Raw genomic sequence first — 51,447 nt, forward strand, 5'->3', positions numbered from 1 at the left:
AGCTGCCGGCTCCGCTGCCCGTCCGTGCGGAAGCCGAGGACGCAATCCCACTGCGCCCGCGTCGGTGAGGGCGGCGTGCAGCCGAGGCCAAGGCCCTGCAGCCGCTGGATCGCCGGCGTGACCGGGGAGCCGAGCGGGAAGTCGCGCAGGAGCTCCGCCTTCAGCTCCGCCGCGGCGCCGGCCGGGCCGAGCCGCTGGAAGCGCTCGAGCGGTGAGGATGCCTCTCGCGCGGAGCCGAACCACGCCACCACCCCGACCGCGGCGAGGATCGCCCCGCCCAGCAGCGCGGCGCGGCGCAGCGTGCCTGCCTGCAGAGGCAGGCCTCCGGCGCCGGCCTCCCCCTCAATCATGCGCGATGGCGACGGATCAGCCGGCCCGGCGTCTCGCCGGTGAGGCCCTGGCCGGCGCGGAAGGTCGGGACGCCGTTGGTCCAGACCTCCTCGATCCCCTCCGATTCCTGCTTCGGGTTCTCGAAGGTGGCGCGGTCGATGACCTTGTGCGGGTCGAACAGCACGAGGTCCGCATAGGCCCCCGGCTTCAGCACGCCGCGGTCCACCATGCCGAAGAGGGACGCGGTGCGGCCCGTCATCTTGTGGATCGCCGTCTCCATGTCGAGCAGGCCGAGCTGGCGCGAGTAGAAGCCGAGCACGCGCGGGAAGGTGCCCCAGAGGCGGGGATGCGGATGCTCGTCATGCGGGATGCCGTCCGAGCCGATGACGGACATCGGGTGCGCCATGATCCGGCGGACATCCTCCTCGTCCATTTGGAAGGTGATGGCGCCGGCCGGGCTCAGCTTCTCCGCCGCGGCGCGCTGGTCCATGTTCCAGTTGCGCGCCACCTCGGCGAGGTCCTTGCCGGCGAATTCCGGATGCGGCACCGACCAGGTGATGATCACCCGCACGTCCTCGCGCAGCCGGTCCGGCATCAGTACGGTGGAGCCGGCCGGATAGGGGTACATGTCGTAGGCGACTTCCTGCAACGAGGCGCTGGCCTCGAGCAGCGCCAGCGTCTGCACGCTGCGGCCGTAATTCTCCGGCATCGAGCATTTGTGGTGGCTGATCCAGACCGGCACGCCGACCTTCTTGCCGATCTTCAGCGTCTCCTCGATCGAGGCGCAGACCCGGTCCGCCTCGTCGCGCATATGGGTGAAGTACATGCCCCCCGCGGCACGCAGTGGCTCGGCGACGGCGATGACTTCCTCCGTCGTCGCATGCATGTTCGGCTTGTACCAGAGGCCAGTAGAGAAGCCGGAGGCGCCCTCGGCCAGCGCCTCGGCGACCATCTGCCGCATCTTCGCTATCTCGGCATCCCGCGCCGGACGGTAGAGATCCTCGCCCATCACGCGGTAGCGCAGCGTCTGGTGCCCGACGAGCGCATAGGTGTTGACCGCAGCCGGCGTCTTCTTCAGCGCCTGCGCATACTCGCCGAAGCTGTCGAAGGCGAGGCCGCTCTCGCCGACCAGGTCGAGCGGCGGCGGCGGCCGGTCGCCGGTGATGCGCAGCGGCGCTAGCGAGACGCCGCAGTTGCCGACGACCACAGTGGTGACGCCCTGGCTTGACTTGCAGTGCAGGCAGGCCGGGCCGCAGAGCACGGCGCGGTCGTCATGCGTATGCGCGTCGATGAAGCCCGGCGCGACGGCCCGTCCGTTGGCGATCACCTCCCGGTCGGCGCTGGCGCCGCCGAGGTCGCCGACCGCCACGATCCGCTCCCCGGTGACGCCGACATCGCCCACCCGGCGCGGCCCGCCGGTGCCGTCGAAGAGGGTGGCGTCGCGGATGATGAGGTCGCAGCGCAGGGCCATCGGAGCGTCTCTCCCGGGTCGGGTTCGGTCCCCCAGGGTTACCCCTCCGCCGGGCCGGGGGGAAGGCGTGCCGGGCGTGAATTGCCAGGACCGGCCCCGCACGGCAGTCTCCCGCCCAAGCACAAGGGGGACGGACCATGATCGAACTCGACCGCCGGCGGCTGCTGGCCGGCCTTGGCGCCACGCTGGCCACGACGGGCGGGGCACGGGCCCAGGGCGCCGCCCAGCCCATCCGCATCGGCGTCCTGGCCGATTTCTCCGGCTCCTACCGCGACACCTCCGGCCCCACCTCCGTCGCCTGCACCCAGCAGGCGGTCGAGGATTCCGGCCTCGCCGCCCGCGGCATCCAGGTCGAGGTGCTGCAGGGCGACCACCAGAACAAGCCGGATGTCGCTATGGCCATCGCCCGGCAATGGATCGACCAGCGCGGCGTGGACATGATCTGCGAGGTCAACCACTCCGCCATCGCGCTCGCCCTGGCCGGGCTGGTGCAGGAGAAGAACAAGGTCCAGATGAACAGCGGCGCACTGAGCGCCGTCATCACCGGCGAGCGCTGCTCCGCCAACACCGTCCACTGGACGGCCGATACCTGGATGCTGGCGAATTCCGTCGGCCAGGCGACGGTGAAGAGCGGCGGCGACAGCTGGTACTTCGTCACCGCCGACTACGCCTTCGGCCACCAGATGGAGCGGGACCTGACGCGCTTCATCGGCGCCGCCGGTGGCAAGGTGATGGGCGCCGCGCGCTTCCCCTTCCCGGGCACCTCGGATTTCTCCTCCTTCCTGGTGCAGGCGCAGGCGAGCCGCGCCAAGGTCGTGGGGCTGCTGATGGCGGGCGCCGACATGATCAACTGCATCAAGCAGGCGCGGGAGTTCGGCGTCACGCGCCGCGCCCGGCTGGTCGGGACGCCGATGTTCATCACCGACATCCATGCGATGGGCCTGGAGACGGCGCAGGGGCTGACGGTCTGCGAGACCTACTACTGGGATCTGAACGACCGCACCCGCGCCTTCCTCGAGCGGGTGAAGCCGAAGACGCCCAACAACTACCCGAACCAGGAGCATGCCGGCACCTATTCCGGCGTGCTGCACTACCTGAAGGCGGTGGGCGACCTGGGCGTCGAGCGGGCGAAGGCGAGCGGCCTCGAGGTGGTGCAGCGCATGAAGGCGATGCCGACCGACGACGACTGCTTCGGCCCCGGCAAGCTGCGCGAGGACGGGCGGAAGATCCACCCGGCCCATCTCTTCGAGGTCAAGGCGCCCGGCGAGAGCAAGGGCGCCTGGGACTACTACCGCCTCATCGGCAGCGTCGGCGCCGAGGAGGCCTTCCGCCCCCTCAGCGAAGGCGGCTGCCCCCTCGTCCGGACCTGAAGCCGGGCTACGGCTCAGACCTCGACGCCGTAGATCTCCCGCGCCGCCTGGCGGGTGATGAGCCCATCCGCCACGTCGCGCTTCACGAGCTCCGGGTCGCGCGCCTTCGGGTCGCCCATGCCGCCGCCGCCCGGCAGCTTCAGCAGCAGCCGACGGCCCTTGGGGATCACCTGGAACCCCTTGGTGCGCAGCGGCGTACCGTTGGCATCGTTCAGCCCGACCCAGCCGCCCGCGCCCTCGCCGCCACCCTCGCGCCCCTTCGGCGGATTGGCGACGCGGTCGAAGATGGCGTTCACCGCGAATTCCGCATCGCCCTTGGCGCCGATCTCCATCACTTGGCCGAAGCCGCCGCGCGTCCGCCCGGCGCCGGCGGAATCGGGCCGGAGCTCCTTCCGCCAGAAGATCACCGGCGCGACATTCTCCGTCGCCTCCACCGGCATGGTGCGGACGCCGGAGGGGAAGGCGATGCCGTCCAGCCCGTCCTTTGTCGGCCGTGCCCCAGTGCCGCCGGAGTTGAAGGTGATGATCTCGAAATCCTCGGTCTCGGCGTTCTGGCCGGAAACCTGGCTGCCGCCCCGCAGCGGCGGGTTCCACAGCGCCGAGGAGCCCTCGGCATTCACCCGGTCCGGCACCGCCTGGTGGAGGCAGCCCATCATCAGGTCCGGCAGCAACTGCCCGACGACATGCCGGACGGAGACCGGATAGGGCCGCGGCGCATTGAGGATGCAGCCCTCCGGGATCACCATGTGGAAGGGGCTGAGCGAGGCCCAGTTGTTCGGGATCTCGGGCGCGACCACGCATTTGATCCCGAAGCAGGAATAGGCTCGGCAATAGGCCGGCGGCACGTTGATGCCGCGCGTCGAGAGGCCGGAGGTGCCGGCGTAATCGACGGTGATGCGGTCCTCCCCGATCGTCATCGCCGCCTGGAGCGTGACCTCGAACTCATAGCCATCCGACTTGATCTGCCCGCCATAGGTGCCGCGTGGGAGCTTCCTGATCTCCTCCAGCGTCGCATGCAGCGAGCTCTCGAAGATGTATTCGGCGAGCGGGTCGATGCTCTCCATGCCGAACTCGTCCATCATCTCGACGAGCCGCTTGGCGCCGGCATCGTTGCAGGCGCAGAGGGAGTAGACATCGCCTTCCAGCTCCACCGGCGTGCGGCTGCCGGCGCGGAGGAAGTCGAAGAAGGTCTCGTTCGGCCGGTTGCGGTCGAAGCACTTCACGATCGGGATGTAGAGCCCTTCCTCGAAGACGCTCCGCCCTTCCGGCCCCATGCCGAGCCCGCCGATATCGATGATATGCGCGGTGTTGGCGAAGAGCCCGACGATCCTGCCATTGCGGAAGGCCGGCGTGACCACGGTGAGGTCATGCAGGTGCCCGGTGCCGAGCCAGGGGTCGTTGGTGATGTAGTGGTCGCCCGGCTGCATGGTCCCGGCCGGGAATTTCGCCAGGAAATGCCCGACCGACTCCATCATGGAGTTCACATGTCCCGGCGTCCCCGTCACCGCCTGGGCCAGCATGCGGCCCTGCAGGTCGAAGATGCCAGCCGAGAGGTCGCCCGCCTCGCGCACCGTGGTGCTGAAGGCGGTGCGGATCATGGTCTGCGCCTGTTCCTCGACCACCGCGATGAGGCGGTTCCACTGGATCTGGCGCTGGATCGTCGCAAGTGCCCCGGTCTCTTTCATGGTCACGCCTCCTGCACCAGGTCGAGATAGCCGAGCCCATCCATCCGGCATGTCCAGCCGGGGCCGACCAGCGTGCTCGTCTCCGCCTCCGCCACGATGCAGGGCCCGCGCAGCGTGGCGCCCGGCGCCATGGCCTCGCGGTCATAGACCGCCCAGTCCTCCACCTCGCCCGTCGCCGTGTCCCGCACCGCCTGGTGGCGGATGGGGGAGGGGGCGGGCGCGTCCTCGACTTCGGCGGCTGGTGCCACCTCATCCACCAGCGTCGCCACGGTCACGGCGAAGCTCATAATCTCGACATCGCTGCCGGGCACCGGGCGGTCGTAGAAGCGGGAATACTCCTCATCGTAGAGCGCCCGGATCGCCTGCACATCGTCCGCGGTCAGGTCGCGCGCCGGCAGCGTGACGGCAATCTCGTGCCCCTGGCCGACATAGCGCATATAGGCGATGCGTCCCTCGGTGGTCGGCGCGCCGAAGCTGCCTTCCGCCACCACCCGCGCCGCCTCGGCCGACATGCCGGCGAGCAGCGCGTTCACCGCCGCCACGTCGAATGTGGCGAAGCGCTGGTAGAGGCTCTTCACCACCTCATAGGCAACCGGCGCGCGGAGGAAGCCGATGGCGCTGCCGACGCCGGCGCCGCTTGGCACCAGCAGCCGCTTCACCCCGATCTTCTCGGCGACGCGGTAGCCATGGACGGGCCCCCCGCCGCCGAAGGCGATGATGGTCCGCCCGCCGAAGCCCTTTCCGCTCTCGATCGCATGGACGCGGGCGGCGTTCGACATGTTCTCGTCGACCATCTCGATCACGCCGAGCGCCGCCATCTCGGCCGCCAGCCCAAGCCGCCCGCCGACCGCCGCCGCCAGCGCATCCCGCGCCGGCTCCGGGTGCAGGCGGAGATTGCCGCCGGCGAAGAGCAGCGGGTCGTAGCGGCCGAGGGTGAGGTTGGCATCCGTCACCGCCGGCTTCGTCCCGCCGCGGCCATAGCAGGCCGGGCCCGGATCGGCGCCCGCGCTCTCCGGCCCGACGGTGATCCGCCCCATGCTGTCGACGGCCGCGATCGAGCCGCCGCCCGCGCCGATCTCCACCATCTCGATCACCGGGATGCGCAGCGGCAGGCCGGAGCCCTTCTTGAACCGCCCGACGCGCGCCACCTCGAAGGTGCGGCTGGCCTGAGGCTGGTAGGCATCGATCAGGCAGACCTTGGCCGTGGTGCCGCCCATGTCGAAGGAGAGCACCTCGGTCAGCCCGCGCTGCCGCGCCACATGGGCGGAGAAGATGGCGCCGCCCGCCGGGCCGCTCTCGACCAGGCGGATCGGGAAGCGCGCTGCCGTCTCGAGCGAGGTCAGCCCGCCGCCCGAGAGCATCATGAAGAGCGGACAGGCGAGCCCCGCCTCGCGCAGCCCGACCTCCAGCCGCTTCAGGTAGCTCGCCATCAACGGCTGCACATAGGCATTGGCGACGGTGGTGGAGAAACGCTCCCACTCCCGCATCTCAGGCGAGACCTCGGAGGAAAGGGAGATCCGCAGCTCCGGCCAGAGCCGGTGGACGATCTCCGCCGCCTGCTGCTCATGCGCCGGATTGACGAAGGCATGGAGGAAGCCGATGGCCAGCGCCTCGATCCCCTCCTCCCGCATGAAGGCGACATGACGCTCGACCGTCGCGGTATCGAGCGGGAGCAGGACCTTGCCGGTATTGTCCAGCCGCTCCGTGACGGGCAGGCGCCAGCGGCGCGGCACCAGCGGCTGCGGCAGCTCGATGTTCAGGTCGTACTGATCGTAGCGGCTCTCGTTGCCGAGCGCGAGGACGTCGCGGAACCCCTCCGTCGTCAGCAGCGCGGTCTTCGCGCCCTTGCGCTCGATGACGGCATTGGTGGCGAGCGTCGTGCCATGGATGACGAGGGCGATGTCGGCCGGCCGCAGCGCCGCCTTCTCGAGGACGACCCGCACGCCCTCCAGCACGCCGCGCTCCGGCGCCGACGGGGTGGTCAGCACCTTGGCGGTCCAGCGGCCATCCTCGGTCTCGACGGCGAGGTCGGTGAAGGTGCCGCCGATATCGACGGCCAGCTTTGCACTCAAGCTCCATACTCCGCTGCAAAGCGCTGCGTCACCGCACACGCCTTCTCGAAATCCTCCATCCGCATGGCCTCATGCGGATTGTGGCTGCCATTCTGGTTGCGGACGAAGAGCATCCCCGACGGGATGCCGGCGTTGGCGAAGGCGCCTGCGTCATGCCCGCCGCCCGAGGCTATTACCTTGGCCGGGATGCCGAGGGCGCCTGCCGCGCGCCGCAGCCCCTCTTGCACGCCGGCGTCCATCAGCGCCGGCCGGCTGCCGCCCTCAGCGCCGAGCTCGAAGCGCACGCCGCGTCGCGCCTCGATCTCCGTCACCTTGTCGTAGAGCACCTCGAAGAGCCGGTCGCAGTTGCGCAGGTCGACGCTGCGCACGTCGAGCATGAAGCGCGCCTCCCCGGCGATCTTGGTGAAGCCCGCCTCGGCCGTGGTCGCCAGGGTGCAGAAGGTGCAGACCATGGCGCGCCCCTCCGCATCCAGCCGGCACCAGGCCTCGTCGAGGGAGACCGCCAGCTCGGCGAGCGCGATGGCGGCATCCCGCCGGTACTTCCGCGGCGTGCCGCCCGAATGGTTGTACTCGCCGAGCACCCGCGCTGCCCGCAGCCGCCGGCTGCCGGGGATGCCGGTAACGATGCCGACCGGAATCTCCTCGGCGTCCAGCACCGGCCCCTGCTCGATATGCACCTCGAGATAGGCGGCGACGTTGTCCGGCCCCAGCACCCGCCCGCCACGCTCGACGAAGCCGGGGTCGAAGCCCTCCTCCCGCATGTGGTCGGCGAGCGCCCGGCCGTTATCCATCCGCTTCACCGCCAGTTCGTCCGGTGCCAGCATCCCGAGCGCGCCGCGGCTGCCGGGATAGCTGGTCGGGAACCAGGCGCCCGCCTCCTCCGCCCGGGTCACCATGACGGTGATGTCGCGCGCCGGGGTGAAGCCCGCCCGCTTCATTCCCGCGACGGCGGCCAGCCCCGCCAGCACCCCCGCCGCGCCGTCGAAATTGCCGCCTTGCGGCACGCTGTCCAGATGGCTGCCGAGGATGACTTGCTTCGCCCCCCGGTCCGCGCCCGGCAGGGTCATGTAGAGGTTGCCGACCGGGTCGGCCTTGCTCTCCAGCCCGATCGCCTCTGCTGCTTCCTTGACCAGCGCATGCGCCATCCGCTCGCCCGGCCCATAGGCGTCGCGGGTGACGCCGACCCCGTCGAAGCTCCGCGTCCGCAATTCGGCGAAGAGCCTGTCGGCAAGGTCCACATCCGGGGTCAGGTTCGGCAGCATCCGATCACTCCTTGCCGTGGCGCGGAGTGCAAGTCCCGCGCCACTTCGTTTGAACTCAGACCATGCCCCGCACACGGCCGCCGTCCACTCGGATCATGCTGCCGGTGATGTAGGCACCGCGCTCGCTGGCGAGGAAGGCACCCATCGGCCCGTAATCGGCCGGCGTGCCGAGCCGCCCGGCCGGGATCTCGGTGGCGGCCTCGGCCAGCGCCTCCTCCAGGCTGATATTCTTCTGCCGCGCCCGCGCCGTGCTGGTCTGCGTCACCCGGTCAGTCTGGATGGTGCCCGGGGCGAGCACGTTCATCGTCACCCCATCCGGCGCCACCTCGCCCGAGAGCGTCTTCAGCCAGCCCCAGATCGAGGCGCGCAGCGTGTTGGACAGCGCCAGCGTCGGGATCGGATGCTGCATCCCCGTGCTGCCGACCACGATGACGCGGCCCCAGCCGCGCTCCCGCATCGCCGGGATCAGCCGGTTGGCGATGCGGATCGGCGAGACGACGATGTGCTGGAACCACTCGAACAGCGCCTCCTCGGTGATCTGCGAGGCGGTGCAGGGCGGCGGGCCGCCATGGTTCAGCACCAGGATATCGACGCCCCCCATGGCGGCGATCGCGCCATCCGCCAGCCGGTCCATATCGGCCGAAGTGGCGACATCGGCGACGATGCCGGTGGCCGATGGCGCTCCGGCGGCCTTCAGCGCCGCCGCCGCCTCGTCCAGTCGCCCCTGGTCGCGGCCGCTGATGACCAGCGCCGTGCCCTCGGCCGCCAGCGCATCGGCGATCGACCGGCCAAGCCCCTTGGTGCCGCCCATGACCAGGGCGCGACGGCCCTTCAATCCGAGATCCATCCGTCCCGCTCCCTTATCCGAATGGCGCGACCCTGCCTTTGGCCGCCCCGGCTGGCAAGACGCCGTCCGGGTGGTAAGACAGGCCCAACCGAGGAGACCTCCCCCATGCCGAAGCCCGTCCTGCTGGTGACCCGCAAGCTGCCCGAGGCGATCGAGGCCCGCGCCTCCCGCGACTACGACGCCCGGCTCAACCCGCAGGACGAGATGTGGGCGACCGACGGCGCCGAGATCGCCCGCCGGGCGCGGGAGGTCGGCGCCGCCGGCATCCTCGGCGCCGCCGGCGACGCGCTGGGCGCCGCCTGCATCGAGGCACTGCCCGAGAGCGTGAAGGTCATCGCCACTTTCTCTGTCGGCTTCGACCATATCGACATCGCCGCCGCCAAGGCGCGCGGTATCGTGGTGGTGAACACTCCCGAGGTGCTTTCCTTCGCCACAGCCGAGACCGCCTTCACCCTGATGCTGATGGCAGCCCGCCGCGCCGGCGAGGGCGAGCGCATGGTCCGCGCCGGTCGGTGGAAAGGCTGGGCCCCGACCCAGCTCCTCGGCGTGACGCTGGAGGGCAAGAAGCTCGGCATCCTCGGCTTCGGCCGGATCGGGCGGGAACTCGCGGCGATGGCGCGCGGCTTCCGCATGGAGATCCACTACCGCGACATCCAGAAGCTGCCGCCCGAGGTGGAGCAGGGCGCCATCTACCACGACAACGAGGACAGCTTCCTCGGCGCCATCGACATCATCTCGATGCATGTCCCGGGCGGCGATGCCAACCGCCATTGGCTGAACGCCGAGCGCATCGCCAAGATGAAGAAGGGCAGCCTCGTCGTGAACAGCGGCCGCGGCGTCTCCGTCCATGACGAGTCGCTGATCGCCGCGCTGAAGTCAGGCCATATCCGCGCCGCCGGCCTCGACGTCTATGACGGCGAACCGAAGGTGAACCCCGGCTACCTGACGCTCGAGAATGTCGCCCTGCTGCCGCATCTCGGCAGCGCCACCATCGAGGTGCGCGACGCCATGGGCAACCGCGCGCTGGAGAACCTCGACGCCGTGCTGCTCAAGGGCACTGCGCCGCCGCACCGCGTCGCCTGAGCCGGGGTCACCGCCCCGGCAGCGGCCCGGGCCGGCCGAAATGCCAGCCCTGGCCGTACTCCACGCCGAGCGTCCGCATCAGCCCGGCCTCCTCCTCCGTCTCGATATGCTCGGCGACCACCTTCGCGTCGAGCCCATGCGCCAGGTCGACCATCGAGGCGATGATGGCGCGGTCCTTCTCGCTGCGCTTCGCGTGCTGGACATAGATGCCGTCGATCTTCACGTAGTCGACCCGTAGCAGCCGCAGATAGCGGAAGCTCGCCGAGCCCGCGCCGAAATCGTCGATGCAGAGCGGCAGGCCGCGCGCGCGCAGCGCGGCGACGCTGCGCGCTGCCTCCGCCTCGTTCTCGATCTCCGCGGTTTCGGTGATCTCCAGCATCAGCCGCTCGACCAGCAGCGGCTCGGTATCCAGCATGGCCAGCAGGGCGCCGCGGAAGCTCGCGCTCTCAAGGGACTGGCCAGAGATATTGGCCGCGATCCTGGTGTTGCGGACCCGGCGGGCAGCGGCACAGACGCTCCGCAGCACCGCCCAGTCGAGGTCCGCCGAAAGCCCGAGCGCCTCCGCCAGCAGCACGAATTGCTGCGGGTCCTGCGGTGCTTCCCCGCCCGGCTCCGGGCGGATCAACGCCTCACAGTGGTGCGTTTCTCCCGTGGAGAGGACAACGATGGGCTGGAAGGCGAGGCGGAAGCGGCTCTCGGCGATCGCCTTGCGCAGCCCGGCGGCGCGGGCATAGGCATGGGCGACGAAGCCGTTCAGCCCCTTGTCGAATCCTGCCTCCACCACCGCCGCGACGCCACCGCGGTTGAAGGCGGACAGGGCGTAGCGCAGTGCCCGCGTCGCCTGCATCGGCGTGAGGCCGGGTGCTTCCAGCGGCAGGCTGGTTACATTGACCGAGGCGGCATGCCCGGCCTCCTGCAACAGGTCCTCCAGCCGCCGCCCGACCGCGCCGGCGTCTACCCCCTGGCCGAACACGCCGTAGCGGCCGGGGCTCAGCGTACCGACGCGGCTGCTGGGCGCCAGGACCTCCGTCAGATGCCCGTCGATCACGGCCGCGGCCTCGGGCCTTGCCGCCGTGACCTCGATCAGCCCCAACTGGCCGGCTTTCCCGTCCGTCTCCAGGCTGTGGCGGAATTCCTCCGCATCAGCAAGGGCCGGCGGCGCTGCCCATTGCGGCGTGGCGGCAATGCTGAGGCAGATATCGTGGCGCTCATGCTGCGGCCGGCGCAGCCCGCCGATCGAGACCGGGGTGCTTGCGGCATCGTTCAGCCGGAAGCCGGTCGGCGCCATCCGGTCGCGGGCGATCAGCAGGTTGAAACTGGCATCGAAGGCGGCTCGGTCGGCCAGTGCCACCAGCTCGCGCACCGGCCGGCCGATCCAGGCTTCGGGCGCCTGGCCGAGGCGGCTCTGGAAGGCCCCGGCGGCAAAGCAGATTCGCCCTTCCGATGTCGCTTCCACCAGTAATTCGGCCGCGGCCAGGGCGAAGGTCAGGAAGCGTTCCCGATCCATCGCCTGTCGAGCGGCGGCAGGTGCGATGGCCTCGGCGCCGTCAGGACTCAACTCAGGGCGCTCCCCATCCTCGGTTCATGCCCGAGGATGGATGAGCCGGGTTAAATCCCGGTGAATCAGGCCGCCAGCGCGGCCTCGCCGTCGAGGGTCGCGGCCGTCGCATGCACCACCGCGGCGATGCGGACGGCGGCCTGGATGGCCTCCTTCGAGACGCCATGCGTCAGCAGCGTCTTCTCATGCGCTTCCATGCACATGCCGCAGCCGTTGATCGCGGAGACGGCGAGCGACCACAGCTCGAAATCCACCTTCTCCACGCCTGGCTTCGCCATGACGTTCATCCGCAGCTTGGCCGGCATGGTGTTGTAGTCGCCGACGACCAGGTGGGTGAAGCGGTAGTAGATGTTGTTCATCCCCATGATCGAGGCCGCGGCCTTGGCGGCGGTCAGCGCCTCCGGGCTCAGCTTCGGGCCGAATTCGGCGAGGATGTCGCGGATCACTTCCGGGTTGCGGGAGGCGAGGGCAGAGACGACGAAGGTGCCGGCGCGCTGCTGCTCGGTCAGCACCGGCTCGTTCGAGAGGCTGCCGAGATTCAGCTTCTGGTCCTTGGCGTATTCGGGCAGGCGGTTGCGCAGGGCTTCCAGCGACATGGCTTGGCTCCTTCCGGGTTGCTTCTTAAGGGTGGGCGGAGCGGATCGCGCAGGGTCCGTTCGGCGCACCCTCTCCTATGGGGAGGGGGGGAGGGGGGGCACAGGGCGCCCCCCTCGGTCAGATCAGGCGGCCTTCTCGAACAGCTTCTGGGCGTCGAGGGCTTCCTGGCCCTTGTTCCAGTTGCAGGGGCAGAGCTCGTCGGTCTGCAGCGCGTCGAGCACGCGGAGCACTTCCTGCGGGTTGCGGCCGACATTGAGGCCGTTCACCGAGGCCCACTGGATGGTGCCGTCCGGGTCGACGATGAAGGTCGCGCGGAGCGCCACGCCCTCGTCCTTGTGGAGGATGCCCAGCGCCTCGGAGAGCTCGCGCTTGACGTCCGCCAGCATCGGGATCTCGAGGTTCTTGATATCCTCGTTGTAGACGCGCCAGTTCAGGTGGACGAACTCGCTGTCGGTCGAGACGCCATAGACCACGGTGTCACGGTCGGCGAACTCGCCGGCCAGCTTGCCGAAGGCCGCGATCTCGGTCGGGCAGATGAAGGTGAAGTCCTTCGGCCAGAAGAAGACGACCTTCCACTTGCCGGCATCGGACTGCGAGGTGATCTCGGTGAAGGACTTGCCGGGGCCACCGAGGCCCTCGGGGCCGGCCTTCACGGCGGTCAGGGCGAAAGACGGGAACTTGTCGCCGACGGTCAGCATGCGGGATATCCCCTCAGGTTATGGGCAGGGTCATAAATGGAGCGAACAGGGATGGCCCCGTTGGGCTCGCTGCCGCTTATGACGCAATGCAGCAAATCGGTCCAATGAATAGTTTTCGCTGATTCGATTGACCGAATCGATCAAACAGGTCATCTCTCCGCCATGCTCACCCTCCCCAGCCCGCAGCAGCTCCGCTACCTGCTGGCACTCGCCGATCATGGCCATTTCGGTCGCGCGGCCACCGCCTGCGCGGTGACGCAATCGACCCTCTCGGCCGGCATCATCGCCCTCGAACGGCAGTTGGACGCCCATCTGCTGGAGCGCGGCTCGGCCAAGCGCCCGGTCTTCACCCCGCTCGGGCTGGAGGTGGTGGGCCGTGCCCGTACCGCCCTCTCCGCGCTGGAGGCGGTGGCGGAGACGGCGGCGGCGGCGCGCGACCCGCTCTCCGGTCCGCTGCGCTTCGGCGTCATCCCGACCATCGGCCCCTTCCTGCTGCCGCGGCTGATGCCGGCGCTGCGAGAGGCCTTCCCCCGGCTTCGCCTCTGGCTGCGCGAGGACCAGACGGAGCGGCTGGTCGCCCAACTTGAATCGGGGCGGCTCGACCTGCTGCTGCTGGCGCTCCCCTGCGCCTGCGGCGAGGCGGAGACGCTGCCGATCGCCGACGACCCCTTCCTCGCCGCGGTTCCCGCCGGCCACCGGCTGGCGGCGAAGGAGCGGGTGCCGGTCGCCGCGCTCGGCGCCGAGCGGTTGCTGCTGCTGGAGGACGGGCATTGCCTGCGCGACCATGCGCTTGATGCCTGCGGCCTGCCGCGCGGCGCCATGCCGGCCGAGGACGGCATCGCCGCCACCTCGCTCCATACATTGGTGCAGATGGTCGCCGGCGGCCTCGGCGTGACGCTGCTGCCGCAGATCGCGGTCGAGGGCGGGGTGCTGGCCGGCGCCGCGGTCGACATCCGCCCGCTGGAGCAGGAGGGCGGCACCCCGCCGAGCCGCAGCCTCGCCCTGGCCTGGCGCCCGACCAGCCCGCGCGCGGCGGAGTTCCGCGGCCTCGCGCCTGCCATTGCGGCGGCGCTGCAGCCGGCCTAACCCTGTCGGCAAGCACCGGGGAGCAAACGACATGGACGGGTTGACCGCGGACCAGGCACGCCTCCGCGACCGGGCGCGGGAGGTGGCGCAGAAGGCCGCCGCCCAGGCCGCCACCACCGACCGCACCGAGCAGTATCCCTGGCCCATGGTCCGCCGCATGCGCGAGGCCGGGCTGATGGGCCTGACCATCCCGCGCGAATGGGGTGGGCCGGGCCTCTCCTATTTCGATGCCGTGCTGGTGATTGAGGAGCTGTCAGCCGCCTGCGCCGTCTGCGGCCGCATCGCGGTCGAGAGCAATATGGGCGCGCTCGGCGCCGTCATGGCCTATGGCAGCCCGGAGCAGCGGCGCCTCGCCGCCGGGCTGGTGCTGGCGGGCGACAAGCCGGCCATCTGCATCACCGAGCCCGAGGCCGGCTCCGCCGCGACCGAGATGACGACGCGGGCCGTCCGCCGCGGCGATGCCTGGGTGATCGACGGGGTGAAGCATTGGATCACCGGCGGCGGCGTCTCCCGCCTGCACCTGATCTTCGCCCGCGCCTTCGAGGAGGGGCGGGATCTCGGTATCGGCGGCTTCCTCGTGGTGCGGGAGGCGGAGCGGGATCCGCCCGGCCTCGTCATCCACCGCCGTATCCCCTCCATGGGGCTGAAGGGCATGCCGGAGGCGGAGATCCGCTTCGAGGGGCTGGTGGTGCCGGATGCGATGGTGCTGCACCCGCCGGGCGGCTTCGCCCGGGGCTTCGGCCGGCTGATGGATGCCTATAACGGCCAGCGCGTCGGCGCGGCGACGGTCGCCCTCGGCATCGCCGCCGGGGCCTATCGGCAGGCGCTCGACTATGCCGGGCGGCGGCACCAGTTCGGCCGGCCGATTGCCGAATTCCAGGGCGTCGGCTGGATGCTGGCCGATATGTCGATCAGGCTGGAGGCGGCGCGGGCCCTGGTCTGGCGGGCCGCCCGCAGCGCCGGGCCCAATGGCTTCCCCGACCGGCTGGCGGCCGCCCAGGCCAAGGTGCTGGCGGCCGATACCGCGATCGAGGTTACCAACAATGCCCTCCAGCTCTGGGGCGCGGCCGGATACAGCCGGGAGAACCCGCTGGAGCGGATGGTGCGCGACGCGCGGATGTTCGCCATCGCCGGCGGCACCGCCCAGGTGCTGCGGACCCAGGTGGCGGAGCAGATTCTCGGCCGCAAGCTGCCGCAGACGCGGGACGGGTTCCTCCGCCAAGCGGGCGGTCGCGATTGACTCGTGCGGGGGCTTCGCTTATCCCGCGCCCTCCCCGGCGGTGGCGCGAGCCCCTGCCGCAACCCCTTCGCCTTGCCAGTGAGTCCGCGTCATGAAGATCCGCAACAGCCTCAAGACCGCCAAGACGCGCGACAAGAACTGCGTGGTGGTGCGCCGCCGCGGCCGCCTCTACGTGCTGAACAAGAAGAACCCGCGCCTGAAGGCCCGCCAGGGCTAAGCAGCGGCCCCAGGCCGTCCAACAGGGGTTCGGGCCCGCCGCCGGCATCGCCGCGGCGGGTTTTTCTGCGTCATTGCGGCTTGAAGGTTTCCGTCCCCAGCCCGCCGCCGGTGGTCCAGGTGCCGCGCAGGCTGCCATCCGGCTCCACGCCGTAGATCGCAACACCCGGCCGGTTGTCCACGACGAAGGAGATGGCCAGCATCCCGCTCTGGATCAGGCCGAGGCCGATGATCTGGGCATTGCCCACCAGCCAGCGGGCCAGCCAGGCGCCGTTCGGCCCCTCGCGCAACTCGAACTCACCTTCATAGGGCGTGCCGTCGGGGTTCTGCCCTTCTACCGCGTAGCGGCCTTCGCGGAGCTGGGCGAAGGCGGCAGGGGCGATGGCGAGCAGGCCGAGGGCCAGCAGGAGGACGCGGCGCAGGGACAAGGGAGGCTCCGGGAGGAAAAGGCGGCGGAGAGTGACGCTGCGACCCCGCCGGAGCAAGCCCGGCGCTTGCCCGACGCAGCCCATCTGCCCATTTTCAACGGAACGGAGGATTGCGCGCCATGATCGACCTGCCCGCCCCGAAGCCCGATGTCATGGCCCGCCGCGAGGAGCTGCTGGCCGGCCTCCGCGCCCTGCTGCCCGGCGACGGCGTCATCACCGAGCCGGCCCGCGTGAAGCCCTATGAGACGGACGGGCTCTCGGCCTATCGCCAGCCGCCGCTGGCCGTCGCCCTGCCGCGGACGACGGAGGAGGTGGCCGCCATCCTCCGCTTCTGCCACCGCAACGGCGTCCGCGTCGTGCCGCGCGGGGCGGGGACGAGCCTCTCGGGCGGGGCGCTGCCGCTGGCCGATTCCGTCGTGCTCGGGCTGATGCGGATGAACCGGATCCTTGAGGTCGATTACGCCAACCGCCTCGCCGTGGTCGAGGCGGGCGTCACCAATCTCGGCATCACCAACCACATCGCGGCCGATGGCTTCTTCTACGCGCCCGACCCGTCCTCGCAGCTCGCCTGCATGATCGGCGGCAATGTGGGGATGAACTCGGGCGGGGCGCATTGCCTCAAATACGGCGTCACCGCCAACAACCTGCTCGGCCTCAAGGCCGTCACCATCGAGGGCGAGATCGTCGAGCTAGGCGGGCGGCATCTCGATGCGGCAGGCTATGACTGGCTCGGGCTGATGACCGGCTCCGAGGGGCAGCTCGCGGTGGTGACGGAGGTGACGGTGCGCATCCTCCACGCACCCGAGGGGCAGCGGGCGATGCTCGCCGCCTTCAAGGGCACGGAGATCGCGGGCGCGGCGGTCGATGCGATCATCGGCAGCGGCATCATCCCTGTGGCGCTGGAGTTCATGGACCGGCCCTGCATCCATGCCTGCGAGGCCTTCGCCCATGCCGGCTATCCGCTGGATGCGGAGGCGATGCTCATCATCGAGGTCGAGGGCAGCGTCGAGGAGCAGGACATGCTGCTCGGCAAGTTGAAGGAGATCTGCTCCCGCTTCGACCCGATCAGCCTCAAGGTCGCGCAGACGGTGGAGGAGAGCCTGGCGATCTGGAAGGGGCGGAAGGGCGCCTTCGGCGCGGTCGGCCGCATCTCGCCCGACTATCTCTGCATGGACGGCACCATCCCGACCGGCGAACTGCCGCATGTGCTGCGCCGGATCGGCGAGATGAGCGCTGATTACGGGTTGCAGGTCGCCAATGTCTTCCATGCCGGCGACGGCAACCTGCATCCGCTCATCATGTTCGACGCCAATGATGCCGAGAGCTTCCGCAAGGCGGAGGCCTTTGGCGCCGACATCCTCAAGCTCTGCGTCGAGGTCGGCGGCTGCCTGACCGGCGAGCATGGCGTCGGCGTCGAGAAGCGGGACCTGATGCCGGTGCAGTTCAGCCCCTTCGAGCTGGACCAGATGCGGGCGCTGAAGTCGGCCTTCGACCCGCAATGGCTGCTCAATCCGGCCAAGGTCTTTCCGCTCGAGGGCAATCCGGTGCTGCGGCAGGCGGCATGACCTCGCTCATCGCACCGGGCGACGAGGCGGGGGTTGCGGCGGCGGTTGCCGAGGCGGCGGCGGCGGGCGAGCCGCTCGCCATCGAGGGGCGCGGCACCAAGCGGGCGATGCTGCGGCCGGTGCAGGCGGCGCGCACGCTCTCGCTGCGCAACCTCAGCGGCATCACCCTCTACCGGCCGCAGGAGCTGATCCTCTCCGCACGCGCAGGCACGCCGCTGGCGGAGATCGAGGCGGCGCTGGCCGAGCGCGGGCAGCAGGTGGTGGCCGAGCCGCCGGTGCTCGCCGCGATCTTCGGTGCCGGGGAGGGGCCGACGATCGGCGGGCTCGTTGCCACCAACCTCTCCGGGCCGCGGCGCATCACCGCGGGGGCCATGCGCGACCATGTCATGGGCATCCGCGCCGTGAATGGGCTGGGCGAGGCCTTCCACAATGGCGGGCGGGTGCTGAAGAACGTCACCGGCCTCGATCTCTGCAAGCTGCTCACCGGGGCGCATGGCACGCTCGGCGTCATCACCGAGGTGACGCTGAAGGTGCTGCCGGCGGCCGAGCGGAGCGGGACGCTCGCCATCGCCGTGCCCGATCTGGAGACGGGGGTGCGGGCGCTCTCGGCCGGGCTCGGCAGCCCTTATGGGGTAAGCGGGGCGGCGCTGCTGGCGGGCGAGGTGCCGCGCGCGCTGCTGCGGATCGAGGAATTTTCCGAGTCCGTTGCCTATCGCCTCGGGCGGCTGCGCGAGGCGCTGGGACGGTTCGGCGATGCCACGGTGATCGAGGATGACGAGAGCCGCGCGCTATGGCGCGGCATCGGGGAGGCGGAGCCGCTCGATGCCCGGCCCGAGGATGCGGTGTGGCGCGTCTCGGTGCAGCCGACGGCGGGTCCGGGCGTCGTCGCGGCGGCGGGGCTGCCGCGGGCGCTGCTCGACTGGGGCGGCGGACTCGTCTGGCTGGCGGGGCCGGCGACGGCGGAGGCGCATGGCCGGGTGATGGAGGCGGCCCGCGCGGTGGGCGGCAGCTTCACTCTGTTCCGCGCGCCGGAGCCGATGCGCGCCGCCCTGCCGGTGCTTCCGGAGGAGGGCAAGGTGCTGGCCGCGATCCGTGGGCGCATCCGGGCAGTGATGGACCCGAAGGGCATCCTCAACCCGGGGAAGATGTATACCGCGTAGAGGGCGGGTTCTTCGAGGTATCGGGCGTCGCGCGCATTCCTCGCCGCTGGGCCTCAAACCCTTCAAACGGTTGAAGCCCGGCGGGGCCAGGGCATTGATTCGCCTCGGTTATCAGGCGGAATTTGAGGATTTTATGGTTTGAAGGCCCAGCCGCCCCTGATTTCGGGGCCGGGATGCAACTGGGGATTTGACGATATTCCTATATCTCCGCCGAGCCGCCGGGGCAAGGAAAACCCGGGTCAGCGTCCGGCGATGCGGTGGGGGCCGGCGGCATCGACCATGGCATGGGTGAGGGCCTGGGCGAGGCAGGCATAGCCGTGGTCGTTGTGGTGCAGGCCATCGGGGCCGATCACATCGGTCGCAGGCGTGCCGGCGGCGGCCCAGGCCTCCATCAGCGCGGCGCGGGAGAAGAGGGGGATATGCAGGCGCGCGGCGGTGTCGCGGATCGCCCGGTCGAAGGCCGCGAAATTCGGCGCGGCGAGAATCCTCGGGGCGCGCTGGCTGTCCATCAGCACCACATCGACGCCGCGGGCGCGCAGGCGCTCGATGCCGTCCTCGAGCAGGGCGGAGAAGGCCTCGGGTGCCATGCCGCGCAGCGCCGCATTGGCGCCGGCCTGCCAGATGACGAGGGTGGGGCGGGCGACGATCACGTCCGCCTCCAGCCGGGCCATCATCTCGGTCACGTCCTCGCCGCCGCGGCCGCGGTTCAGCACGGTGAGCCGGGCCTCGGGGAGGGCGGCGTGGAGCCCGGCCTCGAGCTGGGCGGGGTAGGTGCGGTCCTGGCCGGTGGCGCCGGAACCCTCGGTGGAGGAGGAGCCGAAGGCGACCACCGTCACCGGCTGGCCCTGGCTGAGCGCGGCGCGGGTGGCGGGGAGGGCGAGGCGCTGGGTGGGGGCGGTGGGGCAGGGCTCCTCCGCACGGAGCGGGGCGGCGGAGAGCAGCAGGGCCAGGCCCAGCAGCAAGGCGAGGAGGGGGGCACGCATGCCTCTACGCTGCCGCAAGCGCGGGCGGCGCGCCAGTGCAGAAAGGTCGCGGCTTGCGCCGTGGCCGCGGGGCAGCCATGTGTGCGCCCGGAGGTGGCGATGCGGGGGCTGATCCGTGGCATGGAGACGGTGCCGGGGAAGCCGGGCCGCGACCTCCGGGCCGATGTCTTCCGGGGCATCGCCCTCTGGTTCATCCTGATCGACCATATTCCGGGCAATTGGCTGGGCAAGCTGACCCTTCGCAACGTCGCGCTCTGCGATGCGACGGAGGCCTTCGTGCTGCTGGCCGGCTATGCCGCGGGGCTGGCCTACGGGGCGGCGCTCGATCGGCGGGGCTGGACCTTTTCGGCCGCGGCGCTGCTCAGGCGCCTCGGCACGCTCTACGTGGCGCATGTCTTCCTCTTCGTCGTCTTCACCGCCCAGGTCGGCTACTCCGCCGCTGCGCTGGAAAGCCCGGCCTACCTGGACGAGATGCATCTCGATGTGTTTGGGGAACAACCCTATCTCGCATTGCTTCAGGCATTGTTACTTCGCTTCCAGCCGGCCTTCCTCGACATCCTGCCGCTCTACATCGTTCTGCTGCTGATGCTGGTGCCGGCGCTGCCGCTGCTGCGGCGGCCCTGGCTGCTGATGGGGCTCTCGGGCGCGGGCTATGTCGTGGTGCGGCTGCTGGACCTCAACCTGCCGAACTGGACGGGGGGCGGCTGGTTCTTCAACCCGCTGGCCTGGCAGGTCCTGTTCTTCACGGGGGCGCTGCTCGGCTATGCGCCGCGCCGGCGGGGGCCGGCGCCGGCGGTGCCCTTCCGTCCGTTGCTGATCGGGGCGGCGGTGGTGGCGCTGGTCCTTGGGCTCGGCGTGGTGCTGGTGGGCGATTATGGCGAGCAGTGGCTGGCGGCGCTGCCGCAGCCGGTGGCGGAGCTGCTGGCGACGATCGACAAGACGGGGCTGCATCCGTTCCGGCTGATCTCGATCCTGGCGCTCGCCTATCTGGTCGGGCATGCGGTGCCGCGGGGGGCGCAGTGGCTGCGCAGCCGGGCGGCGGCGCCCTTCGTGCTGATGGGACAGCACGGGCTGCCGGTGTTCTGCGCCGGCATCTTCCTCGCCTTCCTCGGCCGGCTGGCGCTGGAGATGGATGACCGCTGGCCGATGCAGCTGGCGGTCAACCTGGCGGGGCTGGCGGCGCTGGTCTCGATCGGGGTGGTCGGCGCCTGGTACCGGATGCGGGAGCGGGGCGAGGCCCCACATAATGCAACGAATCCGGCGCCTGTCGGCTTGCGGGCGCCGGTTGGCTCTACTACGACAGTGACATGACCCTCGGCGCCGGCCGCGTCCTGCTGCTGCTTGGCTTGCTTCTGGCCTCTCCCGCGACGAGGGCCGGCGGCATGGCCTGCGACTCGCCGCCGGAGTTGCTGGCCTCCCATGCCGCGCTGCCGGCGACGGCCAGGGCGGCGAGCGCGGGGAGCCTGCGCATCCTCGTGGTCGGCAGTGCCTCGGTGCTCGGGCCGGGGACGAGCGGGCCGGGCGCGGCCTGGCCGGCGCGGCTGGAGGCGCTGATCCGGGCACGGGTGCCGCATCTCGCCCTCGAGGTGGTGACGCGGGGCGCGCGAGGGCTGACCACCGCCGAGACGGGGGCGATCATCGCCGCCGAGTTGGCGCGGGCGCCCTTCAACCTGGTGCTCTGGCAGGTGGGGACGGCGGAGGCGGTGCGCGGCCTCGACCTCGACGAGATGGTGGAGCAGGTGAATGAGGGCCTCGCCCGCATCGTCGCGGCGGGGGCGGATACGGTGCTGATGGACCAGCAATTCTCCCGCTTCATGCGGGCCAATGCCAATGTCGATGCCTACCGGGATGCGCTGCGGCTGACGGCGGCGGCGCATGGCGTGCCGGTGCTGCGGCGCTGGGACCTGATGCAGGCCTGGGCGGAGGCGGATACCGTCGATATCGAGCGGGCCGGGCGGCAGGAGAAGGTGGCGGCGACGGACAAGCTCAACGACTGCCTGGCGCAGGCGATGCAGGCGCTGATCCGCGACGGGGTGGCGGAGGCGCGGGGGCGGCCGGGGCAGAGGTAGCGGACAAAGGTAGAGATCGTTCGGCCTGTTCGGCGGGGCGTGGGGCGGCCTATATCTGGGTGATGCAAACCCATTTCTCGCCGGAGCAGTTGCGGGACCCCGACACGCGGGAAAGCAACCAGATCCTCCGCACCTGCGTCCATTGCGGCTTCTGCACCGCCACATGCCCGACCTTCCTGCTGCTGGGCGACGAGCTCGACAGCCCAAGGGGGCGCATCTACCTCATCAAGGACATGCTGGAGGGGGGGAAGCCCGCGACCGAGGAGGTGGTGCGGCATGTCGACCGCTGCCTCTCCTGCCTGTCCTGCATGACGACCTGCCCGTCGGGCGTGAACTACATGCATCTGGTCGATCATGCGCGGCGGTATATCGAGGAGACCTATGACCGGCCCTGGCACGAGCGGGCGCTGCGGCGGGTGCTCAGCGGGGTGCTGCCCTATCCGAAGAGGTTCCGGGCGGCGCTGACGGGCGCGCGGCTGGGGCGGAGCTTCGCCGGTCTGATCCCGGGGCGGCATGTGCTGGCGCAGCGGCTGCGGGCGATGCTGCGGCTGGCGCCGGGGGCGTTGCCGGCGCCGAGCCCGATGCAGGCGCCGCAGGTGCATCGCGCGGAGGGCGAGCGGCGGGGCAGGGTGGCGCTGCTGACGGGGTGCGCGCAGCAGGTGCTGGCGCCCTCCATCAATGAGGCGACGATCCGGCTGCTGACGCGGATGGGGATCGAGGTGGTCATCACCCGGGAGCAGGGGTGCTGCGGGGCGCTCGACCATCACATGGGCCAGCACGACCCGGCGATGCGGCTGGCGCGGGCCAATATCGCGGCCTGGAGCCGGGAGATCGCGGGCGAGGGGCTGGACGGCATCGTCATCAACACCTCGGGCTGCGGGACGACGGTGAAGGACTACGGCTTCATGTTCCGCGAGGAAAAGGAGGCCGAGGCGGCGGCGCGGGTGGCCGGGCTGGCGATGGATGTCTCCGAGGCGCTGGTGAAGTTCGGCTACGCGCCGAGCCGGGAGGCGCCGGGGCTGACGGTGGCCTATCACGCGGCCTGCTCCCTGCAGCATGGGCAGCGGGTGACGGCGGCGCCGAAGCAGCTGCTGGCGAAGGCGGGGTTCACCGTGCGGGAGCCGGCGGAGCCGCATATCTGCTGCGGCAGCGCAGGGACCTACAACCTGCTGCAGCCGGAGATCGCGGCGCAGCTCCGCGACCGGAAGCTCGGCAATATCGAGCGGACGGGGGCCGATCTGATCGCGGCGGGGAATATCGGCTGCCTGACGCAGCTCGGCGGCGACCGGATGCCGGTGGTGCATACGGTCGAGCTGCTGGACTGGATGGCGGGCGGGCCGGCGCCGCCGGCGGTGGCCGCGGTCCAGCGGGCGGCGTGATCCCGGCGCGCTACGGGGCGCTGCTCTTCCCGCTGGTCATGACCTTCTTCATGGCCGGGGTGGTCTCGGCGCTGCTGACCCTCGTCAACCTCGGCCTGCGGTCGGACTTCCTGCTGCTGTGGCTGGCGAACTGGGCGTTGGCCTGGAGCTTCGCCTACCCCGCCGCGCTGCTGGCCATCCCGGCGGCGCGGCGGATCGTCGGCTGGCTGACGGCCGGCTGAGGCTCAGGCGACGGTGTCGGCCATCTTCGCGCCGCGGGCGCCCATCGGGCGCTCGGGGCCGCTGGTGGTGTCGCGGGCGGTCTGGTGCTCCATCTCGGCGTCCAGCTCGGCGCCGGCGAGGACGACGGTGGAGGAGAGCCAGACCCAGGTCATGAAGCCGATCACCGCGCCGAGCGAGCCATAGGTCTCGTTGTAGCTGCCGAAATTCGAGACGTAGTAGGAGAAGCCGACCGAGAAGGCGACGAAGCCGATGGCGGCGACGGCGCTGCCCCAGCTCACCCAGCGCCATTGCGCGCGGTCGCGGCTCGGCCCGTAGCGGTAGAGGAAGGCGAGGAAGAGGCCGATGGCTCCCAGCAGCACCGGCCAGCGGGCGAGGCCGAGCAGCGTGCCGATGGTCCCGCCGATGCCGAGGAAGTTCAGCGCCACGGGCAGCACGACGACGGCGGCCATCGCCAGCAGGATGAAGAGGATGCCGCAGAGGGTGAAGGCGAGCGTCACCGCCGTGCGCATGAGGAAGCCGCGGCGCTCCTTCTCGGAATAGACGATGTTCAGCGCGTCGACGATCGCCTTCATCGCTTGGTTCGAGGACCAGAGCGAGGTGGCGAGGCCGATCACCGCGCCGATGCCGAGGCTGGTGCCGCCCTTGGAGACGATGCGCTTCACCTGCTCGTCGATGATCTGCATGCCGCCTTCGGGGACGATGACGGCGACGGCGCGGAGGTGCTCGCCGATGGTCGCCGGGTCGGCGAAGAGGCCGTAGATGGAGATCAGCGCGCCGATCGCCGGGAAGAGGGCGAGCAGGGTGTAGAAGGTGACGCCGGCGGCCTCGGTCAGCAGCCGGTCCTCGGAGATCTGCGAGGCGGTGCGCTTGAGGATGTCCCACCAGCCGCGGGCGGGGATCTGGCCGGGATGGGCGGCGAGGCGGCCGCGGTCATCGGCTGGGGTGGCGGGGGCGGAGGCGCCAGGGGAGGTGCCGGGGCGGCGGGCGCGCTGGGGCTGGCCCTGCTGGCGGCCGGTGCCGAAGAGCAAGGTGGCGCCGGCGGCGAGCGCAACAGCGGTGGCGAGAAAGGCGTTGGGTTGGGAGTCGGACCGCATGTTCGGCTCTCCGAGGATCAGGATTCGATTCAGGCAACGCACCGATGGCGCTTGGGTGCCCGGTCGATCGCGAATTGCGTCACGTGCGGTTCCGGGGCCTGCTGCGGGGAAAGGGGCGGGAGGGATTCGGGTGATGCATCTGCGACGCCGAGGGCTGCTGGCCGTGCCCTTCCTTGCTTCGCTGCCGGCGGCGGCGCAGGGCGGCTATCCCGAGCGGCCGGTGAGCCTGGTCGTGCCCTTCCTCGCCGGGGGTTCCACCGATATCGCGGCGCGGATCATGGCGGAGCGGATGGCGCCGCAGCTTGGGCCCTCGGCGCGGATCGTGGTCGAGAACCGGGCGGGGGCGGGGGGCTCGGTCGGGACGGAATGGGTGCGGCACCGGCCGGCGGATGGTTATACGCTGCTGCTGGCCAGCGCTTCGGCGCTCGGGACCAATCCGGCGGCGCTGCCGGAGCAGACGCCCTATGATCCGGTCGAGGATTTCACCGCCATCGCCCTCGTCGGCGGCGGGCCGATGGTGCTGGTGGTGCCGGCCGCCTCGCCCTTCCGCGACGTGCGGGCGCTGCTGGAGGCGGTGCGCGCCAAGCCGGGACAGATGACCTGGGCGACCTCCGGGGCGGGAGGGATCGGGCATCTGACCGGCGAGTATCTGAAGCTCCGGGCCGGCGGGCTCCGGGCGGAGCATGTGCCCTATCGGGGCGGCTCGGCGGTGATGGAGGCGTTGGCGAAGGGGGAGGTCGATTACTCGCTGGAGGTGCTGGCCTCGGTGGCGCCGCATCTGCGCGACGGGCTGTCGCGGGGGCTGGCGGTGAGCGCGCTGCGGCGGCATCCGCTCTTCCCCGATATCCCGACGCTCGACGAGAGCGGGTTGCCGGGCTTCGAGGTGACGACCTGGAATGTGCTGGTCGGGCCGCGCGGGCTGCCGGAGCCGGTGGTGGCGCGGCTGGCGGCGGCGGCGGGGGCGGTGCTGGCGGACCCGGCGGCGGCGAAGCGGCTGGCGGCGGCGGGCGTCGATCCGGCCGGGCCGGGGACACCGGCGGCGACGCGGGCCTTCCTGGTGGCGGAGCGGGAGAAATTCGCCGGCATCGTGGAGAAGGCCGGGCTGCGCCTCGGGCGGTGACAGTCGGGCCGGGCCCGGCCATGACGGGGAAGCCTGCCGCGGCCTGGCCGCGGCAGGCGGTGCGAGGCCCCCGCGAAGCTGCGAGCGGCTTCGCGGGGAATTCTCAGGCCGCGCGGCGGGCCATCATGCGGGAGGTGGCGACCGGGTTCAGCCGGTAGCCGCCGCTCTCGGTGACGAGGAGGCGGTTGTCGGAGGGATCGGTCTCGATCTTCTGCCGCAGGCGGTAGATGTGGGTCTCCAGCGTGTGCGTGGTGACGGCGGCGTTGTAGCCCCAGACCTCGCTCAGCAGGATCTGCCGCGGCACCGGGCGGCCGCCGGCGCGGTAGAGGAATTTCAGGATCGCCGTCTCCTTGTCGGTGAGGCGGACCTTACGCTGGCGCTTCGGCTCCAGCAGGAGGCGCGCGCTCGGGCGGAAGATGTAGGCGCCGATCGGGAAGACCGCGTCCTCGCTGTTGTCGAAGACGCGGAGCTGCGCGCGCATGCGGGCCATCAGCTCGGAGATGCGGAAGGGCTTGGCGATGTAGTCGTTGGCGCCGGAATCGAGGCCGCGGATGACATCGGATTCCGCATCGGCGCCGGTCAGCATCATGATCGGCATGCGGCGGCCCTCGCGGCGGAGCGCGGCGCAGAAGTCGCGGCCGTCGCCGTCGGGCAGGCCGACATCGAGCAGGATGAGGTCGTAATGCGCGTCCGTGGCGAGGCGGCATTCGGCCTCGGCGAGGCATTCCGCCTGGTCGGCGACGAATTCGCAGCCATAGCCCAGCTGCTCCGCCAGGGTGGCGCGCAGCATGGCGTCGTCCTCGACGATCAGCACCCGGCGAAAGGCGGACATGGGACTTCTCCGTCATTGATGCGACGGGCTTTGTCGCCTGCCGCTTGTTCCGATGGCGGGGAGGTTAGTCCCGGGTCATCGCGGGCCTATGTGCTCCGCGTCACAAAAACACCGATTTGTGTCTCAAATGTCCCGCGCGGCGGGCGAGGATGTCGGCGAGGGTGACGGGGCGGAAGCCCTGGGCATCGACGCCGACATCCGTCTGGCGCGGCAGGGGCTTGAGGCGGCCATGGCTGTGGCCGTGCAGGTTCAGCCAGCCGCGATGCATGTTGCGCCAGGTGCGGAAGGCGTAGTGGCAGAGGACGAGGCCGTGGCCGTCGAGCATCAGCTCGGCATAGGGCTGGATGCTGGACCAGCCGGCGAGGGCGAGCGTCGCCGGGCCGTCGTTGTTGCCGGTGACGAGGTGCTTGCGGCCGTGCAGGCGGGCGAGCAGATCGGTGAGGGCCGGGGGCTTCGGGCCGAGGGCGAAGTCGCCGAGATGCCAGACCTCGTCATCGGGGGAGACCGTCGCATTCCAGCGCTCGGTCATCGTGGCGTCCATCTCCGCCACCGTGGCGAAGGGGCGGCGGTAGAGGGCGCGGGCGCCGGCATGGCCGAAATGCGTGTCGGCGGTGAAGAAGATGGTCACTGCGCCGCGCGGCGACCGACGGGCGGGCGCCAGTCGCGGCGCTGGCGGGCGGCCCAGCCGAAGCGGTGGTCGCCTTCCAGCAGGTGCAGGTGCTCGCGCAGGCGGTTGCGGCCGAGCCAAGCGCGGGCGGCTTCCAGCTCCTCGACCGACATCTCGCCGCGGGCCTTGCCGAGCACGCGTTTCAGGGCGGCGTTGTAGGCGTGGTAGAGGCTGGCGCCGCGCGGGATGGCGCCCGAGAGGCCTTCCGCCGAATCCTCGACCGCCTGGGCGGCGACGAGATCGCCGAGCTGGTGGCGCAATTGGCGCTCGGCCCGCGACGGGGTGAGGAGGTCGGCTTGCTGCTCTTCCTCGGGCGTGCGGGCGGCGGCGAGGCCGGCGGCGAGGTCGGGGCCGGGGCGCAGCGTGCTCAGGCGGAGGGTGAGGGCGTTGCTCTCGAGCGGGATGATTCCGTGGCGCTCGCGGGCTTCGGCCAGCTCGTCCTCCAGCCAGTCGGGCAGGGCGAGGGCGGGTTGGCGGGGCGGGCGGCGGTCGGGCTTGGCGCGGGTGCCCTGCTCGCGCTCCATCCGCCAGCGGAAGCGGGCGAAGAGCGGGTCGTCGGGGTGGAAGACCAGGGCGCGCTGGGACTCGTAGGGGCCGGCGCGTGGGTCGACGCGGGTGGCGCGGGCGACCATCTGCTCCAGCCAGGGGCGGGAGCGGATATGGGTCAGCGCAGCGACGACGGCGACTTCCGGCGCGTCCAGCCCCTCATAGGCCATGGCGACGGTGACGAGGATGGAGGGCTCGGGCGTCAGGCGGAAGGCAGCGAGCGTCTCCTGCGCGCCGGGCTCGTCGGAGACGGCCAGTGCCGCGGTGCCAGGCTGGTCGGCGGGAATCCATTGGCGCAGCAGGTCGAGGTAGCGGCGGGCCTCGCGCTGGTCCGGCGCGACGACGAGAAGCTTGCCGAGGCCGCGCGGCGTCTCGCCCGGGGCGGCGCCCAGCGTGCGGCGGCGCTCGGTGCGGAGGGTCCGTGTCGCCAGGAAGGCGCGGCGGAGCAGGCCTTCGGCGAAGCCGGTGCGGAGCGCGGTGAAGAGGGCGGGGCGCGTCGCCTCGTGCGGCGCCGGGGCGCGCAGGCGGTGCGGGCCGAGGCGGGGGCGTTCGCCGCCCGCCTCGGGTTCGGGGCCGAGCCAGGCGGCCTCGCCGTCGAGGGCGCCGAAGGAGACGGGGAGGACGGCGCGTTCGGCCAGCGCGCGGGCGCGGCTGTAGCCGATGACGGCCCAGCCGGGGGCGGCGAGGTCGACCTCCTGCTTGCCGCCGGCGGCGCGGCGATAGGGCAGCCAGAGGATGCGGCGGCCATCGGCCCGCTCCAGTGTGCCGGAGAGGAGGAGGCGCACGCCGGCGAGGGAGAGCAGTGGCTCGATGGGGGCGGACCAAGCGGCGGCATCGGCGGCCGCGTCGTGGCCGCCGGCGGCATCGGCCTCGGCGAGTGCCGGAAGGTGGTGGACCTCGTCGACGACGAGCAGGTAGCGGTGGCGGCGGAAGGCGGCGAGGTGCAGGTCGGGCGCGGCGGCGATGCCCTGGTAGGTGGTGACATAGCCGGCGAGGCCGCGACAGGGGTCGCCCGGGCTGTTGTCGGCGGCGCGGACGGAGAGGCCGTGGCCGAGCGCCTCGCGCCAGGCGGGGTCGGCGAAGGCTTCCTCGGCCTGGAGGCGGAGGCTGTCGCGCGGGACGACCCAGCAGACGCGCTCGCAGAGGCCGGCGGCGATCAGCGTGTGGGCGGCCAGCACCGGGAGGAGCGACTTGCCGCCGCCGGGCGTGACGGCGGCCAGGATGTCGCGCAGCCCACCGGCCTCGCCCGCGGCGATGGCCTGGACGATGGCGAGGAGCTCGCTCTGGTGGCTGCGGAGCGACCTCATGCGGGGTGCGACTCGGACACGCTAGAATCTTGAAGTTACATGGATTCCGTGTCGAGCGTCTTTCGCCGGGTGGCGGGCCTGCTTCGGGAGGCTTGCGGGATGGGCGCGGGCCGGGTGCGCCGGCCGGCTATGCGGGGCTGGACAGCTTCATGAGCAGGAGGCCGCTCACGATCAGCCCGGCCGCGAGCAGGCGAGGCAGGCTCGCCGCTTCGCCAAGGAAGGCGATCCCGACGACGAATGCTCCGACTGCACCGATTCCTGTCCACACGGTGTAGGCGGTGCCGAGCGGGAGCACCCGCATGGACCAGGCGAGGAGGCCGAAGCTCACCAGCATTCCGGCCAGGGTGATGATCGAGGGCCAGAGGCGCGTGAAGCCGTCCGATTGCTTCATGGCGAAGGCCCAGACGACCTCAAAAAGACCAGCGATGCAGAGAATGAGCCAAGCCACGACAGCCTCCTGCGAACAAGCTGCCGGGCCGTCCCGGACTTGAACCCGCGAAGGGGGAGGACGTGGCCTCGCGCGGGACATTTGGAGCGAGAAAGGCGGGCCGTCAACGTTTCCTACCAGTCCCGCTTTGCCGCTTCCGAATACCGCTCAATTAGGTCCAAGTCATAAATCGAAGCAGAAACTTGATCTCGCGCCTGCTGTGGTATTTGAGGCGCCGATCCGATGTCTGCGGTCCCGTTTGGACTTCAGGCGTTCACCGCAGCCCGAAGAAGGACAGTACCGCCACGACAACGACGACGAGGCCAACGATGTAGATGATATTGTTCATGCCAATGCTCCATTGTTCGCTATCGAGACCGATTGCGCCGGCCGCAGACCATAAGTGTTGCGATGCGGTTCAGTTCCCCAACAGGACCGCCAGCCGCCATGCGGCTTCGGAATCTCCTGGCTGGTCCGTCTGAGGGCGGCCCGCCGGGCCAGATGCGCCGCACGCAAACCCGGCATGCGGCTTTGCGCGGCCACCGGCCATCAAACCGTTTTCCTGCCTTCCGCAGCGGGCTCTAAGCTTCAGAGATGACCTCCAATCCGTCCCTCGCCGAGAGCTTCGACCTCAGGCGCCTCGATGCCGCCTTCTATGCCGACCCCTTCCCGGTCTACCGGTCGCTGCGGGAGCATCAGCCGGTGAAGCGCATGGCGGATGGCTCGCTGTTCCTGACGCGTTGGGCGGATCTCGACCGGGTCTACCGGGATACGAAGACCTTCTCCTCCGACAAGCATGCGGAGTTTCGGCCGAAATACGGGGCGTCGCCGCTCTACGAGCATCATACGACGAGCCTCGTCTTCAACGACCCGCCGCTGCATACGCGCGTCAGGCGGCTGATCGCGGGGGCGCTGATGCCGCGGGCGATCGCGGCGATGGAGCCGGGGCTGCATGCGCTGGTGGGGCGGTTGCTGGATGCCATCGCCGAGCGTGGCGAGGCAGATGTCATCGAGGATTTCGCGGCGGCCATCCCGATCGAGGTGATCGGCAACCTGCTCGGCGTGCCGGTCGAGGAGCGGGAGCCGTTGCGGGGCTGGTCGCTCGCCATCCTCGGTGCGCTGGAGCCGGTGGTGACGGCGGAAGCCGCCATGCGGGGGAATGCGGCCGTCAGCGAGTTCCTCGACTATCTGCGCGGGCTCGTCGCGCGGCGGCGGGCGAGGCCGGGGGATGCCTCGACGGATGTGCTGACCCGGCTGATCGAGGGCGAGGCGGATGGGGAGCGGCTGACCGAGGCGGAGCTGCTGCACAACTGCATCTTCCTGCTCAATGCCGGGCACGAGACGACGACCAACCTCATCGGCAATGGGCTGGAGCTGCTGATGCGCTTCCCGGATCAGCGGGCGCGGCTGCTGGGGGAGCCGGGGCTCATCACGACCGCCACCGAGGAGTTCCTGCGCTACGAGAGCTCCAACCAGCTCGGCAACCGGCGGGCGGTGGCGGAGGTGGAGATCGGCGGGGTGGCGGCGGTGCCGGGGACGCTGCTGACTCTTTGCATCGGGGCGGCGAACCGGGACCCGGAGCGGTTCGAGGACCCTGACCGGCTGGATGTGGGGCGGCAGCCGAACCGGCACCTCGCCTTCGCGGGCGGGCCGCATATCTGCGCGGGGATGACCCTGGCGCGGCTGGAGGGGAGGATCGCCATCGGTGCCTTCCTGGCGCGATTCCCCGGCTATGTGCCGGCGGGGGAGGCGGTGCGGGGCGGGCGGGCGCGGTTCCGGGGCTTCCTCTCGCTTCCGGTCCGGGTGGCATGATACGGAGCGGGAAAGGGATGGAGCGTCACCGCATGACCCGTATCACCCGCCGTGCCGCGCTGGCGGCTGGCCTTGCCGCTTCGGCCGCGCCGGCGTTGGCGGCCTTTCCGGAGCGGCCGGTGCGCTGGCTGGTCGGCTATCCGCCGGGGGGCGGGACGGATGTGCTGGCGCGGCTCGTCGGGCAGAGCATGGGGGTGCGGCTCGGCGTGCCGGTCGTCATCGAGAACCGGCCGGGGGCGGCGACCAATATCGCGGCGGAGGCGGCGGCGCAGGCGGCGCCGGACGGGACGACCGTCTTCACCGCGGGGAACGAGACGCTGGTCTTCAATCCGGCGCTCTACAAGCGGCTGCCTTTCGACGCGGATACCGGGCTCCGGCCGCTCGGGCTGATGGCGCGGTTCCATCTGGTGCTGTGCGCGAAGCCGGAGGGCGGGGCGGCGACGCCCGAGGGGTTCGTCGCGGCGGCCAAGGCGAAGGTGATGGATTACGGCTCGCCGGGGGTCGGCTCGCCGCATCACCTGGCGATGGAGCGGCTGGCGCGGGACCTTGGGGTCAGGCTGAACCATGTGCCCTATCGCGGCATGGCGCCGGTGATGACGGACCTGATGAACGGGACCGTGGAGGCGGCGGTGCTCGACATGGCGGCGGGGGCGGAGGTGATCCGCACCGGCAAGGTCCGGCCGCTGGCGCTGCTGTCGGCGGCGCGGCTGCCCGGTCTGCCGGCGCTGCCGACGGCGCGGGAGGCCTATGGGCTGGCGGGGTTCGAGGCCTATGCTTGGCAGGGGCTGACGGCACCGGGGCGGACGCCGGACGACATCGCCGCCCGCCTGTCGCGCGACCTGGCGGCCAGCATCGCCGAGCCTGCGGTGCAGGCGCGGATGCGGGAGATCGGGCTCGACCCACTGGCGGGCGGGCCGGAGGAGCAGCGGGCGATGATCGCGGCGGAGCGGGCGATCTACTGGCCGCTGATCAAGGGGCTGGGGCTCAGCCTCGATTGAGGGCGGTGCGGCCTTACCGAACCCACTCGCCCCCGCGCATCAGCGGCTCGGCATTCCCGGCGGCGTCGAGGCCGTCCACATCGGTTTCGGCGGAGCCGATCATCCAGTCGACATGGATGAGGCTGGTGTTGGCGCCGGCGGCGTCGAGGGCTGCCTTGTCGAGGTTCTGGTCGACGAAGCACTTCGAATAGGCTTGGCCGAGGGCGATGTGGCTGGCGGCGTTCTCGTCGAACAGGGTGTTGTAGAAGAGCAGGCTGCTTTGCGAGATCGGGTTGGAGTTGGGGACGAGGGCCACTTCGCCCAGCATGCGGGCGCCCTCGTCCGTGCCGATCATGCGCTCGAGCACGGGCTGGCCGGTGCTGGCATGGGCCTCGGTGATGCGGCCGGCCTCGAACCGGACGCGGATCTCCTGGATCAGCGTGCCCTGGTAGGAGAGCGGCTTGGTGGCGGCGACGACGCCCTCGGTCATCGCGCGGTGGGGGGTGGTGAAGACCTCCTCGGTCGGGATGTTGGGGTTGCCGGTGATGCCGTTCTTCGCCGTGGAGAGGCCACCCATCCAGGCATGGCCGTCGGCGAGGCCGACCTTGAGGTCGGTGCCCGGGCCGCGGAAGCGGAGCGCGGTGTAGCGGCGCTCGTTCAGGATGCGGCGCTTCTGCATGAGCCGGTCGTTGTGCGCGGCCCAGGCGGCGGCCGGGTCCGGCGCGTCGGCGCGGGAGGCGGCGAAGATCGCGTCCCAGAGGCGGGCGAGGGCGGCCTGCTCCGGCAGGTCGGGGAAGACGGTGGTGGCCCAGGCGGGGGTGGCGCTGGCGACGAGGGTCCAGTTGATCGCCGTCGCGGTGATGAGTTCGAGCGCGGGGCGGTAGGCGACGGAGCGGGCACGGTTGGCGCGGGCGACCTTCGCGGGGTCCTCGGCGGCCAACAGGGAGGGGTTGTCGCCGACGATCGCCAGGCGGGCGGCGCCGTTGCGGAAGGCGGAGGCCATGCCGTCGAAGAGCCAGGCGGGGGCCACGTCGAAGGCCTCGTCGGGGGCGTGGCGGTAGCGGGCGAGGGCCATCTGGTCGTCGCCGAGCAGGCAGGTGACGAGGGAGGCGCCGGCCTTGTAGGCCTGCTCGGTGATGCGGCGGGCGAGCGGCAGGGCCTCGACCGGGGCGGTCATCACCAGCTCCTGCCCCGGCGCGAGGTTGAGGCCGACGCGCACCGCGAGCGCCGCCAGCCGGTCGAGGCGCTCGGCATGGGTGAGGGGAGAGGCGGGCTGGTGCGTATCCATGGCGATGATCCTGAGCGAGGGGGCGACTATCCTCCGGCGCCGGGACGGGCGGCAAGGGAGGGGCCATGTTGGAGCGGGGCAGCTGGCTGAACGAGCCGGCGGAGTGGGGGTTCGAGGCGGGCGGGCTGCGCGTCGTCACCGGCCGGACGACGGATTTCTGGCGGGAGACGCATTACGGCTTCACCAGGGACAGCGGGCATTTCCTCGGCATCGCCACCGCGGGGGACTTCACCGCGGAGGTCAGGGTGCGGGCCGGGTATGAGGCGCTCTACGACCAGGCGGGGATCATGCTGCGGCTCGACGAGGGGCACTGGCTGAAGGCCGGGATCGAATTCTCCGACGGGCAGGCGATGCTGGGGAGCGTGCTGACGGTAGGGCGATCCGACTGGGCGACGGGGCCTTATGCCGGCGATCCCGGCGATGTCCGCCTGCGGCTGACGGTGGCCGAGGGGGTGGTGCGGGTGCAGGCCTCGGCGGATGGGCGGCGCTGGGGGCTGGTGCGGCTGGCGCCCTTTCCGAGGGCCGAATCCTATCTCGTCGGGCCGATGTGCTGCACGCCGGGGCGGGCGGGGCTCGAGGTGCGCTTCACCGATTTCCGGCTCGGGCCGCCGCTCGGGCGGGACCTGCACGACCTCACCTGATCCCTTGCCGGCAGGTGACGGTAGCGACATCCGGTTGCGCATAGTAACCCAATGGTTCAGGCAGGGCGGCGCTTGCAACTCCTGCGGCTCCGAACCGTTCGCCTGCCGATTCCTCCTGCTCCAGGCTGATTGCGATGCGCCTTCGACCCCGACCCGAAACCTTCCCCGCCCCGGCGCAGGCCGCGTGGTGACGGCGACCGAGGCGCCCCGGACCCTCCGGGAATGCGAGGGCTGCGGCAACATGGTGTGGATTGGCCCGCTCGGCCGCGGCGAGGAGGCGCGCTGCCCGCGCTGCGAGACGGTGCTCCGGCGGCATGCGGCGGACTCGCTGGAGGTGCCGCTGGCGCTCTGCCTGGCGGGGCTCGTGCTCTATGCGGTGACGATGACGATGCCCTTCCTCGGGCTGCAACTGCTCGGGCAGCTGCGCTTCAGCCGTGTCGAGACGGGGGCCTTCGCCTTCCTCCAGGACGGCTACGGCATCCTCTCCGTGCTGGTGCTGCTGACGCTCGTCGCGGTGCCGCTGATGCGGCTGCTGCTGCTGCTGACGGTGCTGGTCGGCCTCCGGCTGCGGGAGGCGCCGCGCTGGCTCTACAAGCCCTTCCGCTGGCATGAGCGGCTGGCGCAATGGGCGATGATCGAAGTGTTCCTCTTCGGCGTGCTCGTCTCCTACACCCGGCTCGCCGACCTGGCGCAGGTGGAGATCGGGCCGGCGGCCTATGGGCTGGCGGCGCTGGCCCTCGCCCAGGTGGCGCTGAACGCCCGGCTCGATGCCGACCGGGTGTGGGAGGCGCTGGAAGAGCGCGGGGCGGTGCCGGCGCACGGGCGGCGGCCGGCCGAGGAGGCCGGGCTGATCGGCTGCGACTGCTGCCGGCTGGTGGTGCCGGCGCGGCCGGGCGATGGGTGCCTGCGCTGCGACGCGCCGATGCGCATGCGCAAGCCGAACAGCGTGGCGCGGAGCTGGGCGCTCATCCTCGCCGCGGTGGTGCTCTACGTGCCGGCCAATGCCTATCCCGTGATGGATGTCGTCACTTTCGGGCGCGGCGGGCCGCATACCATCCTCGGCGGGACCTGGGAGTTCATCGAGGCCGGGTTCTGGCCGCTGGCGCTCGTCGTCTTCCTCGCCAGCGTCGCGGTGCCGCTGCTGAAGCTGATCGGCCTCGCCATCATGCTGCTCGGCATCCACCGGCGCTCCGACCATGGGCTCATCGGCAAGACGCGGCTCTACCGCGTGGTCGAGGCGATCGGGCGGTGGTCGATGATCGATGTCTTCGTCGTCTCGGTGCTCATCGCGCTGGTGCGCTTCGGCTCGGTCGCCTCGATCAATGCCGGGCTGGGCGCCGTCTGCTTCGCCGGGGTCGTGGTGCTGACCATCCTCGCGGCGGAGGCCTTCGACCCGCGGCTGATGTGGGACGCGGCGGAGGAGCGCAAGCCATGAGCGGAGCGCAGGACGGCGCGGCCGAGGCGGAGCTGCGGCGCCGCCGGCGCAGGATATCGCCGATTTGGCTGGTGCCGCTGGCGGCGATCCTGATCGCCGGCTATCTCGGCTGGAAGACCTATTCCGACCGCGGGCCGCTCGTCACCGTCACCTTCCGCGACGCGGCGGGGCTGACGGCGGGGCAGACCCAGGTGCGCTACAAGGCGGTGCAGGTCGGCACGGTAGAAGGCATCGAGCTCTCCGGCGACCTGCAGCAGGTGCAGGTGCGGCTGCGGATGACGCGGACGGTGGAGGCGCGGCTGACCGAGGCGGCGCGCTTCTGGGTGGTGCGGCCAAGGCTGACGGCGGGCAATGTCTCGGGCCTCGAGACCATCGTCTCCGGCGCCTATATCGAATTCGACCCGGGCGGGGAGGGGGCGACGCAGCGCGACTTCGCCGGGCTCGAGAACCCGCCGGGCGTGCGCTCGGACGAGCCGGGCCGGGTCTTCACCCTGCTGGCGCGGCGGGTCGGCTCGCTCGATCGCGGCTCGCCGGTCTTCTTTCGCGACGTGACGGTGGGGGAGATCCTCGACATCGATCCGCCGGGGATCGACGGCAATGTCACGGTCCAGGCCTTCATCCGCGCGCCCTTCGACGGCTATCTGCGCGAGGGCTCGCGCTTCTGGAACATCTCGGGCGTGAGCATCGGCTTCGGCGGGGCGGGGGTGAAGGTGGAGCTGGAGAGCCTGCGCGCGCTGCTGGCCGGCGGCATCGCCTTCGACACGCCGCACGAGCTGCGCGACGAGCCGCCGGCGCCGGATTCGGCGCGCTTCGAACTGTATGACAGCCTCGAGGCCGCGGTCTCCGCCACCACCAAGGACCGGCTGGTCTTCCTGCTCTACTTCGCCGAATCCGTGCGTGGGGTCGCGCCGGGGACGCCGGTGGAGATGCGGGGCGTGCGCATCGGCAGCGTGCTCGACCGGACGCTCGAATACGACCAGGCGACGGATACCTTCCGCGTGCCGGTGCATATCGCCATCGAGCCGGACCGCATCGCCTATCCCTCGGGCCGGGCGGGACGTTCCCAGGACGAGGTGATCGCCTTCGCCCGGCGGATGGTCGCCAGCGGGCTGCGCGGGCGGCTGCAGACGGTGAGCTACGTGACGGGGCAGGTGGTGATCGCCTTCGACTTCTTCCCCGATGCGCCGCCGGACGAGGTGCGGCTGGTGGGCGATGAGATCGTCATGCCGACCATGGGGGCGGACAGCGTGCTGGCGAGCGCCGGCGGGATCGCGGCGAAGCTGCAGGCGATCCCCTTCGAGGAGATCGGGCGGAACTTGAACGGCATCCTCGGCTCGGTGAACGCCATCACCGGCAGCCCGGAGCTGCGCGGGGCGGTGCAGGGGCTGGCCGGCGTGCTGGACCAGGCGCAGGGGCTGCTGCGCCGGGCCGACGAGGGGCTGGCGCCGCTGCTGCGGCGGTTGCCGGGGATCGCTTCCAACCTCGACCAGGCGGTGGGGCGGGCGGCCAGCGCCATGAGCTCGATCGAGCGGGGCTATGGCGCGCAGAGCGAGATCAACCGGCAGGTGGCGCGGGTGCTGGACCAGGCGAGCGATGCGGCGCGCTCCGTCCGGCAGCTCGCCGACCTGCTCGACCGGCACCCGGAGGCGCTGATCCGCGGCCGCAGCGGGGGGAACAGGCCGTGATGAACCGTCGCATGCTGATGGCCGGGCTGGCGCTGTCCGGGCCGATCCTGGCCGGCTGCGCCTCGCCCGAGCCGGAGCTGTACCGGCTGGTGGCGGTGCCGGGGGCTTCGCACCCCTGGGGGCCGGGGCTGGTCGAGCTGCGGCGGGTCGGCGTGCCGGCTTACCTGGACCGCTCGCAGATCATCCGGGCGGTGGCGGAGTCGCGGCTGGAGGCGCTCGGGGCACGCTGGGCGGAGCCCTTCGGCGACATGGTGACGCGGGTGCTGGCGGAGGACCTGATGCAGCGCCTCGCCGGCAGCACGGTGCTGACCGAGACGGGCTCGCTGCGGGGCGAGGCGGGGCTCATCGTCGAAGCGCAGGTCCAGCGCTTCGAGGCCGGGCCGGGGCCGGTGGTGGTGCTGGTCGCGCAATTCACCCTCCGTCCGCCGGGCGGGGCGACGCGGGCGGCGCGGGTGCAGCGCGTGGAGGTGCCGCTGGCGGGCGAGGGGATGCCGGACATCGTCGCGGCGATGAGCGCGGCGCTCGGGCAGCTGGCCGATACCGTGGCGGGGCTGGCCGTCATGCGCTGAGGGTGCGCCCGCGGCCCTTCACCATGCCGAAACCCGAACCTTTCCGAGGAAACGCGGCCGGCGGGTGCTGGCGGCGCTGCTTCATCTGACGCTGCGGATCGAGGGGCGGCAGCGCTTCGCCGCGGGGCTTGGTACCGTCGCCGGGGGCTGCCAAGGCTGGCCGATCGCCCCCGGCGGGGTGATGATCGGCGGAACCGGGGCAGGGAGGCGCGGCATGGTGAACATGGCGGAGGCGGAGGACCCCGAGCGGCCGGTGCTGTTCGGCAGCTTCACCAGCAGTTCGAGCTACAAGCCGATGCTGTTCCTCGCCTTGTCCGGGCTGGGGTTCGGCTTCCGCACGGTGAACCTGAAGACAGGGCTGCAGAAGTCGCCGGAGTATCTGGCGCTGAACCCCTATGGGCAGGTGCCGGCGCTGCGGCATCGCGGGCTGACGGTGATCCAGTCCAACGTCATCCTCGACTACCTGGCGCGGGCGACAGGGCATTTCGAGGGGCGGACGGAGCAGGCGCGATGGGCCGCCCGGGCCTGGCTGTCCTGGGAGGCGGATGCGATCACCAACATCGCCAAGGTGCGGCATTACCGCCGCTTCCGCAGCGTGGACCCTGCGGTGATGGCCTATTTCCTGCCGCTGGCCGAGGCGGCGCTGGATGTCGTCGAGCGGAGCCTCGGCGATGGGCGGGACTGGCTGGTGGGGGAGGAGGCGCCGTCCATCGCCGATATCGGTTGCTGGGGGCGCATGGTCTTCATGGCGGAAGGCGGGATCGAGATCGGGCGCTGGCCGCGGCTGCAGGCCTGGGCGGAGCGGCTGGCGGCGCTGCCGGGCTTCGGCCTGCCTTATGACCTGATCCCGAAGAAGGATGCCGAATTCGCGGGGCGCTAGCGCCTCATCCATGGGGTGGCGGAAGGCATGGGGGGATGCCTTCCGCTGACTCTTCCGGTTATGTGCGCGGCCCGACGGTGCGCGAGGCGCTTCGGGTCGGGGTGTCAGACGGCGCAACCGCGGGCAGGGAGCCGTCACCGCCGATCAGCGCCTGCCCCAGCCGGCCGGTGTCCGCCGGCACCCAGACCGTCGTTGCGTGCTCGCCGCCTGCGACGATCACCGGCACCATTCCAAGGCGTGGCGCCTGGCCGGACCGCGGATGGAGGAGGATGAGCCTGGTGTCCTCGCCGCCTCCGCTGACGGCGACATGGCCGCCGCCGACGACATTGCCGTGCGGACCCGGACCGTAGTCGATGGTGCGGTCCTCGCCCGATCCGACGATGCTGGGATAACGAGGCTGCGCCACCGAAAAAGCCGGCAGCATGCCGAGGCAGAGGGCGGCCAGGACGCCAAGGGGGGCGCGGCGGGCGGATGCGGTTCCGGTGGGGAAGGTGGGAGCTGCGGCGCGGCGGGCGGTGTCGTGCATGATGACCTTCGTCGTGGTTGACGGAGGCAGACTGGGCGCGGCGCGCGACAGGCCGATGTCGAACGGACGGCGTTCGGCTACCGCTGTAACGCCATGTCCGGGGCGGGCCGTCGAAGGCGGCGGCGCAAGGCTTCGGCCAGCTCATCCGTCCGCAGTGGCCAGCCGATGGCATCGAAGCTGGGCATCGGCGTCGCGCCTGCGAAGATGACCGGCAGACCGGGTGCCGCGCGACGGATCGCCCTGGCGAGATCGGGGCTGCATTCCAGCAGCAGCGCGGCATCGAAGCGGTGCGGCGCGGCCCGCAGCGCGGCCAGGGCGGCAGAGGCGTCGCGGAAGCCCTGCGGCTCGAAGCCGAGCGCGGCGAGCAGCTCCTCCTCCCACGGCAGGCGGCTGTCGTCGTGCAGCAGCAGCACCACCTCGCCCTCGCCGCGCGGCAGCTCGCGCCGGGTGGCCTCCGCCGCGGTGGCACGCGGCAGCCAGACCTCGAAGAGGCTTCCCTGCCCCGGGGCGCTCCGCACGTTGATGCCGCCGCCATGCGCCAGCACGATCTCCCCGACGGTTGCGAGGCCGAGGCCATGCCCGGCCTGGCGAGTGGTGAAGAAGGGCTCGAAGATGCGGGCGAGCGTCGCCGCATCCATGCCCGGGCCGGTGTCGCGCACGCGCACCACGACGTAGTGGTCGGGTCGCAGCTCGCCGAGACGGAGCGGGAGCTTCGCCTGCAGGCCGCGCGCCTCCACCTCGATTGTCACCTCGCCGCCGCCATCCATCGCCTGTGCGGCATTGCGGCAGAGATTGACCACGACCTGTTGCAGCCGCGTCGCATCGCCGCGAATCATTGCGGCATCTGGCAGGTGCGCGATGGTCAGCGACACGCCGGCCGGGAGCATGGCGTGCAGCAGCGCCTCCGTCTCCACCAGGAGGGCGCCGGCATCCACCTCGCCCGCCGGCGCGGGCTGCGGGCCGCCGAAGGCCAGGATGTCGGAGGCGAGGTCCCGGGCGCGTTCGGCGGCGCGGCGGATGTCGGTGATGCGTGCGCTGGAGGGATCGGCCTGCGCCATCTCGGCAAAGCCGATGATCGCGCCGATGATGTTGTTGACGTTGTGCGCGATGCCGCTGGCGAAGGTTCCGAGCATCTGCATCTGCCGCGACTGCGCCTCGCGCGCGGCCAGCTGCGCCCGCTCCGCCTCCAGGCAGCTGCGCGTGACCAGGTTGAGGAGGGCGTCGAGGGCCAGGCCGAGGGAGGCGACCTCCTGCTCCGAAGGCATGTGGCCGGGGCGGGTGAGATCGCAGCCGAGCAGCGCGGCGGCGCCATGCTCCGTCCGGCGCACGGCCGCGATCCAGCCATGTGCCTCGCCGGGCAGGTCGCGTAATCCAGGATGGCCGGGGCGCAGCCGCAGCGTTCCCGTCGGGGAGGGCGGGTGCCGGCCTGCGAGGGCGAGCACGGCCTCCGTCCAGGCCTCCGGCAGCGCTGCGCCATCGGCGGGCCAGAGGCGCGCGAAGGGCGGCTCGCCCGCCATCACCAGATAGGCACGCTGTGCGCCCAGGCGCCGGGCGATCTCCTCCAGCGCATGATCCAGCCCGGCCTCCATCCCGGCCGGACTGGTCCCGATCAGCCGGGCGGAGAGGCGGGCCAGCATGTGCTCGAAGGCGGCGTGGCGCCGCATCGCGAGCGACCGGGTGCGGAGCCGCAGGCCGAGCGCCAGCAGGCCGCCCAGCAGCAGCACCGCGCTGGCAAAGAGCAGCAGCCGGTAGCGCCGCGCCGCCGCTTCCGCTGCTTCGCGGCGGGCCGTGACCTCGGCGGCGATGGCCTGCCGGATCGGACCGCCCGCATCGGCCTGGGACTCGCGCAGGAGCCCGTCCACCCGCGGCAGCAGGTCGTGCAGCATCCAGCCATGCGCCAGCAGTGCGGCGGCGGGGGCGACATCGCTCTCCGGCAGGGTCTGCCGATGGATATCCGCCAGGCCGCGCCGCACCTCCACCACCACCGGCGCCGAGGTGTCGAGGGTAAGGTTCAGGATCGCGGAGCCGAGCCGGCCCGCGCCTGCCAGCGGCACGCCGCCATTCGGCGGGGCCGAGAGGCGGACGGTCAGGCGGCCGAATTGCGCCAGCGAGTTCTGCAGCAGCGCGTTGGCGCTCTTGGTCGCCTCGACCAGCGCCTCCTGCCGGGCGTGCCAAGCTTCCAGCCGGGCCAATTGCCCGGGCGTGGCGATGCCGCCGAGTCCTGCGAGCGCGGCCTCGATCCGGTGCCCTGCGCGGACCAGCGGGTCGTAGTCCCGCAGCAGGCCGGCGCGGGCGGAGAGCAGGTCGCGCCGGATCGCGCTCTCGGCCAGCTCGATCTCGTCCAACAGCTGCATGGTCGTCTCGAAGGGGCGCTCATCGACGGCGAAGCCGCGCAGGAGAAACCAGGTGAGCAGCAGCAGGGCCGTCGGCACCCCGGCCAGGAGGCCGGGCTTCATGGCGGCGGGGTGAGCGGCGTGCCGCGATAGCTGCCGGTGAGGGTGCGCAGGAAGGCGACGATGGAGGCGATCTGCGCATCGTCCAGCACGAGGTTGAGCTGGGCGAACCCCATGCCGCGCACCGCCTCCTCGAGCGTAGCGGCGCTGCCGTCATGGAAATAGGGTGCGGTGACGGCGACGTTGCGCAGGCTCGGGACGCGCAGCACCTGCGGCTCGGGCGCCGCCAGCGCGTGGAATATGCCGTGCCGCTGGAAGAGGTTGCCGCCGACATTGGCCCCCTGGTGGCAGGCGACGCAGCCGATGCCGCGGAACAGCGCGTAGCCTGCCTGTTCCTCCGGTGTGATGGCCCCGGCCTCGCCGGCGAGCCACCGGTCGAAGCGGCTGCCCGGCGTGACGAGGCTGCGCTGGAAGGTGGCGAGCGCGTCGAGCAGCGCCTCCCCGTCCGGCGGGCGGCCATAGGCTTCGCGGAAGGCCGCGACGGTGGACGGGTCGGCCGAGAGACGCGCCAGCACGAGCTCGGGGCGCGCGCCCATGATTGCAGGGTTGCGCAGCAGGGCCTCGATCTGCGCGGCCAGGCTGCGCGCGCGCCCCTCCCAGCCGAGGCGGAAGTTGAGCGAGGCGTTGAACACCGTGACGGTGTTGAGCGGCAGGTCCAGCCCGTCCAGGCCGGTATCGCGCCGGCGCGACGTGGCGCCGTTGGTCCGGAGGTCGTGGCAGGAGGCGCAGGCGCGTGAGCCGTCACCGGACAGGCGCGGATCGGCGAAGAGGCGCTCGCCCAGCGCCCGCCGGCGCTCGTCGAGGGCGGGCGGCGGCGGCAGGATGCCGATCGGGTGCTGAAGCTCCGCTGCGGCGGCGACAAGGGGCGGCATTCCGCCTTGCGGCGCCGGGCCGCGGAGGACCAGGATGCCGGAGAGCAGCAGCGCGGCCCACCTCATAGGCGCTCGACGGGCACGTCGAAGACGTAGCCGATGCCGCGTTCAGTGCGGATCATGCTCGTCGCGCGGCCGGCATCGAGCTTGCGGCGCAGCCGCAGTACCTGCACGTCGATGCTGCGGTCGAACACGTCCTCATGCATCCGCGTTGCCTGCAGGAGGGTCTCGCGCGAGAGCGGCCGGCCGGGCGTGCCGAGGAAGGCCCAGAGCAGCGCGAACTCGCTCTTGGTGAGGCGCACCTCCGCCGCGTCGGGGGCCGTCAGGCGGCGCAGGCGGCCGTCCAGCGTCCAGCCCTCGAAGCGATACCGGATCGGCGTGCGCCGCGGGCCGGGCTGGCCGGCCTGGCGGCGCAGCACGGCGCGGATGCGCGCGAGCAGCTCACGCGGGCTGAAGGGCTTGGTGAGGTAGTCGTCGGCGCCGAGCTCCAGGCCGATGACGCGGTCCACCTCGTCGCGCCGCTCGCCGGTGACGATGATGACAGGGAGGTCGGACCGCGTGCGGATCTCGCGCAGCAGGTCGAGCCCGCTCAGCGCGCCGAGGCGCAGGTCGAGGACCACGAGCGCGAGGTCGTCGCGTGCGAGCTGGCGCCCCACCTCCGACCGCTCGATCGCGCCTGTCGCCTGCAGGCCGTTGCCGGACAGGAACTCCACGATCATGCGGCGCATGTCGGGGTCGTCGTCCACGACGAGGACCCTCGGCGAGGGGAAGGCGGTTTCGGTGGTCGTGGGATGGCCTTTGAATATCTCCAGCATCGTTGCGCTACCGGGCGTCGTCCTGTCATTGTCTGGGCCGCCATGAGCGGCGGAGACGGCATGTAGGGCGCCCGTGTTGCCGGTCGATGTCGCGGCGCCGGCGCGTTGGTTGCATCTGTCATCAACCTTCGCCTCATGGGCGTGCGTCGAAGGCAAGGGAGGCCTGCGTGGCGCGCAAGCCCCCTACGAACGGCGTCAGCCCGGGTCGCTCAGTCCCGCCCTCCGCAGGAAGGCGAGCAGATGATCCGTCACCAGCTCCGGCGCTTCCAGCGATGCGATGTGGCCGACGCCGGGCAGCAGGATCAGCGGGCAGCCGAGCGCGCCCGCCATGCGTTCGGCTTCCTCCGCGCTCCGCGGGATGTCGGCCGCGCCATGCAGCACGATGCGGGGCATGCGCAGCCGGGGCGCCTCGGCCAGGGCATCGCGGCGGCCGAAGATGATGCGGCCGAGCGGCACCACGCTGTCCAGCAGCCGTTCGCGCGGCCAGGCCTGCAGCGCGGCGCGGAAGCGCACCGGCAGGTCCGGGCGGCGCGAGACGATGTCGGGCGCGAAGAACATCGGCACGACGGCGTCCAGCACGGGCGGCGGCAGCGTGCCCGCGCGCGCCACCGTGTCGAGCATGCCGAAGAAGCGCAAGCGCGCCGGCTCCGGCTCCGCGCCGATGGAGGTGTCGAGCAAGGCCATCGCCCGGACGCGATGCGGTGCGAGGCAGGCCAGCTCGAAGGCCCACATGCCGCCGACCGAAAGGCCGCAGACGGCGAAGCGCTCGATGCCCAGCGCATCCATCAACGCGAGGTGCTGGCGCGCGAGGCCGGCCAGGTCGCGCGTGGACTCCGGCAGGCGGCCGGACCCGCCATGGCCCCAGAGTTCGGGCACGATGACGCGGTGGTGCCGTGCCAGCGCCGCGAGCTGCGGGCGCCACATCTCGGCGTCCCAGAGATAGCTGTGGCCCAGCAGCAGCACCTCGCCGCTTCCGGCGTCGAGGACATGCATGGGTGAGCCGTCCACCTCGATGAGGTGGTGGCGCTCGGCGAGGGCCGGCGTGGTGCCGGGGATGGACGATGCCGGTTGCATGGCCGTCACGCCCCCCGGCCAAGCCGCGCGCGCCGCTCCACGTCGCAGCGCGAGACGCCGATATCGGCCAGCATGCGGTCGTCCATCATGGCGAGTTCCGCCTCCGCGAGGTGGGTGCGGTGCCATCGCAAGGCCCGGAGCCGAAGCTGCCGTAGCAGGCGCTGCAGCAGCCCCGTGCCGCTCGGGGGGAGTTGGGTGGACGACGCCAGGCCGGGCATGGTGTGCCACGACCGGCGATGCGGGATGTGCATGAGGGTACCTCCGTTCTGCGCCCTCGGGGCGCGTGGCGAAGGCATCGCCGCGCCGCGTCACATGCGGATGTCCGAAGCGGCTGCTTCGGCTACGGCTGAAACATGGCGTGCGGCGGGGCGCCGCCGCAGATGCCGGGAGGTGTCGGGGCCACGGCGCGGCGCCGCGGGCCGAGCTGCATCCCCCGGCGCGAGGCGCGGGCCTGCCGCGTCACCGCCGAGACGCGATGACGAAGGCTTCCGCCACCGCCGCTTCCTCGCCGAGGGCCGCGCCGTTCGTCGTCAGCCGTTCGAGCTCCTCCGGGGTCAGGCGTTGGCGCAGGACCGCCACCAGCCGGTCATGCACGGCCTGCGAGCCGAAGCTGCGCAGGATGCCCCGTTGCGCGTGACAGGACTGCACATAGCCGAAGAGCCGCCCTGCCGTGTCCAGGCTGCCCTCGACTGCCGCGATCAGCGCCAGCCTCTCGAGATTGGCGGCCACCTCATGCGGCAGCGCCATGAGCTGCGCAGCGGCCAGTCTTTCGACGATGATGGGGCGCGCGCCGTCGATGTCGCCCTCCGCAAGCCGGTAGGAGGCCACGGCCCCGGCGATGTGTTGCACCCAGGGGAAGAACGTCTGCGCCGGGCTGAGGGAGGCCAGTGCCTCCTGCGCGACCGCGATGGCCTCGCCCATCCGGCCGGCTGCGCAGTGGAGTTCGGCCATGCTCCCCAGCGTCAGGGCGACATCCCGCAGGCCGCGGAGGCGCCGGGAGAGGGAGAGCGCCTCCTCCAGCTTCGCGCGTGCCGCAGCGGGCCGGTTGTCGCGCAGGAGGAAGACCGCGCGGGCCCTCAGGCAGGAGACGAGCGCCCTGCTCGGCTTCTCGCCGCGCAGCAGGTCCTCGGCCTCGTCGAGCAGGGGGCCGGCGGCGGCGAGATCGCCGGCAAGGGTGTGCTGCCAGGCCTGGCGCCACAGCGCGCGCCCAAGGTCGATCCGGCTTCCTGCGGCACGGAACAGCGCGACCGCCCGGCGCGCGGCCTCGAGCGCCTGGGCTCCCCTCGGCGCGACCCATCCGCAGCGGCCGAGCCATAGCCGGCCGGCGATGTCGGGTGGCGTCGCCTCGTCGATCCGGGAGATCGCGAGGTCGAACCAGCTTTGCAGCTCGCCGGTCAGGGAGAGCTCGGCCCAGACATGTTCGGTATGGCTCGCCAGCTCCAGGCCGAGGCGTTCGTCGCCATCCGGCCCGAAGGCCCAGGCGAGCCCCGCCCGCAGGTTCTCGATCTCGGGCGCGTAGAGGGCGACCCACTCCTCGTCGGATATGAAGGGCCAGTCCGCCTCCGCCCGTTCGTAGGCCTTTACCAGCCACCGTGCCAGGCTGCGCCGCGCCTCGGCCAGCTCGGCCGCGGAGAGGCGCTCGGCGGCGTAGTAGCGCGTCGAGTCCAGCAGGCGGTAGCGGGCCTGCATTCCTGTCAGGTCCGCCTGCACGAGCGACTTGTCCACCAGGGACGCGATCAGGCCGCAGACCGCGTCCTCGCCCGAGGCGCAACCCGCCAGGAAGGCGGCGGAGCTCGCCGTCCAGGTGCCGGTGACGACGGACAGCCGCAGCAGCAGCGCGCGCTCCAGCGGCTCGAGCCGGTCGAGGCTCCAGCCGATGGTGGCGCGGAGCGTCTGCTGCCGTGCCAGCACGGTGCGTCGCCCGGCGATGAGCAACTCGAAATGGCGCTCCAGCCTCTGGCGCAGCTCCGCCAGGGTCATCGCCTTCAAGGCCGGGGCGGCTAGCTCGATGGCGAGCGGGATGCCGTCCAGGCGCTGGCAGATCCGCATGATCTCGCGCGCATCGGCATCGCCCGGCATGAACTCGCCGAGCGCCGCGCGGGCGCGCTCGACGAACAGCTCGCTGGCGGGATACTCCGCCAGCCGCGTGGCGGTGATGGGAGAATCGGGGGGCGCCGCGTCCAGGGGCTGCAGCCGGTGCAGCCGCTCGCCCTCGGCGCGCAGCGGCTCGCGGCTGGTCGCCAGGATGACGATGCCGGGGCAGCTTCGCAGGATCGCCTCGGCGGCGTCGGCGGCGGCCTGGAGCAGATGCTCGCAGCCGTCGAGCACCAGGAGCCCCCGCCTGGCGGCCAGCGCCGCGATCACGACGCGGAGTGCCTCGCCGCCGCCGACCTCGACGCCCAGGGCGGCGGCGATTGTCGCAAGGACGAGCCGTGGCTCCTCCACCGGGCCGAGATCGGCGAACCAGGCGCTCTCGGCGTCGGAGCGGCGGATGCGGTCGGCGGCGGCCAGGGCGAGCCGTGTCTTGCCGACGCCGCCCGCCCCCACGACCGTGATGAGGCGCGATTCGCCGAGATGCGCCGCCACCCGGTCGAGGTCGCCGTCGCGGCCGATGAGCTTCGTCAGCGGCCGGGGCAGGTCCCCCGGCCAGGGCGCGGCGCCCGCCGGACCCGGCGTCTCCGCCCGGGCCGGGGGTAGGGGGGACGGGGCTAGACAGGGCTGCGGCCCGTCCTCGGCCGGGCTCTCGGTCACGGGCGCGACGAAGCGGTACCCCCGCCCGGACAGCGTGGCGATGATGCCGCTGCCGAGAAGCTTGCGCAGGCCGGCGACATGGACGGTCAGGTTGCCCTCCTCGACGACACGGCCGGGCCAGACCAGCTCCATGAGCTCATCCTTCGGGACGACGCGGTCGCGGCGCTCGACCAGGGCGAGGAGCAGGTCGAAGGCGCGCCCGCGGACCGGGACCTCCCGTCCCTCGGCGGCCAGGATGCGGCGGTCGGGGACGAGGCGAAAGGGCCCGAAGGCGAAGGCTTTCGCGGTCTCGGCCATGGTGACGCGCCTCCCTTAGGAAAAATTTGGATATATTCGCTCGGCGCTGCCGCCCGCTGGCCGCCATCATCCCGATGCGGGGCAGACTACCCCGGCGGGCCCGGCCGACCCACCCCACCCCTTGGGGCGGAAGGGGTGGGGCACGCCCTGGATGCACCCCGTGTGGCCGCCGCGACGCGGCCGCGCCCCGCTGCGGACAGCCCGGCGCGGTACGCGCGCAGGTCTCCGAAGGCTCGGAAATTTTGGATCTTTTTGGCGACCCGACAAGGATTCCGGGCCGCCGGAGCGCGATCCTGGCCATGGCCGTCGCTGACCGCCCGCCTCCCGCTTCCTCCGAAAGGAACCTCGTCATGTCCGCCACTCGTCGCGATATCGTCGTCTCGGCCGCCGCCGCCACCATCGCCGCCGCGACCGCCGCCCAGGCGCAGCCCTCCGGCCCGGCCCCGAGCCCCCAGCCCGTCCGGAACGTCGTGCTCGTGCACGGCGCCTTCGCCGACGGCTCCGGCTGGCGCGGCGTGTATGACGAGCTGACCGGCCGCGGCTATCGCGTCAGCATCGTCCAGAACCCGCTCACCTCGCTCGCCGACGACGTCGCCGCCACGCGCCGCATCCTGGACCGCCAGGACGGGCCGGCCATCCTCGTCGGCCATAGCTGGGGCGGCACCGTGATCACCGAGGCGGGCGTGCATCCGAAGGTCGCCGGCCTCGTCTATGTCTCCGCTCTGTCGCCCGACGCCGGCGAGACCACCGCGCAGCAATACCAGGGCTTCGTCACGCCGCCCGAATTTGTCCTCGACACCGGTGCCGACGGCTTCGGCTTCGTGAAGGCGGAGGCGTTCAAAGCCGGCTTCGCGGCGGATGCCAGCGACGCCGACGCGGCCTTCATGCGCGACTCCCAGGTGCCGATCGCCATGGCGGCCTTCGGCACGAAGCTGGGGCAGGCCGCCTGGCGCAGCCGGCCGAGCTGGGCGGTGATCGCCACCGACGACAAGGCCTTCGACCAGCGCATGCTGCGCCACATGGCGAGCCGCATCGGCGCCAAGGTCACCGAGGTCGCGGCCAGCCATGCGGTCTTCATGACCCAGCCCAAGGTCGTCGCGGCCGTCATCGACGAGGCTGCGCGCGAAGCGCCCCGTACGCGCCGCTGACCACCCCGGCACCCATTAGACACGGCAGCCGCCCGGCCGCGGGACCGGCTGCCGGTCTGGACAGGTCGCGCCGACGGGTTCGTGCCCGTTCGGGCGGCCTCATTCGATGCAAGAGGACATTCCGATGATGAACGATACCGCCTCTCCCGAGGAGCGCGACTTCGCCATGCGGGCGCGTGACAACCAGGCGCAGCTCTCGGCGCGGCTGCAATCCCGCTACGACATCGTGGTCTGCGGCGCCGGTGCCTCCGGCTCGGTCGTCGCGCGGCGGCTGGCGGAGAACCCGGAGGTCCAGGTGCTGCTGCTCGAGGCCGGAGGCAGCGACGAGGCCGAGGCGGTGCTGGACCCGGCGCTGTGGCCGACCAACCTCGGCAGCGAGCGGGACTGGGGCTTCCAGGCGGAGCCGAACCCGCACCTGAACGGGCGGCAGCTTCCGCTTTCCATGGGCAAGGGCCTCGGCGGCGGTTCCAGCATCAACGTGGCGGTCTGGGCACGCGGCCATCGTAGCGACTGGGACTTCTTCGCCGCCGAATCGGGCGATCCGGGCTGGGGCTACGAGAATGTCCTCGATACCTATCGCCGCATCGAGGACTGGCAGGGCGCGCCCGACCCGCAGTACCGCGGCACGGGCGGGCCCGTCTGGGTGCAGCCCGCGGCCGACCCAAGCCCGATCGCCACCGCGATGCTGAAGGCCGCGGGCGAGATCGGCATCCCCAGCTTTGCGCATCCGAACGGGCGCATGATGGAGGGCGAGGGCGGGGCCGCCATCAGCGACCTGCTGGTCCGCCATGGTCGCCGCCACTCGCTGTTCCGCGCCTATGTCCGGCCCTGGCTCGACCGGCCCAACCTGACCGTGCTGACCGGCGCCCTCGTCCGTCGGGTGATGTTTGACGGCCGCCGCGCGACGGGCGTCGAGTTCCTGCGCGACGGCCGGGTGACGACGGTCGGCGCCGGCACCGAGGTGGTGCTGTCGCTCGGCGCGATCCAGACGCCGAAGGTGCTGATGCATTCGGGCATCGGCGACCGGGAGGATCTTGCGCGCGTCGGCATCCCGTTGCTGCAGCATCTGCCGGGCGTCGGCCGGAACTTCCAGGACCACGTCTCCTTCGGCTGTACCTGGGAGTATGCCGAGCCGATCGCGCCGCGGAACAGCGGCAGCGAGGCGACGCTGTACTGGAAAAGCCGGCCCGGGCTCGAGGCGCCGGACCTGCTGTTCTGCCAGGTCGAATTCCCCGTGCCGAGCGACCGCACCGCGGCACGGGGCGTGCCCGCGCATGGGTGGACGATGTTCGCGGGGCTCGCGCAGCCCGCCAGCCGCGGGCGCCTTTGCCTGCGGACCGCCGACCCCGCGGTGCCGCTCGCCGTCGAGGCGAACTTTCTCTCCGACCCGGCCGACATGGCGACGGCGCGGGCCTGTGTCGAGCTTTGCCGAGCGCTGGGCAATGCGCGCGCCTTCCGTCCTTTCGTGCGCGGCGAGGTCATGCCGGGCGAGCTGAAGGGCGAGGCGCTCGACGAGTACATCCGAGATGCTGCCGTCACCTATTGGCACCAGAGCGGCACGGCCAGGATGGGGCGGGACGCCATGGCGGTCGTGGACGGTGCGCTCAAGGTCCATGGCCTGGAGCGCCTGCGGGTGGCGGATGGCTCGATCATGCCGCGCGTGACGACCGGCAACACCCAGGCGCCCTGCGCGATCATCGGCGAGCGCGCCGCGGCGATGATCCGCCAGGCGCACGGGATGTAGCCGCCGGACGGGGCGGCGGCCGCCTTGTCGCGACGGCTTCGGTCGGACCGCGGTGAGGCGGCCAGCCTCCACTCTGTTCACACGCAACATGCCGGATGCGATGAGCCATCTTGCGAAGATCGGGCCATGCCCGCAGCTCTCAGGTCAGGGCAGTGCCGCTCATGGCCGCGTCCTCGTGGTCGACGACAATCCCGAAAGCCGCGGCATCCTGCTGCGCTACTTGGCCGACCGCCAGTTCCCCGCCGTCGGCACCACCGGCAACGACCTGGCGCGGCGTCTCGAGCGGGCCTCGTTCAGCTTCGTGGTGGTGGATGTCCGCGCCACGCACGGTGACGGGGTCGAGCTTCTGCGGCAGATTCGGGCACGCTCGGAGGTGCCCGTCATCCTGGTCGCGGGGCAGATCTGCAACGACCTCGACAGGATCGTCTGCCTCGAACTCGGCGCCGACGACGTGCTTCGTGCGCCGCTGAACCTCCGCGAGCTGATCGCGCGCATGCGTGCGACCTTGCGCAGGCAGGAGGCGGGGCGCCGCGCCGTCGCGGCCGGCCCCCGAGGCGGCTACCGCTTCGATGGCTGGGTACTGGACCAGCGCACCAGGACGCTGAAGAACCCGGCGGGCCAGACAGTGTATGTCACCAAGACCGAGTATGCGTTGCTGGTGGCGCTGCTCGAAACGCCGCGCCGGCCGCTCGCCCGCGCGCAGCTCATGCGGGCGACGCGAGCCCATGAGGACATCCATGACCGTACGATCGACGCGCAGGTGCTGCGCCTGCGCCGCAAGATCGAGGCCGATCCCGCCGCGCCGCAGATGATCAGGACCGGCCGCGGCAGGGGCTACATGCTGGACGCGTCGGTGGAGACGCTTCCTTAGCTTGGCTTTGCACGTGCCGTGACGCTCGCGTGCCATCATGGCGGGCGGCAGACGATGAGCAGCAATCGCTCGATGAGATCGGCTGAGACATTCTGTGCTGTCCCGGCCAGCGGCGAGGTAGCAGAAAACTGCGCGCGCCAGAGCTCGCGGCGCACCAGCACGAGAGCGTCGCTGAAGGTTGGTAGCGACTTGCGGTACCAGCGCACACACTCGACCAGCGGTCCACGCTCGGCGGCGAGTTGGTTGGCCCACAGCGTCACGAGTGAGAACAGGGCGAACAGCGCGGGCGTGGTGC

47 protein-coding genes (1 of these 47 only partly in view) are annotated in these 51,447 nt (G+C 71.5%); 22 read left to right on the forward strand and 25 right to left on the reverse strand.

The features are described from left to right. Both EP26_RS08195 and EP26_RS08200 read right to left on the reverse strand, forming a co-directional pair. Positions 1 to 350 carry the 5' portion of a hypothetical protein gene (locus EP26_RS08195; protein WP_043337689.1) on the reverse strand. It extends 73 nt beyond the left edge of the window, so only the first 350 of its 423 coding nucleotides appear in the window; the start codon lies at positions 348 to 350; its stop codon lies off the left edge, out of view. Further along, entirely contained in the window at positions 347 to 1,801 is a 1,455-nt protein-coding gene (locus EP26_RS08200; RefSeq protein WP_043337690.1) for an N-acyl-D-amino-acid deacylase family protein, read from the reverse strand. Before EP26_RS08200 ends, EP26_RS08195 begins: the two co-directional genes overlap by 4 nt. Positions 1,802 to 1,938: 137 nt before the next feature. Here EP26_RS08200 and EP26_RS08205 point away from each other — a divergent pair, with 137 nt between their 5' ends. Further along, positions 1,939 to 3,171 carry an ABC transporter substrate-binding protein gene (locus tag EP26_RS08205; protein ID WP_084112390.1) on the forward strand — a complete coding sequence of 411 codons (1,233 nt, stop codon included), beginning with the start codon at positions 1,939 to 1,941 and terminating at the stop codon, positions 3,169 to 3,171. A 14-nt stretch (positions 3,172 to 3,185) separates the two neighbouring features. On the opposite strand, the gene EP26_RS08210 is transcribed toward EP26_RS08205, so the two are convergent. Genes EP26_RS08210 through EP26_RS08225 form a run of 4 tightly spaced genes read right to left on the reverse strand, consistent with a single transcriptional unit; the run spans position 3,186 to position 9,037 of the window. Next, positions 3,186 to 4,856 carry a hydantoinase B/oxoprolinase family protein gene (locus tag EP26_RS08210; RefSeq protein WP_043337691.1) on the reverse strand — a complete coding sequence of 557 codons (1,671 nt, stop codon included), beginning with the start codon at positions 4,854 to 4,856 and terminating at the stop codon, positions 3,186 to 3,188. A gap of 2 nt (positions 4,857 to 4,858) precedes the next feature. Then, the gene (locus EP26_RS08215; protein ID WP_043337692.1) at positions 4,859 to 6,928 is read right to left on the reverse strand and encodes a hydantoinase/oxoprolinase family protein; all 2,070 of its coding nucleotides are present in this window, start codon (positions 6,926 to 6,928) and stop codon (positions 4,859 to 4,861) included. Beyond that, positions 6,925 to 8,190, reverse strand: a complete 1,266-nt coding sequence (locus EP26_RS08220) for a hydantoinase/carbamoylase family amidase (RefSeq protein WP_043337693.1) — start codon at positions 8,188 to 8,190, stop codon at positions 6,925 to 6,927. The genes EP26_RS08215 and EP26_RS08220 overlap by 4 nt, the downstream gene beginning before the upstream one ends. A gap of 55 nt (positions 8,191 to 8,245) precedes the next feature. Further along, the gene (locus EP26_RS08225) at positions 8,246 to 9,037 is read right to left on the reverse strand and encodes an SDR family oxidoreductase (protein WP_043337694.1); all 792 of its coding nucleotides are present in this window, start codon (positions 9,035 to 9,037) and stop codon (positions 8,246 to 8,248) included. 105 nt (positions 9,038 to 9,142) lie between these two features. Here EP26_RS08225 and EP26_RS08230 point away from each other — a divergent pair, with 105 nt between their 5' ends. Then, on the forward strand, positions 9,143 to 10,120 hold the full coding sequence (locus EP26_RS08230) for a 2-hydroxyacid dehydrogenase (protein ID WP_043337695.1): 978 nt from the start codon (positions 9,143 to 9,145) through the stop codon (positions 10,118 to 10,120). Positions 10,121 to 10,127: 7 nt separating this feature from the next. On the opposite strand, the gene EP26_RS08235 is transcribed toward EP26_RS08230, so the two are convergent. From EP26_RS08235 to EP26_RS08245, 3 genes are all read right to left on the reverse strand, one after another. Next, a complete protein-coding gene (locus EP26_RS08235; protein ID WP_157033444.1) occupies positions 10,128 to 11,678 on the reverse strand; it encodes an EAL domain-containing protein in 1,551 nt (516 codons plus the stop codon). A 65-nt stretch (positions 11,679 to 11,743) separates the two neighbouring features. Further along, positions 11,744 to 12,274: a carboxymuconolactone decarboxylase family protein gene (locus EP26_RS08240; RefSeq protein ID WP_043337697.1), complete on the reverse strand. Its 531-nt coding sequence runs from the start codon at positions 12,272 to 12,274 to the stop codon at positions 11,744 to 11,746. Between the two features lie 123 nt (positions 12,275 to 12,397). Further along, complete coding sequence (locus tag EP26_RS08245) at positions 12,398 to 12,973, reverse strand: peroxiredoxin (protein WP_043337699.1); 576 nt, start codon at positions 12,971 to 12,973, stop codon at positions 12,398 to 12,400. Between the two features lie 162 nt (positions 12,974 to 13,135). On the opposite strand from EP26_RS08245, the gene EP26_RS08250 reads away from it, so the two are divergent. From EP26_RS08250 to ykgO, 3 genes are all read left to right on the forward strand, one after another. After that, positions 13,136 to 14,059 (forward strand): hydrogen peroxide-inducible genes activator, encoded by a 924-nt coding sequence (locus tag EP26_RS08250; RefSeq protein ID WP_043337701.1) that lies wholly within the window; start codon positions 13,136 to 13,138, stop codon positions 14,057 to 14,059. Between the two features lie 31 nt (positions 14,060 to 14,090). Further along, positions 14,091 to 15,299, forward strand: a complete 1,209-nt coding sequence (gene acdA, locus EP26_RS08255; RefSeq protein WP_043337703.1) for a 3-sulfinopropanoyl-CoA desulfinase — start codon at positions 14,091 to 14,093, stop codon at positions 15,297 to 15,299. A 91-nt stretch (positions 15,300 to 15,390) separates the two neighbouring features. After that, entirely contained in the window at positions 15,391 to 15,516 is a 126-nt protein-coding gene (gene ykgO, locus EP26_RS08260) for a type B 50S ribosomal protein L36 (RefSeq protein ID WP_043337704.1), read from the forward strand. Between the two features lie 70 nt (positions 15,517 to 15,586). On the opposite strand, the gene EP26_RS08265 is transcribed toward ykgO, so the two are convergent. Continuing rightward, positions 15,587 to 15,943 carry a hypothetical protein gene (locus EP26_RS08265; RefSeq protein ID WP_157033445.1) on the reverse strand — a complete coding sequence of 119 codons (357 nt, stop codon included), beginning with the start codon at positions 15,941 to 15,943 and terminating at the stop codon, positions 15,587 to 15,589. 119 nt (positions 15,944 to 16,062) lie between these two features. On the opposite strand from EP26_RS08265, the gene EP26_RS08270 reads away from it, so the two are divergent. After that, positions 16,063 to 17,508 carry an FAD-linked oxidase C-terminal domain-containing protein gene (locus tag EP26_RS08270; RefSeq protein ID WP_043337708.1) on the forward strand — a complete coding sequence of 482 codons (1,446 nt, stop codon included), beginning with the start codon at positions 16,063 to 16,065 and terminating at the stop codon, positions 17,506 to 17,508. Continuing rightward, positions 17,505 to 18,668, forward strand: a complete 1,164-nt coding sequence (locus EP26_RS08275; RefSeq protein ID WP_043337709.1) for an FAD-binding protein — start codon at positions 17,505 to 17,507, stop codon at positions 18,666 to 18,668. The genes EP26_RS08270 and EP26_RS08275 overlap by 4 nt, the downstream gene beginning before the upstream one ends. A gap of 239 nt (positions 18,669 to 18,907) precedes the next feature. Here EP26_RS08275 and EP26_RS08280 read toward each other — a convergent pair whose 3' ends face one another. Then, positions 18,908 to 19,651 carry an SGNH/GDSL hydrolase family protein gene (locus EP26_RS08280; protein WP_043337710.1) on the reverse strand — a complete coding sequence of 248 codons (744 nt, stop codon included), beginning with the start codon at positions 19,649 to 19,651 and terminating at the stop codon, positions 18,908 to 18,910. A 99-nt stretch (positions 19,652 to 19,750) separates the two neighbouring features. Here EP26_RS08280 and EP26_RS08285 point away from each other — a divergent pair, with 99 nt between their 5' ends. From EP26_RS08285 to EP26_RS08300, 4 genes are all read left to right on the forward strand, one after another. Beyond that, a complete protein-coding gene (locus tag EP26_RS08285) occupies positions 19,751 to 20,962 on the forward strand; it encodes an OpgC family protein (protein ID WP_052388941.1) in 1,212 nt (403 codons plus the stop codon). Continuing rightward, entirely contained in the window at positions 20,959 to 21,720 is a 762-nt protein-coding gene (locus EP26_RS08290) for an SGNH/GDSL hydrolase family protein (protein WP_052388942.1), read from the forward strand. Before EP26_RS08285 ends, EP26_RS08290 begins: the two co-directional genes overlap by 4 nt. A 62-nt stretch (positions 21,721 to 21,782) precedes the next feature. Next, entirely contained in the window at positions 21,783 to 23,099 is a 1,317-nt protein-coding gene (glcF, locus tag EP26_RS08295; RefSeq protein WP_043337711.1) for a glycolate oxidase subunit GlcF, read from the forward strand. Continuing rightward, positions 23,096 to 23,320 (forward strand): DUF2798 domain-containing protein, encoded by a 225-nt coding sequence (locus EP26_RS08300; RefSeq protein WP_043337713.1) that lies wholly within the window; start codon positions 23,096 to 23,098, stop codon positions 23,318 to 23,320. Before glcF ends, EP26_RS08300 begins: the two co-directional genes overlap by 4 nt. A gap of 3 nt (positions 23,321 to 23,323) precedes the next feature. On the opposite strand, the gene EP26_RS08305 is transcribed toward EP26_RS08300, so the two are convergent. Beyond that, on the reverse strand, positions 23,324 to 24,415 hold the full coding sequence (locus EP26_RS08305; protein WP_043337714.1) for a YihY/virulence factor BrkB family protein: 1,092 nt from the start codon (positions 24,413 to 24,415) through the stop codon (positions 23,324 to 23,326). A gap of 133 nt (positions 24,416 to 24,548) precedes the next feature. On the opposite strand from EP26_RS08305, the gene EP26_RS08310 reads away from it, so the two are divergent. Then, positions 24,549 to 25,535 carry a Bug family tripartite tricarboxylate transporter substrate binding protein gene (locus EP26_RS08310; RefSeq protein ID WP_043337715.1) on the forward strand — a complete coding sequence of 329 codons (987 nt, stop codon included), beginning with the start codon at positions 24,549 to 24,551 and terminating at the stop codon, positions 25,533 to 25,535. A 103-nt stretch (positions 25,536 to 25,638) separates the two neighbouring features. Here the strand turns inward: EP26_RS08310 and EP26_RS08315 are convergent, their stop codons facing one another. The 4 genes from EP26_RS08315 to sugE form a co-directional block, all read right to left on the reverse strand. Beyond that, positions 25,639 to 26,367: a response regulator transcription factor gene (locus EP26_RS08315; RefSeq protein WP_043337716.1), complete on the reverse strand. Its 729-nt coding sequence runs from the start codon at positions 26,365 to 26,367 to the stop codon at positions 25,639 to 25,641. 100 nt (positions 26,368 to 26,467) lie between these two features. Then, positions 26,468 to 26,995, reverse strand: a complete 528-nt coding sequence (locus tag EP26_RS08320; RefSeq protein ID WP_043337717.1) for a metallophosphoesterase family protein — start codon at positions 26,993 to 26,995, stop codon at positions 26,468 to 26,470. Further along, positions 26,992 to 28,887: a DEAD/DEAH box helicase gene (locus EP26_RS08325; protein WP_043337718.1), complete on the reverse strand. Its 1,896-nt coding sequence runs from the start codon at positions 28,885 to 28,887 to the stop codon at positions 26,992 to 26,994. Before EP26_RS08325 ends, EP26_RS08320 begins: the two co-directional genes overlap by 4 nt. Positions 28,888 to 29,014: 127 nt before the next feature. After that, positions 29,015 to 29,335, reverse strand: coding sequence for a quaternary ammonium compound efflux SMR transporter SugE (sugE, locus tag EP26_RS08330; protein WP_043337720.1), 321 nt, complete (start codon positions 29,333 to 29,335; stop codon positions 29,015 to 29,017). A 573-nt stretch (positions 29,336 to 29,908) separates the two neighbouring features. Between sugE and EP26_RS08335 the strand changes: the two genes are divergently transcribed. Then, positions 29,909 to 31,126, forward strand: coding sequence for a cytochrome P450 (locus tag EP26_RS08335; RefSeq protein ID WP_043337721.1), 1,218 nt, complete (start codon positions 29,909 to 29,911; stop codon positions 31,124 to 31,126). 32 nt (positions 31,127 to 31,158) lie between these two features. Beyond that, entirely contained in the window at positions 31,159 to 32,124 is a 966-nt protein-coding gene (locus EP26_RS08340) for a Bug family tripartite tricarboxylate transporter substrate binding protein (protein ID WP_043337773.1), read from the forward strand. A 13-nt stretch (positions 32,125 to 32,137) separates the two neighbouring features. Here the strand turns inward: EP26_RS08340 and EP26_RS08345 are convergent, their stop codons facing one another. Further along, entirely contained in the window at positions 32,138 to 33,391 is a 1,254-nt protein-coding gene (locus EP26_RS08345; protein WP_043337722.1) for an aminopeptidase, read from the reverse strand. Between the two features lie 65 nt (positions 33,392 to 33,456). On the opposite strand from EP26_RS08345, the gene EP26_RS08350 reads away from it, so the two are divergent. From EP26_RS08350 to EP26_RS08370, 5 genes are all read left to right on the forward strand, one after another. Then, positions 33,457 to 34,032 carry a DUF1349 domain-containing protein gene (locus EP26_RS08350; protein WP_043337723.1) on the forward strand — a complete coding sequence of 192 codons (576 nt, stop codon included), beginning with the start codon at positions 33,457 to 33,459 and terminating at the stop codon, positions 34,030 to 34,032. Between the two features lie 187 nt (positions 34,033 to 34,219). Continuing rightward, the gene (locus EP26_RS08355; RefSeq protein ID WP_157033446.1) at positions 34,220 to 35,467 is read left to right on the forward strand and encodes a paraquat-inducible protein A; all 1,248 of its coding nucleotides are present in this window, start codon (positions 34,220 to 34,222) and stop codon (positions 35,465 to 35,467) included. Next, positions 35,464 to 37,152, forward strand: coding sequence for a PqiB family protein (locus EP26_RS08360; RefSeq protein WP_043337724.1), 1,689 nt, complete (start codon positions 35,464 to 35,466; stop codon positions 37,150 to 37,152). Before EP26_RS08355 ends, EP26_RS08360 begins: the two co-directional genes overlap by 4 nt. Then, positions 37,152 to 37,721, forward strand: a complete 570-nt coding sequence (locus tag EP26_RS08365) for a PqiC family protein (protein ID WP_043337725.1) — start codon at positions 37,152 to 37,154, stop codon at positions 37,719 to 37,721. Before EP26_RS08360 ends, EP26_RS08365 begins: the two co-directional genes overlap by 1 nt. Before the next feature lie 64 nt (positions 37,722 to 37,785). Further along, positions 37,786 to 38,601, forward strand: coding sequence for a glutathione S-transferase family protein (locus tag EP26_RS08370; protein ID WP_052388944.1), 816 nt, complete (start codon positions 37,786 to 37,788; stop codon positions 38,599 to 38,601). 58 nt (positions 38,602 to 38,659) lie between these two features. Here the strand turns inward: EP26_RS08370 and EP26_RS08375 are convergent, their stop codons facing one another. The 7 genes from EP26_RS08375 to EP26_RS08405 form a co-directional block, all read right to left on the reverse strand. Continuing rightward, on the reverse strand, positions 38,660 to 39,127 hold the full coding sequence (locus EP26_RS08375; protein WP_043337727.1) for a hypothetical protein: 468 nt from the start codon (positions 39,125 to 39,127) through the stop codon (positions 38,660 to 38,662). A gap of 77 nt (positions 39,128 to 39,204) precedes the next feature. Further along, positions 39,205 to 41,583 carry a two-component system VirA-like sensor kinase gene (locus tag EP26_RS08380; protein ID WP_052388945.1) on the reverse strand — a complete coding sequence of 793 codons (2,379 nt, stop codon included), beginning with the start codon at positions 41,581 to 41,583 and terminating at the stop codon, positions 39,205 to 39,207. Continuing rightward, positions 41,580 to 42,518 carry a cytochrome-c peroxidase gene (locus EP26_RS08385; RefSeq protein ID WP_084112393.1) on the reverse strand — a complete coding sequence of 313 codons (939 nt, stop codon included), beginning with the start codon at positions 42,516 to 42,518 and terminating at the stop codon, positions 41,580 to 41,582. Before EP26_RS08385 ends, EP26_RS08380 begins: the two co-directional genes overlap by 4 nt. After that, a complete protein-coding gene (locus EP26_RS08390) occupies positions 42,515 to 43,267 on the reverse strand; it encodes a response regulator (RefSeq protein WP_052388946.1) in 753 nt (250 codons plus the stop codon). The genes EP26_RS08385 and EP26_RS08390 overlap by 4 nt, the downstream gene beginning before the upstream one ends. 195 nt (positions 43,268 to 43,462) lie before the next feature. Beyond that, positions 43,463 to 44,341, reverse strand: coding sequence for an alpha/beta fold hydrolase (locus tag EP26_RS08395; protein ID WP_084112394.1), 879 nt, complete (start codon positions 44,339 to 44,341; stop codon positions 43,463 to 43,465). A 5-nt stretch (positions 44,342 to 44,346) separates the two neighbouring features. Then, entirely contained in the window at positions 44,347 to 44,592 is a 246-nt protein-coding gene (locus EP26_RS08400; RefSeq protein ID WP_043337728.1) for a DUF1127 domain-containing protein, read from the reverse strand. 208 nt (positions 44,593 to 44,800) lie between these two features. After that, a complete protein-coding gene (locus EP26_RS08405) occupies positions 44,801 to 47,389 on the reverse strand; it encodes an ATP-binding protein (protein WP_052388947.1) in 2,589 nt (862 codons plus the stop codon). A 350-nt stretch (positions 47,390 to 47,739) separates the two neighbouring features. Between EP26_RS08405 and EP26_RS08410 the strand changes: the two genes are divergently transcribed. From EP26_RS08410 to EP26_RS08420, 3 genes are all read left to right on the forward strand, one after another. Further along, positions 47,740 to 48,537, forward strand: a complete 798-nt coding sequence (locus EP26_RS08410) for an alpha/beta fold hydrolase (protein WP_043337729.1) — start codon at positions 47,740 to 47,742, stop codon at positions 48,535 to 48,537. A gap of 124 nt (positions 48,538 to 48,661) precedes the next feature. Then, a complete protein-coding gene (locus EP26_RS08415; protein ID WP_245624329.1) occupies positions 48,662 to 50,281 on the forward strand; it encodes a GMC family oxidoreductase in 1,620 nt (539 codons plus the stop codon). 88 nt (positions 50,282 to 50,369) lie between these two features. Continuing rightward, entirely contained in the window at positions 50,370 to 51,152 is a 783-nt protein-coding gene (locus EP26_RS08420; protein ID WP_211259399.1) for a winged helix-turn-helix domain-containing protein, read from the forward strand. A 35-nt stretch (positions 51,153 to 51,187) separates the two neighbouring features. Here EP26_RS08420 and EP26_RS36195 read toward each other — a convergent pair. After that, on the reverse strand, positions 51,188 to 51,447 hold a 260-nt coding region (locus tag EP26_RS36195), incomplete at its 5' end, for a hypothetical protein (protein WP_043337731.1).

Source organism: Belnapia moabensis DSM 16746 (genome assembly GCF_000745835.1).
GTDB classification, from domain to species: Bacteria; Pseudomonadota; Alphaproteobacteria; order Acetobacterales; family Acetobacteraceae; genus Belnapia; species Belnapia moabensis.

Coding starts and splice junctions, on each gene's coding strand:
- EP26_RS08200 (WP_043337690.1), bottom strand. CDS start 1,801: ATGGCCCTGCGCTGCGACCTCATCATCCGCGACGCCACCCTCTTCGAC.
- EP26_RS08205 (WP_084112390.1), top strand. CDS start 1,939: ATGATCGAACTCGACCGCCGGCGGCTGCTGGCCGGCCTTGGCGCCACG.
- EP26_RS08210 (WP_043337691.1), bottom strand. CDS start 4,856: ATGAAAGAGACCGGGGCACTTGCGACGATCCAGCGCCAGATCCAGTGG.
- EP26_RS08220 (WP_043337693.1), bottom strand. CDS start 8,190: ATGCTGCCGAACCTGACCCCGGATGTGGACCTTGCCGACAGGCTCTTC.
- EP26_RS08225 (WP_043337694.1), bottom strand. CDS start 9,037: ATGGATCTCGGATTGAAGGGCCGTCGCGCCCTGGTCATGGGCGGCACC.
- EP26_RS08230 (WP_043337695.1), top strand. CDS start 9,143: ATGCCGAAGCCCGTCCTGCTGGTGACCCGCAAGCTGCCCGAGGCGATC.
- EP26_RS08240 (WP_043337697.1), bottom strand. CDS start 12,274: ATGTCGCTGGAAGCCCTGCGCAACCGCCTGCCCGAATACGCCAAGGAC.
- EP26_RS08245 (WP_043337699.1), bottom strand. CDS start 12,973: ATGCTGACCGTCGGCGACAAGTTCCCGTCTTTCGCCCTGACCGCCGTG.
- EP26_RS08250 (WP_043337701.1), top strand. CDS start 13,136: ATGCTCACCCTCCCCAGCCCGCAGCAGCTCCGCTACCTGCTGGCACTC.
- acdA (WP_043337703.1), top strand. CDS start 14,091: ATGGACGGGTTGACCGCGGACCAGGCACGCCTCCGCGACCGGGCGCGG.
- ykgO (WP_043337704.1), top strand. CDS start 15,391: ATGAAGATCCGCAACAGCCTCAAGACCGCCAAGACGCGCGACAAGAAC.
- EP26_RS08270 (WP_043337708.1), top strand. CDS start 16,063: ATGATCGACCTGCCCGCCCCGAAGCCCGATGTCATGGCCCGCCGCGAG.
- EP26_RS08275 (WP_043337709.1), top strand. CDS start 17,505: ATGACCTCGCTCATCGCACCGGGCGACGAGGCGGGGGTTGCGGCGGCG.
- EP26_RS08280 (WP_043337710.1), bottom strand. CDS start 19,651: ATGCGTGCCCCCCTCCTCGCCTTGCTGCTGGGCCTGGCCCTGCTGCTC.
- EP26_RS08285 (WP_052388941.1), top strand. CDS start 19,751: ATGCGGGGGCTGATCCGTGGCATGGAGACGGTGCCGGGGAAGCCGGGC.
- EP26_RS08290 (WP_052388942.1), top strand. CDS start 20,959: ATGACCCTCGGCGCCGGCCGCGTCCTGCTGCTGCTTGGCTTGCTTCTG.
- glcF (WP_043337711.1), top strand. CDS start 21,783: ATGCAAACCCATTTCTCGCCGGAGCAGTTGCGGGACCCCGACACGCGG.
- EP26_RS08305 (WP_043337714.1), bottom strand. CDS start 24,415: ATGCGGTCCGACTCCCAACCCAACGCCTTTCTCGCCACCGCTGTTGCG.
- EP26_RS08310 (WP_043337715.1), top strand. CDS start 24,549: ATGCATCTGCGACGCCGAGGGCTGCTGGCCGTGCCCTTCCTTGCTTCG.
- EP26_RS08315 (WP_043337716.1), bottom strand. CDS start 26,367: ATGTCCGCCTTTCGCCGGGTGCTGATCGTCGAGGACGACGCCATGCTG.
- EP26_RS08325 (WP_043337718.1), bottom strand. CDS start 28,887: ATGAGGTCGCTCCGCAGCCACCAGAGCGAGCTCCTCGCCATCGTCCAG.
- EP26_RS08335 (WP_043337721.1), top strand. CDS start 29,909: ATGACCTCCAATCCGTCCCTCGCCGAGAGCTTCGACCTCAGGCGCCTC.
- EP26_RS08340 (WP_043337773.1), top strand. CDS start 31,159: ATGACCCGTATCACCCGCCGTGCCGCGCTGGCGGCTGGCCTTGCCGCT.
- EP26_RS08345 (WP_043337722.1), bottom strand. CDS start 33,391: ATGGATACGCACCAGCCCGCCTCTCCCCTCACCCATGCCGAGCGCCTC.
- EP26_RS08350 (WP_043337723.1), top strand. CDS start 33,457: ATGTTGGAGCGGGGCAGCTGGCTGAACGAGCCGGCGGAGTGGGGGTTC.
- EP26_RS08360 (WP_043337724.1), top strand. CDS start 35,464: ATGAGCGGAGCGCAGGACGGCGCGGCCGAGGCGGAGCTGCGGCGCCGC.
- EP26_RS08365 (WP_043337725.1), top strand. CDS start 37,152: ATGAACCGTCGCATGCTGATGGCCGGGCTGGCGCTGTCCGGGCCGATC.
- EP26_RS08375 (WP_043337727.1), bottom strand. CDS start 39,127: ATGCACGACACCGCCCGCCGCGCCGCAGCTCCCACCTTCCCCACCGGA.
- EP26_RS08380 (WP_052388945.1), bottom strand. CDS start 41,583: ATGAAGCCCGGCCTCCTGGCCGGGGTGCCGACGGCCCTGCTGCTGCTC.
- EP26_RS08385 (WP_084112393.1), bottom strand. CDS start 42,518: ATGAGGTGGGCCGCGCTGCTGCTCTCCGGCATCCTGGTCCTCCGCGGC.
- EP26_RS08390 (WP_052388946.1), bottom strand. CDS start 43,267: ATGCTGGAGATATTCAAAGGCCATCCCACGACCACCGAAACCGCCTTC.
- EP26_RS08395 (WP_084112394.1), bottom strand. CDS start 44,341: ATGCAACCGGCATCGTCCATCCCCGGCACCACGCCGGCCCTCGCCGAG.
- EP26_RS08400 (WP_043337728.1), bottom strand. CDS start 44,592: ATGCACATCCCGCATCGCCGGTCGTGGCACACCATGCCCGGCCTGGCG.
- EP26_RS08405 (WP_052388947.1), bottom strand. CDS start 47,389: ATGGCCGAGACCGCGAAAGCCTTCGCCTTCGGGCCCTTTCGCCTCGTC.
- EP26_RS08410 (WP_043337729.1), top strand. CDS start 47,740: ATGTCCGCCACTCGTCGCGATATCGTCGTCTCGGCCGCCGCCGCCACC.
- EP26_RS08415 (WP_245624329.1), top strand. CDS start 48,662: ATGATGAACGATACCGCCTCTCCCGAGGAGCGCGACTTCGCCATGCGG.
- EP26_RS08420 (WP_211259399.1), top strand. CDS start 50,370: ATGCCGGATGCGATGAGCCATCTTGCGAAGATCGGGCCATGCCCGCAG.